The 57,671-nt window shown below is 59.8% G+C and carries 46 protein-coding genes and 3 pseudogenes (1 of these 49 only partly in view); 27 read left to right on the forward strand and 22 right to left on the reverse strand.

Annotated features, from left to right (window positions below; genetic code table 11):
- Positions 1-591 precede the first annotated feature (591 nt).
- From BLT55_RS06250 to BLT55_RS06270, 5 genes and pseudogenes are all read left to right on the forward strand, one after another.
- Positions 592-1,347: pseudogene (locus BLT55_RS06250) on the forward strand (M10 family metallopeptidase C-terminal domain-containing protein); the annotation flags it as partial.
- A 57-nt stretch (positions 1,348-1,404) separates the two neighbouring features.
- Positions 1,405-1,788, forward strand: coding sequence for a protease inhibitor Inh/omp19 family protein (locus BLT55_RS06255; protein WP_074801295.1), 384 nt, complete (start codon positions 1,405-1,407; stop codon positions 1,786-1,788).
- A gap of 80 nt (positions 1,789-1,868) precedes the next feature.
- Positions 1,869-3,657, forward strand: a pseudogene (locus BLT55_RS06260) (type I secretion system permease/ATPase).
- The gene (locus BLT55_RS06265) at positions 3,654-4,991 is read left to right on the forward strand and encodes an HlyD family type I secretion periplasmic adaptor subunit (protein WP_054999654.1); all 1,338 of its coding nucleotides are present in this window, start codon (positions 3,654-3,656) and stop codon (positions 4,989-4,991) included. Before BLT55_RS06260 ends, BLT55_RS06265 begins: the two are co-directional and overlap by 4 nt.
- 1 nt (position 4,992) lies before the next feature.
- A complete protein-coding gene (locus BLT55_RS06270) occupies positions 4,993-6,354 on the forward strand; it encodes a TolC family outer membrane protein (protein WP_054999653.1) in 1,362 nt (453 codons plus the stop codon).
- A 9-nt stretch (positions 6,355-6,363) separates the two neighbouring features.
- Here the strand turns inward: BLT55_RS06270 and solA are convergent, their stop codons facing one another.
- From solA to BLT55_RS06290, 3 genes are all read right to left on the reverse strand, one after another.
- Entirely contained in the window at positions 6,364-7,539 is a 1,176-nt protein-coding gene (gene solA / locus BLT55_RS06275; protein ID WP_054999652.1) for an N-methyl-L-tryptophan oxidase, read from the reverse strand.
- Between the two features lie 448 nt (positions 7,540-7,987).
- Complete coding sequence (locus BLT55_RS06285) at positions 7,988-9,571, reverse strand: aldehyde dehydrogenase (NADP(+)) (protein WP_054999651.1); 1,584 nt, start codon at positions 9,569-9,571, stop codon at positions 7,988-7,990.
- Positions 9,572-9,833: 262 nt separating this feature from the next.
- Positions 9,834-10,724, reverse strand: a complete 891-nt coding sequence (locus BLT55_RS06290; RefSeq protein ID WP_054999657.1) for a LysR family transcriptional regulator — start codon at positions 10,722-10,724, stop codon at positions 9,834-9,836.
- A 105-nt stretch (positions 10,725-10,829) separates the two neighbouring features.
- Here BLT55_RS06290 and BLT55_RS06295 point away from each other — a divergent pair, with 105 nt between their 5' ends.
- Genes BLT55_RS06295 through BLT55_RS06305 form a run of 3 tightly spaced genes read left to right on the forward strand, consistent with a single transcriptional unit; the run spans position 10,830 to position 13,265 of the window.
- Positions 10,830-11,369, forward strand: coding sequence for a GNAT family N-acetyltransferase (locus tag BLT55_RS06295; protein WP_054999656.1), 540 nt, complete (start codon positions 10,830-10,832; stop codon positions 11,367-11,369).
- Between the two features lie 20 nt (positions 11,370-11,389).
- Positions 11,390-12,559 (forward strand): MFS transporter, encoded by a 1,170-nt coding sequence (locus BLT55_RS06300; protein ID WP_054999655.1) that lies wholly within the window; start codon positions 11,390-11,392, stop codon positions 12,557-12,559.
- Positions 12,560-12,617: 58 nt separating this feature from the next.
- Positions 12,618-13,265 (forward strand): TetR/AcrR family transcriptional regulator, encoded by a 648-nt coding sequence (locus BLT55_RS06305; RefSeq protein ID WP_054999650.1) that lies wholly within the window; start codon positions 12,618-12,620, stop codon positions 13,263-13,265.
- A gap of 39 nt (positions 13,266-13,304) precedes the next feature.
- Here BLT55_RS06305 and BLT55_RS06310 read toward each other — a convergent pair whose 3' ends face one another.
- A complete protein-coding gene (locus tag BLT55_RS06310; RefSeq protein WP_074800160.1) occupies positions 13,305-16,046 on the reverse strand; it encodes a beta-glucosidase in 2,742 nt (913 codons plus the stop codon).
- 332 nt (positions 16,047-16,378) lie between these two features.
- On the opposite strand from BLT55_RS06310, the gene BLT55_RS06315 reads away from it, so the two are divergent.
- The 14 genes from BLT55_RS06315 to BLT55_RS06380 all read left to right on the forward strand — a co-directional run bounded on the left by BLT55_RS06315 (position 16,379) and on the right by BLT55_RS06380 (position 28,901).
- Positions 16,379-17,356: an IS5 family transposase gene (locus BLT55_RS06315; RefSeq protein WP_007247761.1), complete on the forward strand. Its 978-nt coding sequence runs from the start codon at positions 16,379-16,381 to the stop codon at positions 17,354-17,356.
- A gap of 396 nt (positions 17,357-17,752) precedes the next feature.
- Positions 17,753-17,980, forward strand: coding sequence for a hypothetical protein (locus BLT55_RS06320; RefSeq protein ID WP_055001874.1), 228 nt, complete (start codon positions 17,753-17,755; stop codon positions 17,978-17,980).
- An 83-nt stretch (positions 17,981-18,063) separates the two neighbouring features.
- Positions 18,064-19,788 carry a type II secretion system ATPase GspE gene (gspE, locus tag BLT55_RS06325; protein WP_007249175.1) on the forward strand — a complete coding sequence of 575 codons (1,725 nt, stop codon included), beginning with the start codon at positions 18,064-18,066 and terminating at the stop codon, positions 19,786-19,788.
- Positions 19,785-20,987 (forward strand): type II secretion system inner membrane protein GspF, encoded by a 1,203-nt coding sequence (gene gspF / locus BLT55_RS06330; RefSeq protein WP_055001873.1) that lies wholly within the window; start codon positions 19,785-19,787, stop codon positions 20,985-20,987. Before gspE ends, gspF begins: the two co-directional genes overlap by 4 nt.
- 24 nt (positions 20,988-21,011) lie before the next feature.
- Positions 21,012-21,443 carry a type II secretion system major pseudopilin GspG gene (gspG, locus tag BLT55_RS06335; RefSeq protein ID WP_055001872.1) on the forward strand — a complete coding sequence of 144 codons (432 nt, stop codon included), beginning with the start codon at positions 21,012-21,014 and terminating at the stop codon, positions 21,441-21,443.
- A gap of 8 nt (positions 21,444-21,451) precedes the next feature.
- Positions 21,452-21,886, forward strand: a complete 435-nt coding sequence (locus tag BLT55_RS06340) for a GspH/FimT family pseudopilin (RefSeq protein ID WP_074800168.1) — start codon at positions 21,452-21,454, stop codon at positions 21,884-21,886.
- Positions 21,886-22,257: a type II secretion system protein gene (locus BLT55_RS06345; protein WP_055001870.1), complete on the forward strand. Its 372-nt coding sequence runs from the start codon at positions 21,886-21,888 to the stop codon at positions 22,255-22,257. The genes BLT55_RS06340 and BLT55_RS06345 overlap by 1 nt, the downstream gene beginning before the upstream one ends.
- Positions 22,254-22,886 carry a prepilin-type N-terminal cleavage/methylation domain-containing protein gene (locus BLT55_RS06350; protein WP_007249180.1) on the forward strand — a complete coding sequence of 211 codons (633 nt, stop codon included), beginning with the start codon at positions 22,254-22,256 and terminating at the stop codon, positions 22,884-22,886. The genes BLT55_RS06345 and BLT55_RS06350 overlap by 4 nt, the downstream gene beginning before the upstream one ends.
- Positions 22,883-23,617: a type II secretion system protein GspK gene (locus BLT55_RS06355; protein ID WP_055001869.1), complete on the forward strand. Its 735-nt coding sequence runs from the start codon at positions 22,883-22,885 to the stop codon at positions 23,615-23,617. The genes BLT55_RS06350 and BLT55_RS06355 overlap by 4 nt, the downstream gene beginning before the upstream one ends.
- A complete protein-coding gene (locus tag BLT55_RS06360) occupies positions 23,614-24,684 on the forward strand; it encodes a type II secretion system protein GspL (RefSeq protein WP_055001868.1) in 1,071 nt (356 codons plus the stop codon). Before BLT55_RS06355 ends, BLT55_RS06360 begins: the two co-directional genes overlap by 4 nt.
- The gene (gene gspM / locus BLT55_RS06365) at positions 24,659-25,270 is read left to right on the forward strand and encodes a type II secretion system protein GspM (protein ID WP_055001867.1); all 612 of its coding nucleotides are present in this window, start codon (positions 24,659-24,661) and stop codon (positions 25,268-25,270) included. Before BLT55_RS06360 ends, gspM begins: the two co-directional genes overlap by 26 nt.
- Positions 25,267-25,797 carry a hypothetical protein gene (locus BLT55_RS06370; protein WP_055001866.1) on the forward strand — a complete coding sequence of 177 codons (531 nt, stop codon included), beginning with the start codon at positions 25,267-25,269 and terminating at the stop codon, positions 25,795-25,797. Before gspM ends, BLT55_RS06370 begins: the two co-directional genes overlap by 4 nt.
- The gene (gene gspD / locus BLT55_RS06375) at positions 25,797-28,118 is read left to right on the forward strand and encodes a type II secretion system secretin GspD (protein WP_055001865.1); all 2,322 of its coding nucleotides are present in this window, start codon (positions 25,797-25,799) and stop codon (positions 28,116-28,118) included. Before BLT55_RS06370 ends, gspD begins: the two co-directional genes overlap by 1 nt.
- Positions 28,119-28,181: 63 nt before the next feature.
- Positions 28,182-28,901, forward strand: a complete 720-nt coding sequence (locus tag BLT55_RS06380; protein ID WP_055001864.1) for an alpha/beta hydrolase — start codon at positions 28,182-28,184, stop codon at positions 28,899-28,901.
- A gap of 566 nt (positions 28,902-29,467) precedes the next feature.
- On the opposite strand, the gene BLT55_RS06390 is transcribed toward BLT55_RS06380, so the two are convergent.
- The 10 genes from BLT55_RS06390 to pncA form a co-directional block, all read right to left on the reverse strand.
- Complete coding sequence (locus tag BLT55_RS06390) at positions 29,468-30,214, reverse strand: hypothetical protein (protein WP_054999682.1); 747 nt, start codon at positions 30,212-30,214, stop codon at positions 29,468-29,470.
- A 230-nt stretch (positions 30,215-30,444) separates the two neighbouring features.
- A complete protein-coding gene (locus BLT55_RS06395; protein WP_054999681.1) occupies positions 30,445-31,641 on the reverse strand; it encodes an MFS transporter in 1,197 nt (398 codons plus the stop codon).
- A gap of 218 nt (positions 31,642-31,859) precedes the next feature.
- Positions 31,860-34,895 carry an efflux RND transporter permease subunit gene (locus BLT55_RS06400; protein WP_054999680.1) on the reverse strand — a complete coding sequence of 1,012 codons (3,036 nt, stop codon included), beginning with the start codon at positions 34,893-34,895 and terminating at the stop codon, positions 31,860-31,862.
- Positions 34,892-35,992 (reverse strand): efflux RND transporter periplasmic adaptor subunit, encoded by a 1,101-nt coding sequence (locus BLT55_RS06405; RefSeq protein WP_054999679.1) that lies wholly within the window; start codon positions 35,990-35,992, stop codon positions 34,892-34,894. Before BLT55_RS06405 ends, BLT55_RS06400 begins: the two co-directional genes overlap by 4 nt.
- Positions 35,989-37,224: an efflux RND transporter periplasmic adaptor subunit gene (locus BLT55_RS06410; RefSeq protein WP_054999678.1), complete on the reverse strand. Its 1,236-nt coding sequence runs from the start codon at positions 37,222-37,224 to the stop codon at positions 35,989-35,991. The genes BLT55_RS06405 and BLT55_RS06410 overlap by 4 nt, the downstream gene beginning before the upstream one ends.
- A gap of 62 nt (positions 37,225-37,286) precedes the next feature.
- Entirely contained in the window at positions 37,287-38,150 is an 864-nt protein-coding gene (locus tag BLT55_RS06415; RefSeq protein WP_054999677.1) for an alpha/beta fold hydrolase, read from the reverse strand.
- 571 nt (positions 38,151-38,721) lie between these two features.
- The gene (locus BLT55_RS06420; protein ID WP_042912682.1) at positions 38,722-40,119 is read right to left on the reverse strand and encodes a sensor histidine kinase; all 1,398 of its coding nucleotides are present in this window, start codon (positions 40,117-40,119) and stop codon (positions 38,722-38,724) included.
- Entirely contained in the window at positions 40,097-40,780 is a 684-nt protein-coding gene (locus tag BLT55_RS06425) for a response regulator transcription factor (RefSeq protein WP_054999676.1), read from the reverse strand. Before BLT55_RS06425 ends, BLT55_RS06420 begins: the two co-directional genes overlap by 23 nt.
- Before the next feature lie 95 nt (positions 40,781-40,875).
- Positions 40,876-41,802, reverse strand: coding sequence for a formate/nitrite transporter family protein (locus BLT55_RS06430; protein ID WP_054999675.1), 927 nt, complete (start codon positions 41,800-41,802; stop codon positions 40,876-40,878).
- 140 nt (positions 41,803-41,942) lie between these two features.
- Positions 41,943-42,587 carry a bifunctional nicotinamidase/pyrazinamidase gene (gene pncA / locus BLT55_RS06435; RefSeq protein ID WP_054999674.1) on the reverse strand — a complete coding sequence of 215 codons (645 nt, stop codon included), beginning with the start codon at positions 42,585-42,587 and terminating at the stop codon, positions 41,943-41,945.
- A 195-nt stretch (positions 42,588-42,782) separates the two neighbouring features.
- On the opposite strand from pncA, the gene BLT55_RS06440 reads away from it, so the two are divergent.
- A complete protein-coding gene (locus BLT55_RS06440) occupies positions 42,783-44,909 on the forward strand; it encodes a TonB-dependent siderophore receptor (protein ID WP_054999684.1) in 2,127 nt (708 codons plus the stop codon).
- Positions 44,910-45,013: 104 nt separating this feature from the next.
- On the opposite strand, the gene BLT55_RS06445 is transcribed toward BLT55_RS06440, so the two are convergent.
- From BLT55_RS06445 to BLT55_RS06455, 3 genes are all read right to left on the reverse strand, one after another.
- Positions 45,014-46,264, reverse strand: coding sequence for a cellulase family glycosylhydrolase (locus tag BLT55_RS06445; protein WP_054999673.1), 1,251 nt, complete (start codon positions 46,262-46,264; stop codon positions 45,014-45,016).
- 332 nt (positions 46,265-46,596) lie between these two features.
- On the reverse strand, positions 46,597-47,922 hold the full coding sequence (locus BLT55_RS06450; RefSeq protein WP_054999672.1) for an OprD family porin: 1,326 nt from the start codon (positions 47,920-47,922) through the stop codon (positions 46,597-46,599).
- Positions 47,923-48,252: 330 nt separating this feature from the next.
- Complete coding sequence (locus BLT55_RS06455) at positions 48,253-48,477, reverse strand: hypothetical protein (RefSeq protein WP_054999671.1); 225 nt, start codon at positions 48,475-48,477, stop codon at positions 48,253-48,255.
- 251 nt (positions 48,478-48,728) lie between these two features.
- Here BLT55_RS06455 and BLT55_RS06460 point away from each other — a divergent pair, with 251 nt between their 5' ends.
- Positions 48,729-49,058 (forward strand): DUF2790 domain-containing protein, encoded by a 330-nt coding sequence (locus BLT55_RS06460; RefSeq protein ID WP_054999670.1) that lies wholly within the window; start codon positions 48,729-48,731, stop codon positions 49,056-49,058.
- Between the two features lie 157 nt (positions 49,059-49,215).
- Here BLT55_RS06460 and BLT55_RS06465 read toward each other — a convergent pair whose 3' ends face one another.
- The 4 genes from BLT55_RS06465 to BLT55_RS06480 form a co-directional block, all read right to left on the reverse strand.
- Positions 49,216-50,172 carry a D-2-hydroxyacid dehydrogenase family protein gene (locus BLT55_RS06465; RefSeq protein WP_054999669.1) on the reverse strand — a complete coding sequence of 319 codons (957 nt, stop codon included), beginning with the start codon at positions 50,170-50,172 and terminating at the stop codon, positions 49,216-49,218.
- A gap of 36 nt (positions 50,173-50,208) precedes the next feature.
- Entirely contained in the window at positions 50,209-50,862 is a 654-nt protein-coding gene (locus tag BLT55_RS06470; RefSeq protein ID WP_054999668.1) for a DUF1345 domain-containing protein, read from the reverse strand.
- Positions 50,863-51,007: 145 nt separating this feature from the next.
- Positions 51,008-52,360, reverse strand: a complete 1,353-nt coding sequence (gene gudD, locus BLT55_RS06475) for a glucarate dehydratase (RefSeq protein ID WP_054999667.1) — start codon at positions 52,358-52,360, stop codon at positions 51,008-51,010.
- A gap of 49 nt (positions 52,361-52,409) precedes the next feature.
- Complete coding sequence (locus BLT55_RS06480; protein WP_054999666.1) at positions 52,410-53,735, reverse strand: MFS transporter; 1,326 nt, start codon at positions 53,733-53,735, stop codon at positions 52,410-52,412.
- Positions 53,736-54,203: 468 nt separating this feature from the next.
- Between BLT55_RS06480 and BLT55_RS06485 the strand changes: the two genes are divergently transcribed.
- A complete protein-coding gene (locus BLT55_RS06485) occupies positions 54,204-54,917 on the forward strand; it encodes a FadR/GntR family transcriptional regulator (RefSeq protein WP_054999665.1) in 714 nt (237 codons plus the stop codon).
- Between the two features lie 15 nt (positions 54,918-54,932).
- On the opposite strand, the gene BLT55_RS06490 is transcribed toward BLT55_RS06485, so the two are convergent.
- Entirely contained in the window at positions 54,933-56,024 is a 1,092-nt protein-coding gene (locus BLT55_RS06490) for an alpha/beta fold hydrolase (RefSeq protein WP_054999683.1), read from the reverse strand.
- Positions 56,025-56,334: 310 nt separating this feature from the next.
- Here BLT55_RS06490 and BLT55_RS06495 point away from each other — a divergent pair, with 310 nt between their 5' ends.
- Both BLT55_RS06495 and BLT55_RS34685 read left to right on the forward strand, forming a co-directional pair.
- The gene (locus BLT55_RS06495; RefSeq protein WP_054999664.1) at positions 56,335-57,474 is read left to right on the forward strand and encodes a glycerate kinase; all 1,140 of its coding nucleotides are present in this window, start codon (positions 56,335-56,337) and stop codon (positions 57,472-57,474) included.
- A 121-nt stretch (positions 57,475-57,595) separates the two neighbouring features.
- Positions 57,596-57,671, forward strand: a pseudogene (locus tag BLT55_RS34685) (HAMP domain-containing protein) (its annotated part continues 695 nt past the right edge of the window); the annotation flags it as partial.

Here is a 57,671-nt window from a genome sequence, read left to right on the forward strand (position 1 = left end):
TCGCGTTTTTCGACCAGGATTGATTGCATCTATCCGAGCCAGCAAACCGGGATTATTTGCGAATGAACCTGCGTTCATCTGGTTCGACCTGCAATCGATTGTCATGAACCGGAATTATTTGCGAGTGATCGCCCGCCGCTTATGTCTCATTTGAGCACACCCTTGTGAGACGTATGGCCGAGACGCTTTTTGCGTCTCAATAGGGCGGCTTTTAATTTTTGATACAGTACGTTCACAAATTCTAGAGTCTAAAGAGACAAACTTGACGATGGCACCTTACGGAGGTAAGAGGTTGGAGCTTCCAACAGCAGCGCTACCGGGCTACCGGACTGAATCGTGTGATCGCAGTACAGGGTGCGGAGCAATGAAACAGAAAGTGCACTAAGCCGAGTGCATCCGCGTAAACCCCGCTAAAATCATCGGTTTTCAGTCGCATTTAATCCTGGTCGGCCGCTCTCGATTGCAGGTCGAAGTGGGTGGATGCAGGTTCGTTTGCAGTCAATGCTGGTTCGCGGTGCCGGATAGACGCAATTAATCCCGGTCGAAAAACGCGATGATTGCAGGTCCGGGCCATTTCGATTGCAGGTCGTTACAAATACCGACCAGAACTTCGTCAAGGGCGGCGCTGCGTCGTATTCCTCGGCTCCGTTGCTGGACGATATTGCGGCAGTTCAGCAGCTCTATGGCGCAAACATGAGCACGCGTGCCACCGACACGGTCTACGGCTTCAACTCCACCACCGGACGGGATTTCTATAGCGCCACGTCTGCCGCTTCCAAAGTGGTGTTCTCGGTGTGGGACGGCGGGGGCAAGGATACCCTCGACTTCTCGGGCTTCACCCAGAACCAGAAAATCAACCTCAACGCCGCCTCGTTCTCGGACGTCGGTGGCATGGTGGGCAACGTTTCGATTGCCAAAAACGTTGTGGTTGAAAACGCCATCGGTGGCTCAGGCAATGACTTGTTGATCGGCAACTCCGCTGCAAACGACCTCAAAGGGGGTGCCGGTAACGACATCATCTACGGTGGCGGCGGCGCCGACAGTCTGACCGGTGGCGCAGGTGCTGACATTTTTGTGTTCGGTGCCAGCTCCGACTCCAATCATGCCGCTCAGGATACGATTCGTGATTTTGTCAGTGGTCAGGACAAAATCGACGTATCGGCCATCTCCACGCTGAGCGCGTTGCAGTTCGTCAAGGCCTTCAGCGGTCATGCGGGTGAAGCGATCCTGAACTACAACCAGAGCAGCAATCTGGGTAGCCTGGCCATCGACTTCACAGGGCAGGGACTGGGTGACTTCTTGGTAGGGACGGTTGGTCAAGCGTTCGCTACGGATATCGTGGTTTAATCTGTAACATTCATGGGCGGCTGTTTCTGCCGCCCATGATCCGGAATGTACCCCTTCATGAATATCAATCACGTTGTTCGAATCGTGCCAATTGCTTTTGCGCTGCTGGCAGGGATTTCTGGAGCAAGCATGGCCATGAGTTTGAAACTGCCCAACCCTGCCGAGCTTAGTGGCAAGTGGCAACTTTCTGTTCAAGGGAAAGCAGGAGGTGCCTGCCAGCTTCATCTGAATACCGAAGCTCCGCAGTTGAGTGGTGATCTGGCGTGTGCGGTGCAGTGGTTGCACGAAGTGCCTGATGGCTGGTTTCCGACTCCGGATGGTCTGGCGTTCACCGACAAGGAAGGCAATCGCCTGATCCACCTCAGCAAAACAGGGTCGCAGACTTATGAAGCACGTTTGCCCGGTGGTGAAGTGCTGATCCTTGGACGGCTCGCCGAATAAGCATTCACGGACGTACACGCGTTATTTGACAAAAATCACGGACGTCGCCCCGCCACAAGCAAGATCATCAAGGAACAACCATGAGTGCGTTGCCCCGTAGCGCCCAGCCGCCGCTTTATAAAGCGCTGGCGGATTACAAGAGCGCGTTGATCGGCGTCGGTTGTTTTACCGCGCTGATCAACGTATTGATGCTCGCCCCGTCGATTTACATGCTGCAGGTCTACGACCGTGTCTTGACCTCGCAGAATCAGACCACATTGGCCATGCTGACCCTGATGGTGGTCGGATTCTTTGCCTTTATTGGCTTGCTGGAAATGATCCGCAGCTTTGTGGTCATCCGCATTGGCAGCGAGCTGGAAAAGCGTTTCAATCTGCGTGTCTACCAGGCTGCGTTCGAGCAACCTGCACGCCGGGCAACGTCAGGCCGGCCAGGCGCTCGGCGATCTGTCCTTTATCCGCCAGTTCCTCACCGGCCCTGCGTTGTTTGCATTCTTCGACGCGCCCTGGTTTCCCGTTTATCTGGCGGTGATTTTTCTGTTCGATCCCTGGCTGGGCGTGCTGGCCAGCGTCGGCACGGTGCTGCTGGTCGCGCTGGCGTGCCTGAATGAATGGCTGACCCGTAAGCCATTAGCCGAGGCCAGTGGTTATTCGCAGCAGTCTGCGCAATTGGCGACTCGTCATCTGCAACAGGCCGAGGCCATTCAGGCCATGGGCATGCTGGAGGCGTTGCGACGTCGCTGGTTCTCCGTGCACGGGCGCTTTCTGGCGCTGCAGAACCGCGCCAGCGACACCGGCGCGGTGATCAGCTCGATCAGTAAAGCGCTGCGTCTGTGTCTGCAATCGCTGGTGTTGGGGCTGGGCGCACTGCTGGTGATCCGTGGCGACATGACGGCCGGGATGATGATCGCCGGTTCGATCCTGATGGGACGCGTTCTGAGTCCCATCGACCAGTTGATTGCCGTCTGGAAACAATGGAGTTCCGCACGCCTGGCTTACGGGCGCCTCGATCAGTTGCTCAAGACTTACGCCGAACCTGCGCCGCGCATGCCGCTGCCGGCACCGCGCGGTCAGATCACCGCAGAGCAGGTCAGCGCCGCACCTCCGGGCAGAACCTCGCCGACGGTGCAACAAGTGAGTTTTCAGTTGCAGGCCGGGGAGGTGCTTGGCGTGCTGGGCGCGTCCGGCTCTGGCAAGTCGACCCTCGCCCGAGTGCTGGTGGGGGTGTGGCCGTTGCTCGGCGGCACGGTGCGGCTGGACGGTGCTGACATGCATCGCTGGGATCGCGAGGCGCTTGGGCCCTACATCGGTTATTTGCCGCAGGACATCGAACTGTTCAGTGGCACCGTGGCCGAGAATATTGCGCGTTTCCGTGATGACGACGGGACTGCGGTGGTGGCTGCCGCGCGACTGGCGGGTGTGCATGAGCTGATTCTGCGCCTGCCGCAAGGTTACGACACGCGCTTGGGCGATGATGGCGGCGGTTTGTCTGGTGGCCAGAAACAGCGCGTTGCGTTGGCTCGGGCGTTGTATGGCGAACCACGACTGGTGGTCCTGGACGAACCCAACTCCAATCTGGATGCCGCTGGTGAAGCGGCGCTCACCCAGGCAATCGGTGAACTCAAAGCCCGAGGCTGCACGGTAGTGCTCGTGACTCACCGTACGCCTTCATTGACTCAGACCGATCGACTGCTGGTACTGAGCGAAGGTCGCATGCAGGCCTTCGGGCCAACGGCGCAAGTCCTTCAGGCGCTGTCAGGACAGGCACCGCAGGCGCAAACCGCCGAGCCACAACCGCAACCCCGTCCGGTGCCGACCGGGATTTCCATGAGCCGCCAGTACGGCGCCCAGAACAGGCAGACCGACGTATGAGCTGCTCTCTCGACAATCATTACGTCGTGCCCGGCAAGGAACGCGGCGTGCATTTTTTCGTCCGCGCAGGCTGGATTCTGATGCTGGCAGGGGCTGGCAGCTTTTTTCTCTGGGCAAGTCTGGCACCGCTGGACCAAGGCATCGCCGTGCAAGGGACGGTGGTGGTCTCGGGCAAACGCAAGGCCGTGCAGTCGCTGGATGGCGGCGTGGTGAGCAAAATCCTCGTCAGCGAAGGCCAGTTGGTAAAAGAAGGCGAACCGCTGTTTCGCCTCGATCAGACACAGGTCGAAGCCGACGTGCAGTCGTTACGCGCTCAATACCGCATGGCGTGGGCGAGTCTGGCCCGCTGGCAAAGCGAGCGCGACAATCTGCATGAGATCAACTTCCCCGCAGAACTGATCGCCGCCGGACAAGGGCAAGACCCCGATCCACGATTGGCACTGGTGCTTGAAGGGCAGCGGCAATTGTTCAGCAGTCGTCGACAGGCCCTGGCGCGTGAGCAGTCGGGTTTGCAGGCGAGCATCGAAGGTGCCGGGCTGCAACTCAAGGGCATGCGCCGGGCGCGTCTGGACCTGCAGGCCCAGGCCGACTCGCTACGCCAGCAGTTGAGCAACCTGCAGCCGCTGGCGCAAAACGGTTTTATCCCGAGCAACCGGTTGCTGGAATTTCAGCGTCAGTTGTTGCAGGTGCAGCAGGACCTGGCGCAGAACGCCGGTGAAACCGGGCGAATCGAGCAGTCGATCATCGAGTCGCGGCTGCGTCTGCAGCAGCAGCGCGAGGAGTATCAGAAAGAGGTGCGCAGCCAGTGGGCCGACGCGCAGGTCAAGGCGCTGACGCTTGAGCAGCAACTGGCCTCGGCGGGTTTCAGCCTGCAGCACAGCGCAATTCTGGCGCCTGCCGATGGCATCGCCGTCAACCTGAGCGTGCACACCGAAGGCGCGGTGGTTCGTGCTGGCGAAACGCTGTTGGAAATCGTGCCGCAAGGCACCCGTCTGGAGGTCGAAGGGCGTTTGCCGGTGCAGTTGATCGACAAGGTCGCCAGCCACTTGCCGGTGGATATTCTGTTCACGGCGTTCAATCAGAGCCGCACTCCGAGGGTGTCCGGTGAGGTGAGCCTGATTTCCGCTGACCAGATGCAGGACGAAAAAACCGGCCAGCCGTACTACGTATTGCGCACCTCGGTTGGCGATGCGGCGCTGGAAAAACTCAACGGTCTGGTGATCAAGCCGGGTATGCCGGCTGAGATGTTCGTGCGCACGGGCGAACGCTCGCTGCTCAATTATCTGTTCAAACCGTTGCTGGACCGTGCCGGCTCCGCGTTGACGGAGGAATAGAATGTCTGCTTATCCTCTGAAAGCCGCTTTACTGACGGCCATTTTGCTGGGCGGGCTGCTGGGTGCGGTTTCCGCCAGCCATGCGATGGGCCCGTTCGAGGTCTACGAGCTGGCGCTGCACAACGATCCGACCTTCCTCGGCGCGATCAAGGAGCGTGACGCAGGGCTGGAAAACCGCGTGATCGGGCGTGCCGGATTGTTGTCTCGTGTTTCGTACACGTACAACAAGGGTCGCAACGACTCCAGGGCCACCCTCAAGGGCGGCCGCGAAGACACCACGGATCATCGCCATTACAACAGCTTCGGTTCGAGCCTGACGATTCAACAGCCGCTGATCGACTATGAGGCCTACGCCAATTACCGCAAGGGCGTGGCTCAGGCGCTGTTTGCCGACGAGACCTTTCGCAGCAAGAGTCAGGAATTGCTGGTGCGGGTCCTGACGTTGTACACCCAGGCCCTGTTCGCTCAGGACCAGATCAACATCGCCCGTGCCAAACAACAGGCCTTCGAGCGTCAGTTTGCGCAGAACCGGCAGATGTTTCAGCAGGGTGAGGGCACACGCACCGATATTCTCGAAGCGGAATCGCGCAATGAGCTGGCGATTGCCGAGCAGATCGAAGCGACTGACGAGCAGGACGCGGCCTTGCGCGAGCTTGGCGCGTTGCTGGGAGAGCCGGGCATTGACGTTGCTCGGCTGGAGCCGCTGAAAGACAGTTTTCAGGCCTTGGTGCTGGCACCCTCCAGTGATACCGAATGGCATGCATTGGCCTTGGCCAACAGCCCGATTCTGGCGTCGCAGCGTCAGTCGCTGGAAGTAGCGCGGTATGAGGTGGAGCGCAATCGCGCCGGTCATTTACCGACGGTCAATGCTTACGCGAGCATTCGTCAGAACGAGTCCGACAGCGGCAATACCTATAATCAGCGTTACGACACCAACACCGTCGGCATCGAACTCAGCCTGCCGCTGTACGCCGGGGGCGGTACCAGTGCCTCGGTGCGTCAGGCCAACAGCAAGCGTGAGCAGGCCGAATACGAGCTGGAGGGCAAGACTCGCGAAACCCTGATCGAGGTACGGCGGCAGTTCAATGCCTGCGCGTCGGGTGTGAGCAAGCTGCGGGCTTATCAGAAAGCGCTGGTCTCGGCGCAGGCGCTGGTCGAGTCCACGCGGCAGAGCATTCTCGGCGGCGAGCGCGTCAATCTGGATGCGCTCAACGCCGAGCAGCAGCTTTACAGCACTCGGCGCGACCTGGCAAAGACCCGCTATGACTACTTGATGGCGTGGATCAAGTTACATTACTACGCAGGCACCTTGCGCGACACCGACCTGGCACATATCGACGACGCGTTCGTGTTGTCGCGCTGAGCGCGCGGGTTACACCGTTGTGGCGAAGCGTTGCAGCGAGAACGCCGAAAGGTCTGCCTCGCTCTCGCCGTGAATGCAGCGCTGCGCCAGCGCCAGCCCGAGTCCGGCCGAGTGCTTGAAGCCGTGACCGGAGCAGGCTGAGACCACGGTCACGTTTTTCAGCTGCGGATGCTCGTCAATGATGAAGTGGTAATCCGGCGTGACGGTATAGGCACATACCGATGACTTGACCACTGTCGGCGTCAGTCCGGCGACCTTTCCCTGTACCTGGGTCCGAAACATCTCCTGTTCCTCCTGCGTCGAGATGGTGCGATCCAGCGTGCCCGGCATCGACACGTCCTGGTACTGTTCAGTGGCGATTTTCATGCTGTGTTCGCCGTGCAGTGGCGGAAAACCGTAGCTGACGTCAACTTCGCCCGGCCCGTGGGTCAGGATGAAGCTCGGCGAGGCCGGTGCGAAGCGCGCGTCTTCCTGTAACCCGAACCAGAACAGCTTTTGCCGACAGACCCTGAGCAAATCGCTGAAAGGGGCGCCCAGCAGTTCAGACGACCACATGCCGGCGCTGACCACCACCTTGTCGGCAATGATCGTGCGCTGGTCAGTGGTTATCTGCACCTGTTCACCGTGGTTCTGCAATTGCAAGACCGTTTCACCGGTCAGCAGTCGCGCGCCGTGCTGCCTGGCCAGCTTGAGTTGCGCAGCGATGCAGCGCTCCGGCCGGACAAAGCCGCCTGCCGGTTCAAAGTAGCCGACGGCGGTGTCCAGCACGAAGGAGAACTGCGGGAAGCGTTCGCGGATGGCAGCCGCATCGAGGACCTCGTGCTCGACGCCATACGCACGCGCCAGCGCAATGGTCATGTGGGTGAAGTCTTTGCTGTCCGCAGGGTCGTAACTCGGGCTGGACGTCATCACCAGCACTCCGCACTGCTCGAACAGCGATTCACCAGTCAGCGCCTCCAGCTCACGCCAGATGTCGTGCGAACGGCGTACCAACGGCAGATACTGCGGACCCTCACCCACTGACAGACGCGTGATGCGCGTATCACCATGGCTGGAGCCATACGTATGCGGCGGATCATGTCGGTCAATGCCGATTACGTCGATTCCGGCCCTGGTCAGTTGATAGACAGTGGCCGCACCCATGGCACCCAGGCCAAGCACGGCCACCTTGCAACGCTGATCCATTTGCTGTGCACCTCGAAAAAAGCAACCATTTCAGGGGGATGGGTGTTTCGAATCAACAGTCAATCAGGCCTAAGCATATGTCAAAGCGCCGTCTCTCTGCGCGACACAGATTTCGACGCTCGCCAAAAAATTTACGCTTGCACTGCTCAGGGTTTTTAAGTTCCGGAATCAGTGAAAAGTTGTCCACGGAAATCGTGGGTATGTCTGTGGGTAACTTTTTGAAACCCTTGTTGCACGTGGCTTACAGCTGTGTGGTTAATTTATGAACAGCCTGTGAATTGCACTTCTATTGTGCTTCGGCCAGAGGGCAAAAAGGGGTCTGTTGCACGCGACGGTGCGCACAAAAGCACAAATATTTTTCATTCAGCCCACGCGTATTTTTTTTAAAAAAAAACGCCACCCTCATCGGGTGGCGTCTTTTGTCATTTCAGAGACTACGGGTCAGCCATTACACGACAGGCTGATCGCTCCACTCGCCGTTGACCAGGCGACGCAGGCCCAGCGGGTTGGCGTTTTGCAGGGCAGGCGGCAACTGGCTGTCGGCCAGGTTCTGATAGCAGACCGGGCGCAGGAAGCGGTCGATGGCCAATGTGCCGACCGACGTGCCGCGCGCGTCCGAGGTCGCCGGGTACGGGCCGCCGTGGACCATGGCTTCGCACACTTCAACACCGGTCGGGTAGCCATTGAACAGGATGCGGCCGACTTTTTCTTCCAGAATCGGTTGCAGCCAGCTGTACTGGCTCAAGTCCGCCGGCTCGCCGATCACGGTTGCTGTCAGCTGACCGCGCAGGGCTTGCAGTGCATCCTTGAGCTGCGCGTCATCCGCGACCTCAATGATCAGCGTGGTCGGGCCGAAGACTTCTTCCTGCAACAGCTGATCGCCATTGAGCAGCAGGCTGACGTCAGCCTTGAACAGCTGCGCCTGAGCCTGTTTGCCTTCTTGCGGCTTGCCGGCCAGGTGAGTCACGCCAGAGTGCGACAGCAGATGCTCGACGCCTTTGCTGTAGCTGCGCAGACCGCCAGCATTAAGCATGGTCTGCGGCGCCTGACTGCCCATCTGTTCGGTCAATTGCTCGACGAACGTCGAAAATTCAGGCGAGCGCAGGCCAATGACCACGCCCGGATTGGTACAGAACTGGCCTGCACCCATCACCACCGAGCCGGCCAGCTCCTTGGCCACGGTTTCGCCACGCGCCTTCAACGCGCCAGGCAGCAGCACGACCGGGTTGATGCTCGACATCTCGGCAAACACCGGAATCGGCTGCGCACGTTCGGCAGCCATTTTGCACAGCGCGTTACCGCCGTTGAGCGAGCCGGTGAAACCTACGGCCTGAATGGCCGGGTGCTTGACCAGACCTTCGCCAACGCCGTTGCCGAAGATCATGTTGAACACGCCTTTTGGCATCTGCGTGCGTTCCGCCGCGCGGATGATAGCACTGGCCACCAGATCGGCGGTCGCCATGTGACCGCTGTGCGCCTTGAAGACCACCGGGCAACCGGCAGCCAGTGCCGCAGCGGTATCGCCCCCGGCCGTGGAGAAGGCCAGCGGGAAGTTGCTGGCACCGAACACGGCCACCGGGCCGACGCCGATGCGGTACTGGCGCAGGTCAACGCGCGGCAGCGGCTTGCGATCCGGCAGCGCCAGGTCGATGCGCGCGCCGACGAAATCACCACGTCGCAACACTTTGGCAAACAAGCGCATCTGGCCGCTGGTGCGACCGCGTTCCCCCTGAATGCGCGCCTGAGGCAGGGCCGTTTCCTGACAGACGATGGCGACGAAATCGTCACCCAACTGGTCGAGTTCATCAGCAATGGCGTCAAGGAAATCAGCGCGACGGGCCGGGCTCAGTTGACGGAACTCAGGAAATACAGCTTTGGCTGCCAGCGCAGCGGCGTCGATTTCGCCGTCAGTAGCCTGGTGAAAGCTGTAAGGCAGTTCTTCACCAGTGGTGGCATCCAGGCTCTTCTGCAGGCTTTGGCCGAGGGCACTGCGGCCGCCTGCGATGAAGTTCTGGCCGAGAATGTTAGGCATCGGTATCTCCTGTTGTTTGAAGTGGGAGGCGGGTGCCGAAGAGGTCCGGACCGTGCGCTCCTTTATGGGTTGCCGAGTTGCTTTGCGGGTTGTCGTCGATGCGGCTTGCCTGAAGCAGACCAGCATCAATGTATTTATCAGTGGGCAGTCATCGTACAACCTGCGTCGCTGCCGACGCAACTGCCAGGCTGGGGTTGTTCAGCGCATTGCACTCGTTGTTATAGCCTATCGACGAGGCAGGCATGCTCATGCTGAACACACTTTATGACCTTTTCAGGTGCTGCAAGGCATCAAGTACCTGGCGCAGTGCGCGGCTGACCGGTTTGTCCTGACGCAGCGCGATGCCTAGCGTGCGGCTGAGCCCCGGCGTCAGTGTGTGCACGTCCAGCCCGCGACGATGATGGGCGGCAGTGACCGCCATGCGCGGCACAACGCTGTAGCCCAGACCGGCCGCGACCATTTCCTTGATCGCTTCGATACTCCCCAGCTCCATGACCGGTTTGACGCGAATTCCCGCCTGCAAGAACCATTCGTTGATCAGCAGGCGCGTGCTGCTGCCTGCTTCGAACACCACCAGCGGCAACCCGCTGAGGTAGTCGGGCGTCATGCTGACGGGCGGTGGCTGCTGGCCTTCGGCGAAAATCGCCACGAATTCATCTTCAAGCAGCGCTGTGATGTACAGACTGCGTCCCGAGGCGGGCAGGGTGACCAACGCCAGGTCCAGGCGGTTCTCTTCCACGGCCTTGAGAATGCCATCGGTGTTACCGGTGCTGACTCGCACATCCAGCTCAGGGAAGTCTCGACGTAAAGCCCGCAACAACGGCGGCAATAAATGAATGCAGGCAGTTGCGCCAGTGCCGATGGCGATTTTTCCGGCGACGCCGCTGGCATGGCTGGACAAGTCTTGCAGAGCGTCTTCGACCACCGCATCAATGCGAGCGATATGCGCCAGCAGCGTATCGCCCGCCGAAGTGGGTTTGAGGCGCTTGCCGACACGCTCGATCAGTTGTAGGTTCAATTGCTCCTCCAGCTGCCGCACGTGCAGGCTGACTGCTGGCTGGGTCAGGTGCAGGTGTTCTGCGGCTGCAGAGAAACTGCCATGGGCGATGACCAGCGAGAAGGTGTGCAGGTGATTGAGGTTCAGTCGACGCATGGCAAAGTAATTCTTATGCTGAGGATGATGAATCATAGCTTTTTTAATGTCGGGCTGAGCGGCATGATTGCTGCCATCTACCTTTATCTGAGCAAGAGCCCGGCCATGACCCCGACATTTACATTGCGTGACGCTCACGACAACGATATGCCTGCCGTCCAGGCGATCTACGCGGACCATGTTGTGCACGGGATTTCCAGTTTTGAACTGCAACCACCCGATCTGGCCGAATTGCTTCAGCGTCGCGCACAGGTACTGGCCAAAGGTCTGCCTTATCTGATCGCGGAGCGCGCAGGAGAGGTGGTCGGCTATGGCTACGTCACGCCTTATCGACCTCGTCCGGCCTATCGTTTCACAGTGGAGGACTCGGTGTACGTACGTGACGGCATGGGCGGCCTCGGCATTGGGCAGGCGCTGCTGGGCGAACTTGTGCAGCGCTGCGAGCAGGGCGGCTGGCGGCAGATGATCGCGGTGATCGGCAATAGCGAAAACATCGCTTCGCTGCGCTTGCATGAGCGCCTGGGGTTTTGTCGGGTCGGGGTCTTCGAGTCGGTCGGCTTCAAGCACGGCCGCTGGGTGGACACTGTGCTGATGCAGCGGGCGCTGGGCGAAGGACCGGACAGCGTTCCTGCCGACCGGATCTGACGGTGGTGACCTGCGCAGCGCTGTCCGGAGCGACGGTGTTCAGGCTAGGCCTTGCGCAACTGATCAGTTGGGGCGTGACCTTTTATTTACCGGGTGCTTTCGGCAATGCGATTGCCAATGAACTGGGCTGGAGCGCGCAGCGGGTTTTTTCCGGGTTGTCAGTCGCCTTGCTGGTCATGGCGCTGGTTTCGCCCCTCAGCGCGGGGCTGATCCAGCGTTTCGGCGCTCGTCAGGTATTGCAATCGGGTGCCGTTTTCAACGCGACGGGCTGCTGCATACTGGCCCTGAGTGATACTCCGCAGGCCTGGTTCATTGGCTGGGTCGTACTCGGGCTCGGTATGCGCCTGTCGCTTTATGACGCCTTGTTCGCCGGGCTGGCGGGACTGCTCGGTGAGCGGGCCCGGCCGTTGATGGTGCAGATCACCTTACTGGGCGGGTTGGCTTCGGCGGTATTCTGGCCGCTGGGGCATGCGTTGCTGGAAATCGTCGGCTGGCGCAGCGCGATCGCCATCTATGCCTGTCTGGCACTGCTTGGCGGGTTGCTGTTCAGCGCAATGCCCAATGTACCGCCCACCCCAAACCCTCAGGTCAACGTCGCTTTGTCGCCCGACGTCACGTCGTGGCAGCGGCAGGCGGGGTATGCGCTGGGTATTGCGCTGATCGGCTTCATGTCCGCCGGTTTGTCTGCGCATTTGCCCACGCTGTTGTCTGGCTTCGGTGTGCCTGTGGGGTGGGTGGCGCTGTGGGGCATCGGACAGACCTGCGCACGCTTGATCCAGACGTTGCTGGCCCGTTCGGTTTCCGCATTGCGTCTGAATGTCTGGGTCGCGAGCGGTTTGGTGGTGTGTTTTGCCCTAGCTTTTTTTGCCAATGGGCGACCCGTGCTAGCCTGTCTGTTTGTCTTCGGTTACGGCGCCATGAACGGGCTGACCACCCTGCTGCGGGCGAATCTGCCGTTCGAAATGTTTGCTCATCAACACTATGCGCGCCTGCAGGGTCGGCTGCTGGCACCTGGCTTTATCCTGTCTGCCGCCGCGCCCTGGTTTTTCGCATGGGTACGGGACAGTTATGCCGAGCGCGGATTGCTCGGCTTGTCGATAGGTATGAGTGCGGTGCTGTTGTTACTCGCAATCTTCATGCAACGCTATTGTGAAATGAAAGAGAATTGTCCGACAATCGACAATCAATAGCGTTGCCAGAGGCGGTCTGAATGGTTAGGGTACGCGGCTGTTCAAAAAGGACCCTGATATGACTCTGCATGAACCCATGGAAACGGGCACGGTTACAACGCGGCATCGGCGCGCGCCAAAGGGCGAGAAGCGTCGCGAAGAACTGCTCGACGCGGCGTTGCAGCTGTTCTCCATTGAGGGCTATACCGGCGCATCGGTCGCCAAGGTGGCGGCCATCGTGGGTATTTCCGTCGCCGGACTGCTGCACCATTTTCCGAGCAAGATTTCCCTGTTGATGGGCGTGCTGGAGCGGCGTGACGAGGTCAATGGTCGAATCGCGGCCGAAGTCCGTACCGAAGAAAATACCCTGACCGGCCTGCTCAATGGCCTGCGCGCCATCAATCGTTCCAACTCCACTGCACCGGGCGTGGTACGCGCCTTCTCGATTCTCAATGCCGAAAGTCTGCTGGACAGCCAGCCGGCGTTCGAGTGGTTCCAGACGCGCTATGAGCGCATTCACGCGCATTTGCTGAAGCAGTTTTCGGAGCTGGTCGAGCGCGGGGAAGTGCGGGCGTATGTGGATGTGTCGAAGGTGATCCAGCAGATTCTGGCCATGATGGATGGCTTGCAGATTCAGTGGTTACGCTTTCCCGATCAGGTGGATCTGGTCGAGTGTTTCGATGCCTACATTGCGCAGGTCGATGCAGCGGTAAGGGCTCGTCCCTGAGCCTTTATTCGTCCGTTTTTCAGTCAGTCAGCGCAACGCTTACTCGACGGTCTGCTTGAATACGCCGCCGGTCTTGACCGGTGGCTTCTCGACCAGAACCGAGTTCAGAGCGGAACGTGGCAGCGGGTTGCTGGTGGTGGTCGACAGTTCCTGACGGAACGAGTTGACCAGCTTGGCGTTCAGGCGGATGTCCTGCGACGACGCACCGAGTGCAATGTTGAAGGTGTCGGCATCGACGACCCACTGCTTGCTCTTCTCGTCGAAGTAGGCCAGCGAGCGATCATTCAGCTCGATGGTCACGCGCTTGCTTTCACCCGGCTTGAGGAACACCTTCTTGTAGCCTTTGAGTTCCTTGATCGGACGCTCGACTTTCGGGTTCTGCTGGCCAACGTACAGCTGTGCGACTTCCGAACCGCCGACTTTGCCGGTGTTGGTCAGGTCGAACGACACCTTGATCGGCGTATTGCCCACCGCGACGCCAGGCGTCACTTTAATGTTGCTGTAGCCGAACGTGGTGTACGACAGGCCGTAACCGAACGGGTAGAGCGGCTTGATGCCTTTCTTCTCGTAACCGCGATAACCCAGCATCAGGTCATCCTTGTAATCCATTTCAGCCAGAGAATTCTGGTTGTCGAATTTCGGGAAGGAGGCGTAGGCATGGTTGTCCTCGATGTTGCGTTCGATACTGATCGGCAGCTTGCCCGACGGGTTAACCTTGCCGAACAGAATCTCGGCCAGCGCCTGACCACCGTTCTGACCCGGGTAGAAGGCGTGCAGCGCTACCGGAACCTGTTCGATCCAGTCGCTCATCTTCAGACCTGTACCACCGTACATGGTCACCACGGTGTTCGGGTTGACCTTGGCGATGTTCTGGATCAGTTCGTTCTGGAACTCAGGCAGATCGAAGCTGTGGTCGAAACCTTCACCTTCGTATTCGTTGCTGTTACCCACCGCAACCACGACTGCGTCGTAGCCGGACAGGTCCTGAGGCGCGTTCAGCGAAGCGGAGCTCAGCTGCACACCGACCAGACCACCCATGGTCGACAGGTAACCGGCACGACGCGAGTACTCGAGCTTCACATCGTACGACTGACTAGCTTCCAGGCTGATCTTGGCGAACTCTGGAATGGTTGGCGGAATGCTGTTGCCCGGAAGCGGCTTGCCGTCACCGTTGTCGATGATTTTCTTGCCGTTGACCCACAGGCGCACAGCGCCGTCGGCGCGAACCTTGAACACTTGCTCGCCGCTTTGGGTCGGGGTGACCTTGCCGGTGTAGCGGATCGAAGTCGAAGACGTGTCACCGTTCAGCTCACCCGCGGTCGAGCCTTTGGTGGTGTACGGATCGGACGACGAGGTGTTGCTTGCGAACGGCAGGTTCTTGTCGTTGGCCCAGTCCAGGTCAACGTGCTGCTCGGTGCGAGTGACGGCCGCTTCATCGGACCAGTCGGCGTTGCTGAAGTACTCGACTTTCATGCCTTGAACTTCGTTGCCAGCCGTGTCGGTGGTGGTCCAGGCACTGGTGCTCGGGTCCAGCGACAGGCCTTCGATGAAGTCGACCTTGGCGTTTGGCGCGATCTGCTGCAGGCCGCTCAATTCGCTGACGTAATGGCTGGCCATGACGTTGGCACTACCGAAACCGGTAGGCGGCGAGTACTTGGCCAGGGTGCCGACGACGGCGATCTTCTTGACCTTCTGCTTGTCCAGCGGCAGTAGGTTGTCCTGGTTTTTCAGCAGCACGATACCTTCACGCGCAGCGTTCAGAGCAACCTTGTTGCTGGTCGAGCTGTTCATGTTGTGCGTGGTTAGCGGCACTTTGCCGTCGAACTTGTACAGGTAGATCTGCTTGAGGATGCGGCGGACCTTGTCGTCGATGGTCGCAGCGCTCAGGTCACCGGCATCCAGATGCGGCTTGAGCACAGAGCTGTTCATCTGGAAACCCATCATGTCCAGATCGGTACCGGCGCGGGCAGCGTTGAAACCGTGAACGACAGCGTTGTAGTCGCTCCGTACGAAGCCCTTGAAGCCCCATTCCTTCTTCAGGATCTGGGCAATCAGGTGCTCGCTTTCGCAAGCGAACTCGCCGTTCACTTTCTGGAAGGCGCACATCATCATCGCCACATTACCGTTTTTCGACGACGATTCGAACGCAGGCAACGACATTTCGCGCAGGACGCGCTCTGGCATGGTCTGGTTCAGGTTGAAGCGGTTGCTTTCCTGATCGTTGGCCGCGTAGTGCTTGGCGTTGGCCCAGACACCGCGGGACTGGATACCGTTGATGACGCCCGGTGCGAGGCTTGCGCCCAGAAACGGATCTTCACCGGAGAGGTATTCGAACGCACGGCCGCCGTAAGGCATGCGGTACAGGTTGACGCCCGGGCCAGTGATGAACTGGTAGCCGCCGACGGCAGTGTCATAGCCCAGCGCGCGACCCAGATCGATGGCACGACGCGGGTTGAAGGTGGCTGCCAGGTTAGGGCCGGACGGATAAACCACGCCCTGATCGTTGCCTTCGCTGGTGTAACGCACGCCCACGCCGCCGTCAGCGCCATGAATCTGCGGGATGCCGTAGTTGGTCAGCGGCTTGACGTCCCAGCCGCCGGTGCCGCCGATGTAGGCCAGCTTTTCTTCCATGGTCATCTTGGCCAAGGTTTTTTGCGCGGCTTTTTCGGCGCGATCTTCACGGCCTTGCTGCACGGTAGCGTCAGCTGCGTGTACCTGCGAAACCGCCAGCGCCAGCAAGGCCAATGCCGAGTGCGCGCCCATCATCTTTCGTTTGTTCATGCTGCTCTCCAACTGCGTTTAGATTAACTGTTTGTCCGCGCTTCCGCGCAGGCTCAACAAGCCGAAACTTGTGAGTCAGTCTTTAATAATTCTTCAGGCAACAGGCATCCTTCGTCGCGATTTCCTGTTGTAAGGTTCGCGATTTTTATGACTGTTTAATTATCGATTTTCTTTTTAATTATTATGTTGTGCTGTATCTAAGGCGCCATCATTTTGATATCAAAAACAGCGCCTCCGGTTTGTTAGGGAGGCGCTGCAAAAATAGCCAACTGTCCCCACCCTTGGCACACTAAGTTCCTTCAACAGCCTCCCTCTCCGTGAGCGTTACGCGCGTGCAGAAGACCTTCTCCGAACTCGAATATACCGGCAAGAAAAAGCAGACTCGCCGAGATCGCTTCCTAGCTGACCTTGAACAGTTGGTGCCCTGGGCCCTGCTGGAGGCGCAAGTGGCGCCGTTTTATAGCAACACCGCAGGCAAGCGCGGACGCCCTGCGATAGGGGTGTCGCGCATGTTGCGCATGTACGTCGTGCAGCAGTGTTTCGGTTTCTCCGATGAAGGTTGCGAAGATGCCGTCTACGACAGCCAGGCCATCCGCGGTTTTATGGGTATCGACCTGGGTCGCGAGTCTGCACCGGATGCCACCACCTTGCTGCGTTTTCGCCGCTTGCTGGAAGTCCATCAGCTAACCCGGCTGCTGTTTGAAACGATTAACCAGCATCTGGCCAGCCGGGGGCTGCTGCTCAAGGAAGGCACTATCGTCGACGCTACTCTGATCGCCGCGCCGCCCTCGGTCAAGAACCGAGAAGGCAAGCGTGATCCTGAGATGCATCAGGCCAGGAAAGGCAATCAATGGCACTTTGGGATGAAGGCCCACATTGGTGTAGACGCCACGTCGGGGCTGGTGCACAGCGTAGTAGGGACGGCCGCTAACGTGGCGGATGTCACCCAGGTTGGCCAGTTGCTTCACGGTGACGAAACCTATGTTTCGGGTGACGCTGGATACACCGGTGCGGCCAAGCGACCGGAGCATGCTGAACGGGACGTTATCTGGTCGATTGCAGAACGGCCAAGCAGTTACAAGCAGCACGGCGAAGGCAGCGTGCTGTATCGGGTCAAGCGCAAAATTGAATATGCCAAGGCGCAACTGCGTGCCAAGGTCGAGCACCCCTTCCAGGTAATCAAGGTGCGCTTCAATCATCGCAAGGTTCGCTACCGTGGGCTGGAAAAGAATACAGCGCAGTTGTTCAGTTTGTTTGGGTTGGCCAATCTGATGCTGGCCAAGCGGTATTTACAACAGACGGCAGGATAAATCCGTCTGAAAGGCGGGACTGGCCCGCCTTTCAGCAAAATGAGGGCAGAAATCTGCTCGAGAAACGTAAAATAAGGCCGGCAGGTTGAAAAAAACCGGCTTGGAAATGGGGACGGTGCGAACGGGTTAATTGTTCAGCGTCTCCTTAGCGGTTACAATTAAGTCTAAAAGACGGCATAAATGTCAAACAAAAGCGTATTTTTCTTTTTTTCGTCGTTTTTCTTTACAAATGAGGAACTCTTCTTAAACCTACTGGTCGATTGGTTTAATATTTTTCAGGATGAAGAGAGACGGCTCGCAAGTTGCCATGCGTGCTGTGCGTTAATTCTTGCCCGATCTTTAATACACCTGCTGCGAACTGCAGTGTTTTCTTGTTTTCCCCGAGGAGTTACCCCGATGAAGTTTTCAGTGATGAGTGCAGCTGTAGTATTAGGCCTGGCCTTGAGTGGCGCAGTAGTGGCCGAAGAAGCCACCGATGCCGACGCAACTTCCGGCGCCAGCGATGAGACCGTGATGACCCAGACCCAGGACGCCAAAGCGGCACAAAAGGCGCAACAGCAGAAGACCGAAACGACAAAAGGTGGCCGTCCGCAGAACGCAACCCCTCAAAAGCAGTCAAACTGATCGTTTGAAGCCTTTGAACGCAGCACTCTCCTGCTGGAGAGTGCTGTAACATGTCCCTCCGAAGTAGCAAAATGCCCTCATCCATGCCGCCAGTTCCCGTTGATATATCCCGCATCCAGATCCCGGATGCCGAGCAGGTCTGCGCCTGGCTGATCGAACACGCCGGTCTCAAGGCGGTCGATCTGGAGCGTGCGCACCGTTTGCAGCAGGAGTCCGAAGGCACCGAGCTGCTTGGCCTGTTGACCCGCCTGGGGCTGGTGTCGGAATTCGAGCTGGCTCGCGCCTGGGCTGCGTTGTTGAATGCGCCGCTGCTGCTGGCAGACAGCGTGCCGCCCATGCTCGACCCGCTGCCGCCGCTGACCGAGCGCTTCATGCGCCACTATCAAGTCGTGCCGGTAGGCTGGAGTGACCAGGGCTTGCAAGTGCTGGGCGCCAACCCCGGCACGCTGTACCCGTTTCAAGCCATCGCTTATGCCTGCCAGGTGCCGGTGCGGTTATCCGTCGGTCCGCGTAACGAGGTGGAAACACTGATCGAGCGTTATTACGGGCAGGGTCGTTCGGCGATGGGCACCCTGATCGAAAACCTCGATGACGAGGGCGGCTCGCTGGAAGACATCGAGCACCTCAAAGACCTGGCTTCCGAAGCGCCGGTCATACGTCTGGTCAACCTGATCCTGCAACGCGCGGTCGAACAGCGCGCATCGGACATCCATATCGAACCGTTTGAAAGCCAGCTGAAGGTGCGCTACCGCATCGACGGCGTGCTGCACGAAGCAGAAGCGCCGCCGTCCAGTTCCTCGGCAGCGGTGATTTCCCGAGTGAAGATCATGGCCCGGCTCGACATCGCCGAGCGACGTCTGCCACAGGACGGTCGAATCATGCTGCGCATTCAGGGCAAGGAGCTGGATCTGCGGGTGTCCACCGTGCCCACCAGCTTTGGTGAATCGGTGGTCATGCGCCTGCTGGACCGGCAGACCATCAACTTCGATTTCCCGAGCCTGGGTTTCGATGGCGAGCGGCTGGACGAGTTTCTTGATGTGCTGGAGCGTCCGCACGGCATTCTGCTGGTCACCGGGCCGACCGGCTCCGGCAAGACCACCACACTTTATACTGCGCTGTCCCGGCTCAACACAGCCGAGCGCAAGATCATCACGGTTGAAGACCCGGTCGAGTACCAGCTTGAAGGCATCAACCAGATTCAGGTCAAACCCTCCATCGGCCTGGACTTCGCCGGGGCGTTGCGCTCCATCGTGCGTCAGGACCCGGACGTCATCATGATCGGTGAGATGCGCGACCTGGAAACCTGCCGCATCGCCATCCAGTCTTCGCTGACCGGTCACCTGGTGCTCTCGACCCTGCACACCAACAGTGCCGCAGCGAGTATCACCCGCTTGCTGGACATGGGCGTCGAGAGCTATCTGATTGCCTCCACGGTCAACGGCATTCTGGCCCAGCGGCTGGTGCGGCGTCTGGACCCGGCCACGCGTGAAGCCTTCGATGCGCCGCCGGAGTTGATTGCCGAACATGGCCTGGAGCGCTTCACCGACGAGCGCCCGATTCGCCTGTATCGCCCGCGCGCCGATGCGCCGGGTGGTGGTTATCGCGGGCGCAGTGCAATCACTGAATTGCTGGTCATGAACGAAGAACTGCGCAGCCTGTTGATGCGCCATGCCGATGCCTCGACGCTGGAGGAGGCTGCTCGCCGTGGCGGATTGCGCACGTTGCACGAAGAAGGCCTGCGCCAGGCCGTGGCAGGTGTCACATCGCTGGAAGAAGTGTTGCGCGTGACTCGCGGTGAAGGCACATGAGCCTGTTCAAATACCGCGCGCTGGACACTCAGGGTGCGCCGCAGAACGGCACGCTCGAAGCTCGGGATCAGGAGGCCGCCATCGCTGCGCTGCAAAAGCGCGGCTTGATGGTCTTGCAGGTAGACGCCGCCGGGCTCGGCGGTCTGCGTCGTGCGCTGGGCAGCGGCATGCTCAACGGCGCCGCGCTGGTCAGTTTCACCCAGCAGCTCGCAACCCTGCTGGGCGCAGGTCAGCCTTTGGAGCGCTCACTCGGCATTCTGCTCAAACAGCCGGGCCAGCCGCAGACCCGGGCGCTGATCGAACGCATCCGCGAACAGGTCAAGGCCGGCAAGCCGTTGTCTGTGGCGCTGGAAGAAGAGGGCAGCCAGTTTTCGCCTCTCTATATAAGCATGGTTCGCGCTGGCGAGGCCGGGGGCGCGCTGGAAGGAACCCTGCGTCAACTGAGCGATTACCTCGAGCGCAGCCAGTTGCTGCGTGGCGAAGTGATCAACGCGCTGATCTATCCGGCATTTCTGGTCGTCGGCGTGCTGGGCTCGCTGGCCCTGTTGCTGGCTTACGTGGTGCCGCAGTTCGTGCCGATCTTCAAAGACCTCGGCGTGCCGATCCCGTTGATCACCGAGGTCATTCTCGACCTCGGGCAGTTTCTCGGTGATTACGGCCTGGTGGTGCTGGTGGGCATCATCGCGTTGATCTGGGGCATGGCCATTCGCATGCGCGACCCGCAACGGCGTGAGCGGCGCGACCGTCGTCTACTGGGTATTCGGGTCATCGGCCCTTTATTGCAGCGCATCGAAGCCGCACGACTGACACGTACCCTCGGCACACTGCTGACCAATGGCGTGGCATTGCTGCAGGCACTGGTCATCGCACGCCAGGTGTGCACCAACCGTGCGTTGCAGGCACAGGTCGAACAGGCCGCGGAGTCGGTCAAGGGCGGTGGCACACTGGCCAGCGCGTTTGGCGCGCAACCGTTGCTGCCGGACCTGGCGCTGCAAATGATCGAAGTCGGTGAACAGGCCGGCGAACTGGACACCATGTTGCTCAAGGTCGCTGATGTATTCGACGTCGAGGCCAAGCGCGGTATCGACCGCATGCTGGCGGCGCTGGTGCCGGCGTTGACCGTGGTGATGGCGGGCATGGTCGCGGTGATCATGCTGGCCATCATGCTGCCGCTGATGAGCCTGACCAGCAATATCTGAATTCATGAATGAGGAACCATCCCGATGAGCTTTAGCCGCATACGTTTCAAACCCGCACGCCGTCAGGGCGGCTTCACATTGCTGGAAATGCTGGCCGTTATTGTATTGCTGGGCATCGTGGCGACCATTGTCGTGCGTCAGGTGGGCGGCAACGTCGACAAGGGCAAATACGGCGCAGGCAAGGCGCAACTGGCGAGCCTGGGCATGAAAATCGAGAGCTACGCGCTGGATGTCGGCTCGCCACCCAAAACGTTGCAGCAACTGACTGAAAAGCCGGGTAACGCGTACAACTGGAACGGCCCTTACGCCAAGCCTTCGGACCTCAAAGACCCGTTCGGCCATGCGTTCGGTTATCGCTTTCCGGGCCAGCATGGCAGCTTCGACCTGATTTTCTACGGTCAGGACGGTCAGCCAGGCGGTGAAGGATACAGCGCCGATCTGGGCAACTGGGAGTAAATAGCGGTATGAAAACGCCTGTCGCAAGCCGTGGTTTTACCCTGATGGAAATGCTGGTCGTGCTGGTGTTGATGAGCATTGCCGTCGGTCTGGTGGGTTTCGGTCTGCAACAGGGGTTGAGTACTGCCAGCGAGCGGCGGGCAGTGGGCGATATGGTCGAGGCGCTGCGGGCGACCCGAGTGCGCGCGATTGTTACCGGCCAGCCGGTCCGCACTGAGTTTGACCTGCGCAAAGCGACTTTCAAGGCTCCGGGCAAGCGCGAGAAGCGCTGGCCCGAGAGTCTGCGGGTGACTTTGCAGACAGCGTCGGATCTGGGTTCGTCGGTGGAGTTCTACCCGGACGGTGGTTCCAGTGGTGGCAACGTGCTGGTAGCTGACGGCGAGCGACGCTGGCGCATCGACATTGGCTGGCTGACCGGTAGCGTTCAGGTACGGTCACTTTAATGAAAACATCGCAGTCAGGGTTCACCCTGCTGGAGATGCTCGCTGCATTGACCGTCATGGCGGTGTGCAGCGGGGTTCTGCTGGTGGCGTTCGGGCAAAGTGCGCGCTCCTTGCAACAGGTATCGCGCAGCGACCGTCTCAGTCATGCCGCGCGCACGATCCTGGATCAGGAAGGTGCCGGGCCGCTGGAAAACGGCACGCGCCAGGGCAAGCTGGCAGGCATCGACTGGACGCTGGATATCCGTGAGATGGCCGGCGCTGATGGGCAGCCACGATTGTTTCGTCTGGACCTGAGGGTCGGTGAGCACCGGCGCCACGCACAATTCAGTACCCTGAAGCTGCGCGGCGCGGTCACCGGGGCGGGCTCATGAAGCGTGTGCAGCGTGGCTTTACGCTGCTCGAAGTGCTGCTGGTGATCAGCCTGCTGGGCGTGTTGCTGGTTCTGGTCGCCGGGGCGTTGCTGGGGGCCAATCGCGCGGTGCTCAAGGCGGAGCGTTACACTGTCAACCTGGATGAGGTGCGGGCTGCGCAGGCCTTTTTGCGCAGTTCGATCAGCCAGGCGCTGCCGCTGGATACGTCCGCCGAAGACGACGCCAATAGCGGCTTTTTTGAGGGCTCGGCACAGCAATTGCAGTTTGTCGCCACGTTGCCCGGCGAGTTGGGCGGCGGTATTCAGGTTCATACCATCGCGCTGAAGGGGCCGGAGGGACATCGCAGTCTGCAGGTGTCGTTTGCACAGGTTCAGTCTGCGGCGAACGGCATTTCGCTCAAGCCCTGGGGTGAGCCGCAGGTGCTGCTGCAGAACGTCGAATCGTTGACCTTCAGCTACCGGGGGTTGAACCCGAAGGGTAAGCCGACTGGCTGGATCGCCGAGTGGCCCTGGCCAAATCGCTTGCCTCGTGCCGTGCAGATCGACATGCAGGTCAAAGGCACCGTGAAGTGGGTGCCGGAAGTGGTGGCGTTGCGTCTGGACTTGTCCGGCGGGGCGGGCGGCGAATGAGTCATTCAGCCGGCCAGCAGCGTGGCGTAGCGCTGCTGGTGGTGCTCTGGGTGCTGGCGCTGTTGAGTCTGTTGCTCGGCGGACTGGCGGGCTGGGTGCAACTGGAAAGCCGGCAGGCGCTCTGGTTGCGCCAGAACACCCAAGCGCTGCTGGCCGCCGAAGGTGGCATGAACATGGCGGTGCAGGGGTTGCTGGATACTGGGCAGCGCAAGCGTTGGGTGGCGGATGGACGCCTGGTGGCGTTACGCCTGGATGACACGCAACTGGTTGTCAGCGTGAGAAGCGAACGCGGCAAGCTGGATTTGAACAGCGCGCCGGTGGCAGATATTTCGCGTGTGTTGCAGGCCTGCGGTGCAGCCAGAAACCAGGCCAGCAGTATCGCGCAGGTGCTGGAAGCGCAGCGCAATGGCGGCCAGTCGCCGCTGCGAGTGGTCGAGGAAGTGCGCCAGTTACCGGGCATGACCCAAACGCTGTACACCCGGCTGTTGCCGGAAATTACATTATGGAGCGGGCTGGATCGACCTGATTCGGCATTTGCTTCGGGCTTGTTGCGTCGGGCGTTGAACCTGCCGAACCAGAGTGCGGTCGGGGCTGATCCAGGTGAGGTATTGACCATCGACAGCCGTGCAGAACGACCGGGCGGTGTCACTGCCTTTTTACAGACCACAGTTTTATTGAGCCCATCGGAGGGAAGCGCACAACCCTATCGGGTGTTGCGTTGGCAAGAATGAATTCATCAGTTTCTTCACGTCTGGCGCCTGTGTACGCGTTACGCGAGCAGGTTGCCCGGCAGTGGCGCGGCAGCCCGGCGCAACACGCCTGGCAATGGTGGGTCGCGGAATTGCGCGCCTGCCTGCCGCTACGTTTGCGTCGATGGCTGGGTGGCGAAACCGTCGAGCAGGTGCATGCGTGGCCATTGAGCGAGCCGCTTTCCGTTGCACCGGGTCAGGTACGTCGCGTGTTGCTGCTGCCGGTTTCGGCGGTGTTGGTGCAAACGCTGCAACTGCCTGCCGCCGCTGCGCGCAACCTGTCGACCGTCGTTGGCTACGAACTGGATCGCTTCACGCCGTTTGACGCCGGCCAACTGTACTTCGTTGCCCGTCAGGACAGCCGCAGCGCCAGCTTCGTGCAGGTGACGCTGGTGGCGACACTGCGCGAGCGGCTGGACGCGATTCTGGGTGAGTGTGCCGAGCGCGGTCTGCGTCCGGACGTCGTGGATGTCGGCAGTGAAGGGCAGCGCATGGGCGTCGACCTGCTGCCCATGCCGGCACGCCCGCAACAATCGCGTTCCGGCCATCGTCTGCAACGCGGGCTGATCTGGCTGTGCGCCGGTCTGCTGTTGAGCGCCATGCTGTTGTGGCTGAACGATCGTCAGCGCCTGCTTGAAGATATGCAGGCCAGCGTTCAGGCGCAGAAGGCGCAGGTCGGCGAGATCCAGCAACTGCGTCAGCAGTTGACCAACACCCGTGGCGCGGCCAACTACCTGCTGCGGCGCAAGGCCGAACAGCCGCCGCTGTCGGCGCTGCTCAGCGAATTGACGGCCTGCCTGCCTTCGGACACCTGGATCGAGCATCTGGAAATCAGCGACAGCGCCGACGTGGCGTTTTCCGGGCAAAGTGGCAAGGCGAGCGCGCTGATCGGCCGCATGAAAGAATGCCGCAGTCTGGATAACGCGCAGTTTCAGGGCGTGATCCAGCCTGACACCAAAACTGGCAAGGATCAGTATTCCCTGCGCGCGCACTTGCACCAGAACCTGCACCAGGAGAACGCCGATGCGTCGTCCACTGACAAGCCGTGAGCGGCGGGGCGCGGCCCTGATCATTCTGGCGCTGGTGCTATGCCTGGCGTACTGGCTGTTGATCGATAGCTGGTTTGCCGGGCCCTTGCGCGACATCAACGAGCAGACCGAGCAGTTGCGCGAACAGCAGCAACGCTACGCCGGGCTGTTGCAGCAGGGCGATTCGTTGCGCGAGCAACTGGAACAGGCGCGCCGCGATCCGGCCAGCAGCACCAGCCTGTTGCCGGGCGAAGACCCCAGCGCAGTGGCGGCGGACCTGATGCAAAGCATCGCTGATTTGATCAGCGGTCAGGCCAACACCGGCGGAGGTTGCGAGCTGACCCAGCGCATGCCGATCACGCCTGAGCAAGACAGCGCCGAGCCGTATCGTCAGGTCAAAGTCAGCCTGACCCTGAACTGCGCCATCGAACCACTGACTGCCATTCTGCACGCGCTGGAATACCAGCGTCCGTTTCTGTTCATTGACGAGATGAGTATGCGTCGCGATGCCAATGCGCCGGCCAATGGTGCTGCGGGCAAACTGGTGGTGCATCTGCTGGTGCGCGGCTACCTGCAACCGGCGAGTGCCGGGGAGGGCGAGCAATGATCGGTTCATTACGCCCGCTGGAGTGGTCGCTGCTGGCGGTGGCCGCAGTGCTGGCCACGCTGATCGCACTGATCTTCAGTGGCGCTGCGCACTCACCCGACTGGTTGCCGGAACAGGCACCGCGTAACCCCGTGGACCAGAAAGCCCAGGCCCACAGTGCGCCATCGGCCACTCTGGACAGCCTGGCCAATACCTGGAAAACCCCGCTTTTCAGCCCGGACCGCAGCCCCGATGTGGCCGTCCGCAACGCCGATGTGCAAGCGTCCAGCCTGGTCGGCCTGACCCTGACCGGGGTGATCATGGACGGCTCGTTGCGTGTCGCACTGCTCAAACAGGCCAGCGGCCCGGCGCTGAAAGTTCGCCAGGGCGAGCGTCTGCCCAATGGCTGGACGCTCGACCGGCTGGAGCCTACCCAGGCCACGTTCAAGCTGGATGACCGCACGCAAGTCCTGCGCCTGCCCGCGCTGCGTCTGCCACCGCCGTCGAATACACCCCCGCTTACCTTAACCAACGATTCCACCCTGTGATGGGTACCTTTTCTGGAGTTCCTGCCATCGCTACCTTGCGCACACCCGTGCTTTGCCTGGCCACCGCCGTCGCCCTTGGCGGCTGCGCGTCTCAGTCAGACACACTCGATCCCGACAATGGCATGCTGCAGGAAGCGCTCCAGGGAACCGGGTCACAACGCCCCCCAGTAGACCCGCGCAGCGAGCGTCCGCCGGTCGAGCCACCTTCCCGGCAGACGCCGGCCTCGCCGCAGCGCCAGATCATCAAGGGCAACCAGCGTTTCATCCGCCAGCCCGCAGCCGCCCCGGCAGCGCGTCCGGGCGAGACCGGTGACATTGTCTTCAATTTCACCAACCAGCCGATTCAGGCGGTGATCAACAGCATCATGGGCGATTTGCTGCACGAGAATTACAGCATTGCCCAAGGCGTGAAGGGCGATGTCAGTTTCTCGACCTCCAAACCGGTCAACAAGCAGCAGGCGCTGTCGATTCTCGAAACGCTGCTGTCCTGGACTGACAACGCCATGATCAAGCAGGGCAACCGCTACGTTATCCTGCCTTCCAGTCAGGCGGTGGCCGGCAAGCTGGTTCCGGAAATGCGCGTGGCGCAACCTTCGGCGGGCATGTCGGCGCGGCTGTTTCCGTTGCGTTACATTTCAGCCACCGAAATGCAGAAACTGCTCAAGCCGTTCGCCCGGGAAAACGCGTTCCTGCTGGTCGACCCGGCGCGCAACGTGCTCAGCCTGGCGGGCACCCCCGAAGAGCTGGCCAACTATCAGGACACTATCGACACCTTTGATGTGGACTGGCTGAAAGGCATGTCGGTTGGCGTATTCGGTCTGCAACGCGCCTCGGTTGGCGAGCTTATGCCTGAACTGCAGAAGATGTTCGGCCCGGAAAGCGGCATGCCGCTCGCGGGCATGGTGCGCTTTCTGCCCATCGAGCGGACCAATTCGGTGGTGGCAATCTCTTCGCAGCCCGAGTACCTGCACGAAGTCGGCGAGTGGATTCACACCATCGATGAGGGCGGCGGCAACGAGCCACAGATGTACGTGTATGACGTGCGCAACATGAAAGCCACCGATCTGGCCAAGTACCTGAGGCAGATCTACGGCACGGGCGCGATCAAGGATGACTCGCCTGCCAAGGTGGCGCCGGGGCTGCGCACCACCACGCTGTCGTCGCTCAATTCCAGCGGCGGTGGCGCGGGCGGCATGAGCAGCTCCAGCGGCCTGGGCGGTAACGGCAGCGGCATGAGCAGTGGTGGCGCTTTTGGCAGCAGCCAAGGGCTGAACAACAGCCAGAACAGTGCCAACAGCGAATCGGAGGGCGACGACCAGAGCGGCGGCGATTCGGATTCCGCCAGTCAGGATGACAGCGGCTCGGCGGGCAACGGCAAGTCGCTCGATGCCAGCACGCGCATCACTGCACAGAAGAGCAGCAACCAGTTGTTGGTGCGCACGCGTCCTGCACAATGGAAGGAAATCGAGTCGGCCATCAAACGTCTCGACAACCCGCCGCTGCAAGTGCAGATCGAGACGCGCATTCTGGAAGTCAAGCTGACCGGCGAACTGGACATGGGGGTGCAGTGGTACCTGGGGCGTCTGGCAGGTAATTCGGGTACGACTGGAAACGTCACCAACACTCCGGGCAGCCAGGGATCGATCGGTACCGGCGGCGCTGCATTGGCTGCAACTGACTCGTTCTTCTACTCCTTCGTCAGTAATAACCTGCAAGTGGCACTGCGTGCGCTGGAAACCAACGGCCGCACCCAAGTGCTGTCGGCACCCTCGCTGGTGGTCATGAACAACCAGCAGGCACAGATTCAGGTTGGCGACAATATCCCGATCAGCCAGACCACGGTCAACACCAACGCCTCGGCCACCACGCTGAGCAGCGTCGAATACGTGCAGACCGGTGTCATTCTCGACGTTGTGCCGCGCATCAATCCGGGCGGCCTGGTGTACATGGATATTCAGCAGCAAGTGAGTGACGCCGACAACAGCGCCAACTCCACTGACCTGAATGGAAATCCGCGTATTTCGACCCGCTCGGTGTCGACCCAAGTGGCCGCGCAGAGTGGTCAGACGGTGCTGTTGGGCGGCCTGATCAAGCAGGACAACGCCGAGTCGGTCAGTGCTGTGCCTTATCTCGGGCGCATCCCCGGCCTGAAATGGTTGTTCGGCAATACCAGCAAATCCAAGGACCGCACCGAGCTGATCGTGCTGATCACGCCTCGGGTCATCACCAGCAGCAGCCAGGCGCGTCAGGTGACGGATGACTACCGTCAGCAGATGCAATTGCTCAAACCCGAGGTTTCGCGGACCAGCATTCAGAATTGAGGCGTGCCGGTTTCCGCTTACGGCGCTGCCTATCGGGCAGCGTCAAAAAGAGGTCATGAACAGATGCTGAAATTTATCGCTGCCTTGTTGTTTGCCGTCGCCGGACTGGCGCAGGCGCAGGACACCCTGCACACGGACCTGCCGCTGGACTACCTGGCGCAGGTTAATGCCGAAAAGCCTGACCAGCCGCTGGTGATTTTCATCCACGGCTACGGCAGCAATGCCGCTGACCTGTTCGGGCTCAAGGATCAGCTGCCGGCCGTTTACAACTATCTGTCGGTGCAGGCCCCCGTCGAACTGCAGCCTGACAGCTACAAATGGTTCACCCAGAAGCCAGGCGTGCCGGACTACGACGGCGTGACTGAAGACCTGAAAAGCAGCGGCAAGCAGCTGACAGCATTCATCACGCAGGCCACTGAAAAATTTCATACGCAGCCTAGCAAGGTATTTCTGGTCGGCTTCAGCCAAGGCGCGATGATGAGTTATGAAGTTGCGTTGCGTCAGCCGACACTGGTCGGCGGCTTTGCGGCATTGAGCGGGCGCCTGCTGCCGGTGGTCAAGTCTGAAGTCAGACCGGCCAACGAATTGAAGGTCTTGAAAGTCTTCATCGGCCATGGCATGCAGGATCGTCAGGTGGTCTACGCCAGCGGCCCGCAAGCCGAGGCAACCCTGAAGTCGCTCGGCCTGATGCCGCAGTTTCACGGCTATGAAGGCCTTGGGCACAACATCAGCGAGGCTGAAGTGCTGGACCTGGCGAACTGGCTGCAACAGTCAACCCGCTAGCGGCTACTACGCAAGACTGCAGACCGGGCGACGCTTCGCTTGTGTGGGAGCGGACCGGGCGACTGAGCGAGTGTGGGAGCGGACTTGTCCGCGAACTGCCGGGAACCGGCAGCAGAACCAGCCGCCTCGGTGTACCAGACACAGCCAAGGTGACCGGTTTCAGCGCCGCTTCGCAGCCCATCGCGGACAAGTCCGCTCCTACGCCCTCCGGGCAGAAACGCGTGGTGTGACTGCAGACCGGGCGACGCTTCGCTTGTCCGCGAACTGCCGGGAACCGGCAGCAGAACCAGCCGCCTCGGTGTACCAGACACAGCCAAGGTGACCGGTTTCAGGGCCGCTTCGCAGCCATCGCGGACAAGTCCGCTCCTACGCCCTCAGGGCAGAAACGCGTGGTGTGACAGCGGACCGGGCGACGCTTCGTTTGTCCGCGAACTGTCGGGAACCGACAGTAAACCCGGTGCATGCGGTATATCAGGCACAACCGGGTTCACCTGGTTCAGGGCCGCTTCGCAGCCCCACGCCCACCTGGCAGAAGCCCGCCCTGAGGGCAGCCTGAGACGTTTGTATCAGTTGACTTTGACCTCATTGAACTTGAGCACGTTTTCCTTTCCCTCGCGGTCGCGGAAGGTCAGCTTCAAGGCAGGTGATTGCTTGACCCGGCCCTTGGCCGCTTCAAAGATCAGCGTCACGCGGGTAGGGACGTTGCGGATCAGTTGGAAGCTGTCCCAGCGGTCGTACTTCGCATCGCCGACACGCAGTTGCGACAGGCCCAGCGCGCCGCCGGTTTCCTCGAACAGGCTGATCGGGTTCAGAAAGCGGAAGTCACGGTCTGCGCTCTTGTTGGTCAGCTCCAGCGTACAGGTAGGCGATTGGCCGTTCTGATCACCACCCAGCAACTCCATACTCACGTTGTCGACAGTCTCGGAGCTTTTGCCGAACAGGTTGGCGCTTTCGTTCTCGGTGAACAGTGTCTGGCTACGGGCAAACTCGACCGAAGGCTTGGCGTATTCGCCGCCCAGCCTGAAGAACACCGCGCAGAGGAACAGTGCCAAGCCGAGCCAGACGCCGAGTATGAGTACCGACGGGAGCTTTCTGGCGAGGATGGCGATCCCCAGCCCGCTGAACACCATGACCGTGCCGACGATGATGATCAGGGTTTTCCAGTTGATGAAGTCGACACTGAGACCCAGTACGGCCGGGTCCGGGAACAGGTAGGTGAAGATGCTCCAGATAACGCCGATCATGCCGCTGATACCAAGCGATATCTTGGCGAAAATCGCGGAAATCTTGCTTGTTCGTGGTGCTGCATCCATTGCTGTTTTTGCCTTGTTCGGGTTTTGCGGAAATGCGCACCGACGCGTCTGAATGACGGCATCGGCAGGGTGAGGGCCTTGGAAAAAGGCGTCTGTACAATCCGTGTTCAATCGCGCAGAACCAGAGGTGCCGGATACGCGAGCCTTGAGGGGCGAGAGAGAGCCAGAAGGGCGATGGACGATGCCAGCGCCGCAGCATTATCCTGCAATTCGGTCACAAAGTGCAGCGTTTACGCATTCTGCCTGGCGCGATCCCTGAGCAACGCCAGCAGTGCAGTCAACGGCAGCAGCGTGCCTGCGATCATGACCCAGGTCCAACCGCCGTGGTCGAACAACGGGCTGGCCACCGCCGAGCCAATCGAACCGCCGATGAAAATGCTGGTCGTGTACAGCGCGTTGAGTCGGCTGCGGCTCGCGGCATCCAGTGCGTAGACGGTGCGCTGGCCCAGCACCATGCTGGTTTGCACGCAGAAATCCAGCACCACGCCGGTCACTGCCAGGCCGATCACGCTGTAGACAGGGTGAATCAGGCCCGGCAGGAAACTCAGTGCGCCGAGCAGCAATGCGCCCAGTGACGCTATCCGGGTGTAGCCGGCGTCCGCCAGCCGACCGCTGATGGGCGCGGCGATGGCGCCAATGGCACCGATCAGGGCAAAGATTGCGATCTGGGTTTGCGACAGGCCGTGATTGCGCGACAGCTCCAGCGGTGCGGCGGTCCAGAACAGACTGAATGTTGCGAACATGCAGGCCTGGTAAAACGCACGCTGGCGCAACACCGGCTGAGTACGCAAAAGAGTCCACAGCGAGAACAGCAACTGGCCGTAGGACGCACGATGGTCCGGAAAGCGTTTCGGCATGGTCGTCGCCAGCACCACACTGATACCGATCATCACCACGGCCGCCGAACCGAACACCGCACGCCAGCCGAAATGGTCAGCCACCAGACTGGCGATGGGCCGCGCCAGCAAAATCCCCAGCAGCAACCCGCCCATGATGCTGCCGACCACCCGGCCGCGCGATTCTTCCGGTGCCAGATGCGCCGCCAGCGGAATCAGCATCTGCACCGACACCGAACTGAAACCCACCAGCAACGACACCAGCAGAAACAGATTCGGCTGTTCGGCAAAAGCAGCGCCCAGCAAGCTGAGCACCGCAACCACCGTGGTGACCAGCATCAGCCTGCGGTTTTCCAGCAAATCACCCAGCGGCACCAGAAAGAACAGACCCAGCGCATAACCGATCTGCGTCAGTGACACGATCAGACTGGCCGCAGTGCTCGACAGTCCGATATCAGGCGCAATCAGCTCGATGATCGGTTGTGCGTAGTAAATGTTGGCGACAATCGCGCCGCAGCAGAACGCGAACAGCATCACCAGACCGGGCGTCATGGTCACGGCATTATTCGGGGATTGGGACGAGTGGGGCATGAAAAGGTCTCGCTGAGCATAAGCCTGTCAAGCGCGCAGTGCGCGTGGCAGGTGGGTTTTTGACTGATGGTGAGCAGGCTAACGGTTTTATCGGGGATTAAGTAGGCACGGCGAGTTGATACAGGATATTTCCGGGAATGATGGATGGAAATGAGTCGAGGCAGGGCGAGCTCGTTACGAGGGGCGGTGGAAATCCAGCGCCATCCCCCCGCCGAGCGTCAGTCCGCCCGCTTGATCCCATAACTCACCACATACAGCGCCGGCAGAAAAAACAACGTCAGCAAGGTGGCCATGGCGATGCCGCCGATCATGGCGATGGCCATCGGCCCCCAGAACACTTCGCGGGCGATCGGGATCATGCCGAGACTTGCGGCCGCTGCGGTCAGCAGAATCGGGCGGCAGCGGTGTTCGGTGGCTTTGACCACCGACGACCAGGCACTTTCACCAGCGGCGATGAATTCGTCGATCTGGGTCACCAGGATTACCGAGTTGCGGATGATGATGCCGATCAGCGCCAGCACGCCGAGGATCGCCACGAAGCCCAGCGGGTAGCCGGAAATCAACAACGCAGCGACCACCCCGATCAGCCCGAGTGGCACCACGCTGACCACCAGCAGGATCTTTTTCACGCTGTGCAGCTGGATCATCAGAAAACTCACCACCAATAGCAGCATCAGCGGCACGACTTTCAGGATCGGCCCTTGTGAGCGTGCGCTGGCCTCGACTGCTCCTCCGGTGGCGACCGAGTAGCGCAGTGGCAGGTTGGCGCTGAAGGCGTCGACCTCCGGTTTCAATTGCTTGACCAGTGCGGCCGGTTGCAGCTTGCCCAGCACGTTGGCCTTGAGGGTGATGGTCGGCAACCGGTCACGACGCCAGACCAGTGGTTGCTCCTGCTCGTAACCGAGTGTGGCGAATGCCAGCAGTGGCACGGTCGAACCATCCGGTGTCGGGATTTGCAGGTTGCTGAGGGTCTGCACCGAGCTGCGTTCGTCGCTTTCGGCGCGGCCCACCAGGTCGATCAGGTAAGTGCTGTCACGCACTTGGGTGATGGTGGTGCCGGTGACCAGGCTGTTGAGGATCTGCGCCACGTCTTCGGACGACAGGCCAAACTGACGCACTTTGTCCTGGGCGATGTCGATCTTCAGCACCTTGCCCGGTTCGTTCCAGTCATAGATCACCTGGCCTATATTGGGGTTGGCGTCGAGAATGGCGGCCAGCGCCATGGCCTGGCTGCGGACCTGTTCGATGTCCGGGCCACTGACCCGATACTGCACCGGCCAGCCGACGGGCGGGCCCATGTTCAGCGGCTGCACGTAGCCACCCACGCCGACGTAGTCGTCCCGAAAGCGCTGTCGCAGGCGTTCGATCAGGCGATCGCGCGCTACGCCACCCTGACTGACGATCACCAGTTGCCCATAGAACGGGTTGCTCAATTGTTGATCCAGCGGCAGGTAGAAACGCACCGCGCCCTTGCCGACATATGAGCTCCAGCGCAGCACATCGGGATCGTCCTTGAGCGTGGCTTCAAAGCGATCCATGGTCTGGCGTGTGCCGTCGATGGAACTGTTTTGCGGCATGTAGATATCGACCAGAATTTCCGGGCGGTCGGAATCCGGAAAGAACTGGTTTTGCAGCAGTTTGCCGGCGAACAGAGAGCCGATGAACAGCAGCACGGTGAGGCCGATTACCCACCCGCGATAGTCGAGCGCCTTGTTCAGCAGGTGACTGAAACCCCGCGCCCAGCGGCCTGGCGCGGCGTGTTGCGCCGAGGCCTTGAGGATGTGCACGCCGATCAGCGGCGCAAACAGCACCGCCACCAGCCAGGACAGCAATAGCGCCACGGCGATGACGGCGAACATGGTGAACACGTATTCGCCCGCTGAACTGGAATTCAGGCCGATGGGCACGAAACCGGCCACCGTCACCAATGTGCCAGTCAGCATCGGGAATGCGGTCGAGGTGTAAGCGTAGGTGGCGGCCTGCGGTAGCGAGTCGCCGCTTTCCAGGCGGGTGACCATCATTTCCACGGTGATCATCGCATCGTCGACCAGCAGCCCGAGGGCGATGATCAGCGCGCCGAGCGAGATGCGCTGCATGGTGATGCCGCTGTACTCCATGAAGACGAAGACCAGCGCCAATACCAGCGGGATCGAACAGGCCACTACCAGACCGGCACGAATGCCGAGGCTGATGAAGCTGACCACCAGCACAATCAGGATCGCTTCGAACAGCGCGTGGGTGAAGCCGCCGATGGCGTTTTCGACTACTTCCGCCTGGCTGGACACCAGATGCACGTCGATGCCCAGCGGCAGTTCGGTGGTCAGATCCTCGATGCGCTGCTGCAATTGCGTGCCGAACGCCTGAATGTTGCCGCCTTGCTTCATGGCCACCGCCAGGCCGATCGCCGGTTGGCCGTTGAAACGGAACAGCGAGGAGGGCGGGTCGGCATAACGGCGTTCAATGGTCGCCAGATCGCTGAGGCGGAAGAACCGGTCGCCGAAACGCAGGTTGACCGCCTCAAGGTCTTCTTCACTGCTGAACTGACCGCTGGCACGCACCGCAATGCGCTCGGGCCCGGCTTCCATGACGCCTGCCGGAGTGACCGAGTTCTGCGCTTGCAGGCTTTGCAGCACCTGACGTTGATCGATGCCGAGCGCCGCCAGTTTGCGGATGGAAAAATTCAGGTAGATGACTTCGCGCTGCGCGCCGAGCAGTTCGATCTTGCCCAGGTTGGGTACGCTGCGGATATCGGCGCGTACCTGTTCGACGTAATCACGCAGTTGGCGAAACGAAAGACCATCGGCGGTGAAGGCGTAGATGCTACCGAATACGTCACCGAATTCGTCGTTGAACGCCGGGCCCTGAATGCCGCTCGGCAGCTCGGCGCGCACGTCGTTGATCTTTTTGCGCACCTGATACCACGCGGCCGGGATGTCGGCGCTGCGGGTTTCACTCTTGAGGAACACGAAAATCGTTGATTCACCGGCCAGCGTGTAACTTTTTACATAATCCAGCGCATCGATTTCTTCGAGCTTCTTTTCCAGCCGGTCGGTGACCTGTTGCAGGGTGTCGGGCAAGGTCGCACCCGGCCAGCGGGCCTGAATGACCATGGTCTTGATGGCGAACGACGGATCTTCCTCGCGGCCCAGATTCAGGAATGACCAACTGCCCATCAGCAGTGAAACGAACATCATGTACCAGACCAGTGTGCGATGCCTGAGCCCCCAGGCCGACAGATTGAAACGCTCCTTCACAAACTGACCTCTCGTTGCATACGCACCTTTTGTCCGGCCTGCATGCCGTTGACCCCGGCAATCACCACTTTTTCGCCCGCATGCAGCTCGCCACCGAGCTGTACATTCGAGCCGTTGCGCGCTAACACCTGCACCGAACGCGGGCTAAGCGTCGATGTCGACGGATCGATCACCCACACCTGGGTCTTGCCGTCACGCTCCAGCACGGCGCTGCCGGGCAGCTCGTGAAGGTTCGGTGCGGCGCCACTGATTTCCACGGTAACGGTCGAGCCCAGCCGGAAGCTGTCCGGTGTGTGCTGCAAGGCCAGACGCACGCGTTGGGTGCGCGTCCCCGCATCGATCTGCGGCGCCAGTTGGCGAACCTTCGCCAGAGCCGATACGTGTTCATCCAACTGGGAGATGACGTTGATCTGCCGGTTATCAGCCTGCGCGCCAAGCAACCCCAAGGGCAGATCGACAACCGCTTCGCGGCTTTCCGGGCGCGCCAGGCTGACCACCGGTTGGCCGGTTGCAATCACCTGACCGACCTCGGCGTGCCAGCCAGTCACCAGACCGTCGAACTCGGCGGTCAATCGGGTGTAGGACACATGATCATTGGCTTGTTGCAGAGCGACATCGGTCTGTTGGCGGATCGCGTCTTGCGTACGCAGGTCGCTGTTCAATTGATCCAGATGCGCCCGCGAACCGATGCCGCGTTCGTACAACTGGTCATAACGGACGTGCTCGTCTCGCGCCTGTTGCCAGGCTGCCCGGGCCTTGCCGACTTCTGCCTGCCGTGCGCGCAGTTGATGCTGCTGATCACCGGGGTCAAGGGTCGCGAGCAGGTCGCCTTTGCGCACCTGTTGCCCGATTTGCGCATGACGCATCGCCATGCGTCCGGCGACGCGAAAACCGAGTGCCACTTCATATTGCGGCTGAATAGTGCCGGCGAAGCGGCCGGATGCGGCGTTACGCGGGTCGACGATCTCGGTAAACAGCACGGGGCGTTCGGCGACCGGACGTAGCGGCTTGTCGCGGCAGCCCGGCAGCACGATGATCAGGGCGCAAAACAACCAGAAGGCGCATCTCGGTCGGGGTTTGTCTGACGCCGGGCTCATCGGACCACCTCCGGGCCACGCAGCGAGAGCGCCGCTGACGCCGCTGTTGCGGCCGAGGCGCGTCCGGCCACCTCGACCTTTTGCCCGGCGTAGAGAAATTGCAGCCCTCGGGAAACCACTTGATCGCCCTCGGACAACCCTTCGGAAACCAGCACCTGGCCCTGTTCGTAACGGAGCACTTTCACAGGCGCCAGCCGGACTGTCGCCTGCTCATCAACCAGCCATACCGCAGGCTTGCCCTGTGTGCGGCTCAACGCCGACCAGGGCAGGGCAAACGCTGACTGCGAGCGGGTTTCAAGGCGTGCGCTGACCACGCTGCCCAGCGCAGGGACGGTGGCGTCGTCCGGCAATGCCACCCGCACCCGCAACGTTCCGTTGGCGGCAGACACGATAGGGGTGATTTCGCGGATGACACCGCTCAGCCGGATATTCGGCTGACCCAGCGGGCTCACCGTGATTGACACGCCGGTCTGATCGCTGCGCAACAGCGACTCGTAGGCAAAGAACACGGCTTCGCGCTCGCCGTCGTGGGCGAGGCTGAACACCGGTGTGGCGGCTTGTACCACTTGGCCTTCTTCGGCGTGCCGGGCGGTGATGACGCCATTGGCCACTGCGACCAGTTCGGTGTAACCCACCTGATCACGCGCAGTGGCCCGTTGCGCTTGCAAAGCGGCCAGATCCCCGCGAGCGCTGTCCAGGCCCGAGCGGGCTTTCTGGTACTCGCTGAGGTTGGTATAGCCTTTGGGAAGCAGTATTTGCTGACGCTGATAATTCTGCTCTGCCAGGTGCAGGCGTGATTCCCGAACCGCGACCTCAGCGTTGACAGAGGCCAGATCGTTCTTCTGTTCGCGTGGGTCCAGCCTGGCCAGCACTTGATTGGCGCGCACCCGGTCCCCGACATCCACGTAGCGTTTGACCAGCTTGCCGGACACCCGAAAAGCTTGCTCGGTCACCTTGCGCGCCTGAATATCGCCGGTCAGGACCACGCTGTTGGTGATATTCATGGCCGTCACAGGCTGCACCGCGACCCGCACCAGCGCTTTGTCTGCGGACTTTCCGGCAGAGCAGGCGCTGAGTGAGAGCAGCGAAACAAGGCCCAGCGCCAGGGCGGGGTGGAAGGTGTTGAAATTCAGCGGTCGGAATATTCCGCAGGCACGGCAAAGCGCACGCAACTGCGTTGCAAGAGAAAAAGTCGTCAACGGATGGCACTGCCCGATCAAGTAAGCCGCTATTCATGAATGACCGCGTCACGCCGGAAAAGCCGATGAGCTTCCCGGACGTTGACGGTGATGTTTCATGCCATCGCAGTGACGCTGGGCCACACTTCGCTTCTGGCTTCGGTGCCCAGAAACTGCAGTGCCGTTTTTTGCGAATGGTGCCAGGCCGCCTTGCTTTCCAAATCCAGAAAGTGCCCGGTGTCCGGAACTACGTTGAAGCTGCTTTTGGCAATGTAATTGGAAAACATGCGGGCATCTTCGACGGTGGTGTATTCATCCTTCTCGCCGTTGATGAACAACACCGGGATCTTGATCGATGAAAAACGCTCGACGTAGTTACTGGCACTTAGTGTGCGAATCTGGCTGATATGGAAGTCGATCTGCGCGTACTCGTGTTCGGCGAGACTGATCAGATGCTTGTAGTTGTAGAGCTTGAACAGGCGAGGCAGGTACTTGCCAACGGTGTCGTTGAGCAGTGCGCCGATCTTGCGTTTCTCGCGGGCGGCGAGGTACACCTGAGCGTTGTCGATGTAGTCGAGCATGGGTTCGTTGAGGACCGGCGAAAACGAGCTGATGATCGCCTTTTCAACGGATGCCGGGCATTCGGCAAGCGCCAGCAGGGCCGAGACACCGCCCCACGACACTGAAAGCAGGTAGTTGACCTGGTACAGATCGATCAACTGGAGAAGGATTTTTACTTCATCTTCCTTGCTGACGATCATGTCATCCGAGTTATGTGCCCGGGATTGCCCCGAAAAAGGCAGGTCGAACAACACCAAGTTGTAGTGGGGTTGCAGGTACTTGACTGTCTGTCCGAAAGAGCCGGTTGTCGACAGTGCGCCGTTGACGAGCAAGATGGTCTTGGCGTCGCTGTTTTTCCAGTAAGTCTCGGTGTAAACCTTGTACTCACCTACGCTTAAAATCTTTGATTGTGCGCCCATAATAGCCTCCCAGCCGATGTCGATCCCACGATAAGTACTGCTTTCTCTGCCCGGGCAGCCATGCTTGAGCCTCGCCTGGTTAATGGCGAAATCCGGTGAGTTATTATTTTGGGTAAAACAGGAAACGCTGTAGCGATTGCACTTGATGCCCGGCTATAGATAACCCAGTGCCATCAGACCGACAAGTCACTGGCGTCATTAAAATGTAGGCCAGTTCACATTTTGGCTATGGAGGGGGTAGCGGGACGTTCGAGAGCTCACAGGGGTTGTTCGGGGAAAAACGAGCTAAAGCGCCCGAAAAGCTCAATTAATGGTCGGAACTTGTGCGCGCTGAAACGGTCAAGCCAAGTCACATCTTGAAACATACTGTTACAAAATATGGCTTGGCAAGCCGCGCCAGATTACTATCGAAACGTCGAAAGCGTTGATCCAGAGGCTTCAAGTTTGTCAAAAAGCAGGCACGCAGTAGCACTCGGAAAAACCGGTTCGCTGTTTCGGGCTGACGATGGGAAATAGAAAGAACGCGCAAAAGGGGGTGGAAAATCCCCGTCAAGTCGGGGATTTTTACTGATCAGGTCAGTGCGTGGGCCGGGCGACATTCCAGCAGCAGGCTGGCGCCGCCGTATACGCTGGTGCCGATCTGCAGCGTAAAGCCGTGCAGATTGACGATAGCGGCGACGACAGACAAGCCAAGCCCGAACCCGCTGTGCTCGTTGCCGGTTTCACTGCGATAGAAGCGCTGAAACACTGCATCGCGCTCGGCGACCGGGATGCCCGGCCCGGAATCCTGTACTTCGATACATGGCGTGGTGCCGTCTTTAGTCGCGTAAGCGCTGATTTTCACGACCCCGCCTGCAGGGGTGAATTTGATTGCGTTGCCCAGCAGGTTGGTCAGTGCTTCGAACAGTAGCGCCCGGTCACCCACCAGGCTGGGCAACGGGTCTTGCAGTTCCAGCAGCAGGGTGATCTGGTCTTCTTCGGCCAACGGCAGGTAAAAGTCGTGTAACTCCTGCAGCAGTGGTTGCAACTGCAACTCGACGAACGCCGAGCGTCGCTGACGGTCTTCCAGTTCCGAAATTCGCAACAGCCCCCGGAAGCGCGCCATGAGCGTATCGGCTTCGCCAATCACCTGAGCGATCTGCGTGGCGTGGCTGGAGTCAGGTGCTGATTGCTGCTGAATGCGGTACAGCTGGGCGCGAAGGCGGGTCAGTGGGGTGCGCAGATCATGGGCGATATTGTCGCAGACACCTTTTACCTCGTTCATGAGCTTCTCGATACGGTCGAGCATGGCGTTGACGATCACCGCCAGCATGTCCAGTTCGTCGCGCCGGTTGGAAACCGGCAGGCGCCCGGCCATGTCGCCCTCGATGATCGATTCGGCGCTGGCCTGAATGGCCCTGATGCGCCGCAACGGGCGGCGACGCAGCAAGTGCCAGCCTGCAACGCCCGGAATAATCGTCAGCGAGATGCCCCACAGCAAGGCGTGCAGAATCAGCGTGCTGACGGCGAACAGCGAACCGTTCTCGCGAACCAGCACCAGCCAGCGGCCATCCTGGGTGCGGTTGACAATGGCATCGCAGCTGCCTTGCGGCATCCCCGGATCTTCCGATTCGATGCAGTCGTTCAACACATGGATCTGCCCGTCGATGGGCAGGTTTTTCGGGATGCTGTTGATGGGTCCGGCGACCGGGCGGAAGTTTTGGTCGAACAGGCCGTAGGCGTCCACCGAGCGGGTATCGAAGGTCATGCTGGTCGCGAGGGCGTCTTCCAGCGCCTGACCCTCGAAGCGCGAAAACAATTGCTGCCGATGGGTCAGGGAGTGGCGGGCGAGGGTATCCAGATAAGAAGTGACTTCCCAGTACAAAACGCCAAGGAGGATCACGCTCCACGCCACGAATAGAGAACTGTACAGCGCCAATAATCGGCTTGTAGACGATCGCCAGCCCTTAGACGGGTTCGGCAATAACATAACCGGATCCTCGCACGGTCTGAATAAGCTGTGCGGTGCCGGGTTGGTCGATCTTCTTGCGCAAGCGGCCGATATGGACGTCGATCAGGTTGGTCCCCGGATCGAAGTGATAACCCCAAACCTCCTGGAAGATCATCATTCGAGTGATGATCTGGCCGCTGTTACGCATCAGAAACTCCAGCAGCTTGAATTCTGTGGGTAACAGGGTCAGCAGCTCACCGCCACGGCAGGCTTCCCGAGTAATCAGGTTCAGTTCCAGATCAGCCACCTGCAATACCGTTTTGGCGGCACTGACCGGGTTGCTGCGTCGCAACAAGACTTCGACGCGCGCGGCCATTTCGTCCGACGCAAAGGGCTTTGGCAAATAGTCATCCCCTCCGGCACGCAGCCCCCGAACACGCTCATCCACATCGGACAACGCGCTGATCATCAGGATAGGTGTGGAAATTCCCTGAGCCCGCAAGTGGGTGACGATGGTCAGACCATCCATCTCCGGCAACATGCGGTCCAGGGTAATGAGGTCGTAATCGCCACTCACTGCACGCGCCAGGCCGTCACGGCCATTGTCGACCCAGTCCACTTCCAGCCCGTGGCTGCTGAGTTCGGTAACGATTTCCTTGGCGGTGATGGCATCATCTTCGATTGCCAGAATTCGGGTCATGGTCCCTGCCTGAATAAGTGCGTTCAAACCGTCATTCTGCCTTTAAAACCCGGCGCGTTCCCTGAAAGAAAGTTTAATGACGGGGATCATATCTCTCATTTTGCGGTGGAATCCGCGTCCTTGAGCTTCTGTTCTTTTTCCAGGCGACGTTTTTCCAGCTTGTTTTTGCGGTCGCGTTCCATTTTTGCCGTGGTGTCTTTCTCGCTGCGGATCTGCGCATGACTGATCAGGGCAAAAATAAAGCTGCCACCAATGATGTTGCCTGCCAGGGTCGGACCTGCAAACACGAACCAGAAGTCTTTCCAGCCCAGCTCACCTGCGAAGACAAGATAGGATACTTCGGCTGAGCCCACCACGATATGGGTGAAATCGCCGAGCGCCATCAGGTAGGTGATGAGCACGATGATCGCTATCTTGGCGTTTTCCATCGAAGCAATCATCCAGACCATCGTCGCAATCATCCAGCCAGAGATGATGCCCTTGGAAAACATCTGGCCGACGTCGTTTTCCATGACCTTGCGGCCAATCTCCAGAAACGCCTTGTCTGTACTGCTATCGAAAATCGGCAGGTTGAGCATCACGTAGGCCACCAGCAGCGTACCGACCAGATTGCCGGTCAGCACCACGCCCCACAGGCGCAGCAGCCGCCCGACGTTGGCCAGGTTCAGCTTGCTCATGACCGGCAGCACCGCCGTGATGGTGTTCTCCGTAAACAGTTGCTGACGTGCCAGAATCACCGCTAGAAAACCGGCTGAATAGCCTAGGCTGCTGATCACATGACTGCCAGTGATGCCTTCGAGGCGCGAATTCAGCAGCCCCATCGCCATCAGCGACAAGCCCATGGTCAGGCCCGCTGCCAGTGCCGACCACCACAGCGCAGCGACACTGCGCTCCAGTTCGTGGTCGCCTTGCATGCGAATGGTTTCGTGCAGCACCGCCGCACGGGGCGGCTGGTTTTCGTCAATCTCGCGCTCTTCCTCGGCGGAAAGGCCGGGGGTTTTGCCGTCTACTTCGTGATCCATGCCACATCCTCAGCGCCAGTGATGAAATGGACTGGCCCAGGCGGCTTCAGTCCGATGCTTCAGACAGGCATCGCGCGCTGTGGTTCGGCGTCGATCCGTCGCAAAGGGCGTTGTATGCGCCATTTCGCAGAATGGCGGTTCTAGTTCGACAACTCTGCGCTGTGCACGCGTTCGATGCCCACGCTCAGCATGGTCCGCCAGGCCTGCTCCAGCGAGCCGTTCATGTCGATGGCACGGCACGCATCTTCGATCACATACGTATTGAAACCGGCACTGCGCGCATCCTGAGCCGACCAGGCGACGCAGAAATCCAGTGCCAGACCGACCACGAACACGGTGTCGATGCCACGCTCTTTCAGGTAACCGGCCAGCCCGGTCGTGGTGGTGCGGTCTGCTTCCAGAAATGCCGAATAGCTGTCGATATGCAGATTGCAGCCTTTGCGCAGGATCAACTGCGCATGAGGCAGATCAAGGTCAGCGTGCAGTTGTGCGCCGTGACTGCCCTGCACGCAGTGATCCGGCCATAGCGTTTGCGCGCCGTAGGGCAGGGTGATGCTCTCGAACGGCGCGCGTTGCACATGGCTGGAGGCAAACGAAATATGCCCGGCCGGGTGCCAGTCCTGAGTGATGACGACTCTGGCGAAACGCTTGCCCAGACGATTGATCAGCGGCAACAACGCGTTGCCATCCGCCACCGCCAGTTGCCCGCCGGGCATGAAGTCGTATTGCATGTCGACCACCAGCAAGGCGCAGCGAGGGTCGGCGGGCAGCCTGGAAAGAGACATGGTCGGTTTTTCTCTTAGAAAATCATACAGTTGGCGAGAGTTTGCCTGTTTGTCCGCGTATTTGCGATGCAAGACCTGCAACAAGCAAAGGTATTTTTGCGATTTTGTATCAAGTGTTAATGCGAATCTGTACTATTCGCAAAAAATCCTGCCGGGTCCCAAGAGGCCTGGTTTCTTGCCAAGGGCTGCATGTCGATGCGTCGTACTCTCGTTTCACTGTGTGTCATTCAAGCTGTTTCACAAGCCGCCTCGGCTGATCAGGTCCCTGCCGCGCAACCTTCCATAGAGTTGCAGAACATCGACATTCAAGGCACCGCCAGTGCCGAAAGCGCACAAGGGCCGGTCGACGGTTATCGCGCCACACGCTCCGCCAGCGCCACGCGTACCGACACCTCGTTGCATGAAACCCCGCAGTCGGTCAGCGTCATGACCCGCGAGGCAGTGGAGGACATTGGCTCCACGCGGCTGCAGGATGCCCTCGATTATGCAGGCGGGGTCGGGCGAGCCAACAATTTCGGTGGTCAGGGCCTGACCACCTTCACCGTGCGCGGCTTCACCACCGGCGAGTTCTATCGCAACGGTTTCCCGATCAATCGTGGTTATCCGAACATGCCGGACGGCAACACCATCGAGCGCCTCGAAGTGCTGCGCGGTCCTGCCACGACGCTGTACGGCCGTGGCGACCCGGGCGGCACCTTCAATGTGGTCTCGAAACAACCACTGGCCGAGCGCAAGGTCACATTGGGCAGCCAGCTCAATGATCAGGGCATGAAGCGCGCTACGCTGGACGCGTCCGGCCCGCTGGATGACGAGGGGCGCTTTGCCTATCGCCTGAACGTCGTGGGCGAGGGCGGTGATACGTTTCGCGATCACGTCGAAACCGAGCGCTATGGCGTGGCACCGGTCTTGAGCTGGCAGGTCAACGACGCTACGCGCATCACCTTCGAGGGCGATTTCATGCGCAACAACGCGCCGCTGGATCGCGGCCTGACGCGTTATGCCAACCAGCCGCGTACGGCGTCGCGCGACACCTTCTTCGGCGAGAAGAGCGTGGGCAAACTGCACAACGACAACAACATGGCGCAGCTGCGTTTCGATCATGATCTGAACGCCGACTGGAAGCTGGGCGGTGGCGTGCAGATGCTCGACGGTTCCCTGCAAGGCGATGCCATCGAAGCCAATGGCCTGGCTGCCGACGGTCGCACCCTGGGCCGTAATTTCAACTACCGCAAACTGGAATGGACTGACCGCGATGTGCAACTGAACCTGACCGGACATTTTTCGGCGGGCGGTTTCGAACACACGCTGCTGACCGGCGTCGAGTACGAAGACTACGATTACAAATCGATCATCCGGCGCTCCAGTGGCGCGGTCAGCGCCTACCCGATCGACATCTTCAACCCGGTTTACGGCCAGGCCCGTCCGGCATTGACCCGAACCACCACTCACGACCAGGAAAACCTGAAAACCTGGGCGGTCTTCGTGCAGGATCAGGTGGCGTTGACCGAGCGCTTGAAGCTGTTGGGCGGCGTGCGTCTGGAGCGTTTCGAGCATGACTACGATACCTTCCTGCCCGGCACCCGCAGCTGGACGGCCAGTGATAACACCGTCACACCGCGCGTCGGCCTGAGCTACGACCTGACCGATAGCGTTGCGGTGTATGCCAACACGGCCCGCTCGTTCAAACCCAACAGCGGTGCCAGCCGGCTGGGTGGCGGCTTCAAGCCGGAAGAGGGCAAGTCCTACGAGATCGGCACCAAGTGGGAAGCACTGGATGGACAACTGAGCGTCGATGCGGCGATCTATCAGATCGAAAAGCGTAACGTGCTGACCACCGACCCGGTTGACTCAACCTTCAGCGTGGCAGCAGGTGAAGTGCGCAGTCGTGGCCTGGACCTCAACGTGGTCGGCAACCTGACGCCCGAGTGGCGGATGATGGGCAGTTACGCCTACGTCGACGCCGAGGTGACGAAGGACACTACACTGCGCGCCGGCACGCGCTTGATGAACATCCCCGAACAGACCTTCAGCCTGCTCAACGTCTACGAATTTCAGGACGGCGCCTTGCGCGGCTTGGGGCTGGGGGCCGGCGGCCGTTACGTCGACCAGCGCGCCGGACGTACCGCCAATGTCGCATTTTCGATGGACAGCTACACCGTGTTCGACCTGCTGGCCTACTACAAGATCAACCCGCAGGTGAAGCTCAATCTCGACCTGAAGAACGTTTTCAATACCGAGTATGAGGAAGGTGCGTTTGGTAACGTCTATGCGTACCCGGGTGCTCCGAGAACGGTGCAGGTGCGGATTGCTTATACGTTGTGATGCTGCACGTATCTGATTTTGGAATAGAAGGCCTGACCCTTTTCAAGGGCGGGCTCAGCGGCGCGTATCAATGATATCGAGCCCCGATTACACGCGGCATTGAATCATGAGTACTGGTCTGACTTTGAAAATCCGACACGGTGGCGAAGTTTGCCATCCTGGAATTGTTCCTTGCCGGGCAAAATATCCGCTCCCGCCGCTTTGAGAGCGGTCATGTTATCCGTCAGGGCCTTAGTGGCAGCGTCCCTTTGCTGGAAGGTACTACCTACCAGCAAGCTGGCATTGCCCACTTCGCCAATCTGAAGTTTATAGCCAGCCTCTTGAAGCGCCTTGATCTGTCTTGCGAGCCGGGAAGAGGCTTCGCTTTCTCTGGCATACACATGAAAACCGCCAATCAGGGCAGGGTTGCCTTCGCCATTGGCGGCCTTCAATTGATCGGCAAACCTGACCAGGCCGCTCTGTGGGCCAGCGGTCAGGCCACCCCCCCAGTTACTGTCCTCGACAACAATGCTTCCTTTAAAGCCGGCATTGCGCGCGGATTTAATCAGTGTGGTCTGCATGTCGGACCAGTCCTGACTGGCGCTGTTACCGCCCTGATTGAAAGTGTCGAGCACGAAGCCGGGACGACTGCCAAACTTTTTGACCACACTGCTGATGTCGGCCGCAGCCTGCTTCAACTTGTCTCCCGTCAGCACGTTGCCGCTGCCCTGGTTCGCATCGTCACGAAAAGTGAACTGAACCTTTACACCCTGTTTGTCCCCTTCATTAAGCAATGCCCTGAGCTTGTCCATCTGCCTGCCATTCTGGATCTGATCATGCGTCATCTGAATGCGTAAGGTCCCGCCTCCAATCGCCTTCAGATCCTGAATAATCTTGGTGGCCGCTGCGGGTGTGGCGATGTCATCAGGACTGACGTTGGCTCCTCCTCGCGCGACGGGCTCGGCAGTTTTGATTGGCTCTGAAGAGGCGGCTTTCTCTGTTTCTTTGGCTTTCTTTTCTGCCTCTGTAAGGGCCTTGCTGTCTTTGACAGCGGCCACATCGTCGCGAAAAGCCTTTGGATCATCCTGGCTGACACGCGTTTTTTGACTGGCAAGCAACGCCGCGTCTGGCGAGGATGCTTTGTTCTCCAGCGACTGAGTATTTCGACTGAGCATCATTCTTGTGTAAACAGGGGACGCTTCCGGTGTTGCGGCGGAGCGGCTGTCGGAGGCCGTGTAGGTGTCGAGTTTCGCCTGCTTGTCCGGATTCGCTTCAGTCGCGCCAGCGCCTACGGTCCGCACGGCTCTGTCTGCTGTTGCAGGTTTTTCCCTGGCAACTATGAGGGGGTCATAGGACCTGGCGGTGCGGATATTCATCGAATGTCTCTACAGGCTCTATACGAAAAATTGCTGCGCTCGGTCAAGCAGGAGATGAGTCGCCTAGAAGGAAGCGATAACTTTCTAAATGACAGCGTTATACAGCCAAGCGGGGAGCTTGAGATGAAGCTTTCATTAATGTGTCGCTTTTTCTGTTTTTCTTACGATGTTTTTCTTGGGCGAAATTATGTTTCCAGGGTTATCTGTGGGCGGGGAGATTCGCGTAAACCGGGCGTGCAGGGCAAAGCATCTTTATATGACTCAAACGATGAAAGCGCCCTGAAAGGCGCTTTCCAGTTCTGGTGTGTTCCCGCAGCGATGTCTGCAAGAGGTCACAGCACGCTCAGCGGGTACTCCACAATCACTCGCACTTCATCCAGATTCTGCTCGAACTCGGTCGCGCGGGTCGTGGCCTGGCGGACGCGTACCGACAGGTCCTTCATGGTTCCGGTCTGGAAGGTGTACTTGGCTTCGATGTTGCGTTCCCAGCGTTTCTGGTCGGTCAGCGGGTTGCCTTGTGCGTCGCGGCGCATGTAAGTGCTGTTGGCGTTGCTGTAGTCAGCGTCGGTGCCTTTGCCGTAGCGGGTCATGAACTTGAGGCCGGGCACGCCGTAGGTGGTCATGTCCAGGTTGTAGGTCAACATCCACGAGCGTTCTTTCGGCGAGTTGAAGTCGCTGTACTGGAGGGAGTTGGCCAGGTAGATCGAGTCGGACAGTCGCAGATAATCGAAGTCGTCGTCGCCCTGGTTGCGTTGATGAGAAAGCGCCAGGCTGTGTGCGCCGTATTTCAGGTCGACACTGGCACTCCAGATGTCGTTGTCGAACTCGCCGAGCAGCCGTTTGCCTTCGTCGGTCGCGTTGTAGTAATTCAGGCTGCTGGTCAGGGACAGGTCATCGGTGATCGGCAGCACGTAGGATGCCGAGCCGTATTTCTGGTCCCACGCGTCTTTCAGCCGGCTGGTGTACAGGGACAGATTCAGCCGGTCAGTGGCTTTGTAGTCACCGCCGAAATAGGCGAGCCAGGGTGAATCGACCGGCCCGGCGTAGAACGTGGAAAAGCCTTCTTTCATGTCACTGGAGGCAGGTTGACTCATCCCGTTGAGGCGACCGCCTTGCAAGGTCAGGCCTTTGAAGCTGTCGTTGATCGCGGTGACACCGCGAAAGCTTTCCGGCAGCAGGCGACCGTCGCCGAAAGCGACCACGGGGGTGGTCGGGAAGACGTCGCCTGCTCTGACGACCGTGTCGAAGGCCTTGGCTTTCAGCGCACCGCCGACTTTGGTGTATTCGTTGCGGGCGTTGCCATCCGAATCGACGGGCATTACCGAGAAGGGCGTTTGAAGGCCGTTTCGGCCGTCGCCCGTGTCCAGCTTGATACCCACCATTGCAAACGCATCGAGGCCGACGCCGATGGTGCGTTGGGTAAAGCCCGATTCGAAGCGCCCCATGATGCCGTGCGCCCAGGCTTCGGAATAGCCGCTGCCTGTCGGGCTTGATTCGCCATGACGATGGTCACGGTTCATGTAAAAGTTTCGGTTGAGAATGTTGAGCGAGCTGCCTTCGACGAACCCTTCTTTCTGCTCTTCTGCAAAGGCGGCAAAGGGTGTGATTCCGGCAAGGGTCGAACACAAGGCGAGGGAAAGTCTTTTACGTTGAGTCATGTGCACTCCGTTCATTGGGCAGATCGTGTAAGCGTCTCGGCCTGGCATGTTGTTATCAATGCATGGCTGCCAGTGAGGCCCAATCTTGAAGAGGCGAAGATAACGCGAAGATGACGGCCAGATTACAAATCTGAAAGAAAACTTCAGTCACAACAGGCGCGGAGTTTAAATCAGAAGAAGAGCGCTGGATCAATATGCCAACTGGCATATTGTGTTTTTCTTAACTATAAAAAAAGCGCCCGAAAGGGCGCTTGGAAGTTCGCCTCACTTCGAGGCATCGGACAACCACTGGAGGCGAACAGGGTGGCGGCTTGTTGTAGATCATCGCCTTTAACCTTCGGACTTGTTGGACTTTTCAGGCTTGGATTTTTCGTCCGTATTTACATAGTGCTCGTTCTGCTGGGCACGCTGCTTCTCCAGGAAACGCTGCTCCTGCGCCATGCGCATCTTGTCGGCAGCCTTGCTTGCGAACTCGTTGCCGTCGTCGGCAAAGGCGTTTGTAAAGGACAAGGCAGCGACTGCAAAGACCATCGATTTAATCAGTTTCATCATCATTTCCTCTTTTCGTATTAATGGTTGGATCCTGTTTTGCGCCATACGCTTTTCAGGAATGAGCTCAGCTTACGACCGGGTAACTAACAGCAGCGTGAGCGGGACATGACAAATTTGTCATAAATAAAAAAAGTTAAAAAAACCGAGTAATCTCCAAATATACAAACCGTACTAACTCACTCGGCCTCACTCACATTCGGGTTAAGTGCGGAGCGTTAACAGTCATACACTTTCAAACAACGGAGTCACCCAACATGCGTATCGCTAAACCCTTACTGCTCGCTCTGGCCCTTCTTTCTCCTCTGAGCGCTTTCGCTTTCACCTCAGACGAGGTCAAGGCAGAGACCTTGATCAAAAATCACCAGGCGGCCGTGCAGAAATACGCCACCACCCATAAAAAGGCGATGCCTGCGATTGAAGAATACAAGTACGGTATGAAGCTGGACGTTGCCAAAGTGATCCGCAAGTCGCCGGACCTGAAGACCTGCAGCGTCATGCCTAAACTGATGACTTACCAGGATTCCAAGGGTGATCTGAAGACTGTTCAGTACCAGGCGCTTAGCGGTTGCCGTAACAGCCAGTGATTCATGGCTTGCCATGAGGCAGCAGTTCGTGTTCATCGTCAGCCCGGACAGTCGTCCGGGCTGACGTGCGCGCGTGAGGACGGTGAGCGGCATATCTGGCGCACTGAGCCTGAGCGGCTGTCAGCCTGGGCGATCGAGCGCCTGAGTCAGCCGGGCGTCACCCGAATACCCGAATCGGTGCCCCCGCATGCCACGCCTGAATGTCTTCGATCATCTGCGCGTAAAAGGTCCGGTAGTTGTTCTCGGTGACATAGCCGATGTGCGGGGTGGCCAGAACGTTGTCCAGCGTGCGAAACGGGTGCTCGACGGGCAGTGGTTCGATGTCGAACACGTCCAGCGCGGCACCGGCGATTTTGCGTTGTTGCAGCGTTTCGATCAGCGCGGCCTGATCGATGATCGGCCCGCGTGACGAGTTGACCAGATAAGCGCCCGGCTTCATCCAGCCCAGCGCCTCTGCATCCACCAGCCCTCGGCTGCGGTCGCTGAGCACCAGGTGCACCGACAGCACATCGGCCTGCTCGAACAATTGTTGCTTGCTGACATAGGTGACGCCCGATTCGGCGGCGGCCTGCGGTGTCAGGTTCTGGCTCCAGGCGATGACATTCATGCCGAACGCCTGCCCATAGCGGGCGATCCATTTGCCGATGCTGCCCAGCCCGAGGATCCCCAGCGTCTTGCCGTACAAATCGCTGCCCAGCCCGACCTGCCAATGGCCTGCGCGCAATGAATTGGCCTCGGCCAGCAGGTTGCGGGTGATGCCCATGATCAGCGCCCAGGTCAGTTCCGGCGCTGCGTTTTTGTAGCTTTCAGTGCCACACACGGTGATGCCCTGGCGCCTGGCCGCCGCGTTATCAATGGCCGCGTTGCGCATGCCGCCCGTGACCAGCAGTTTGAGTCTGGGCAATTGGCTGAGTAGCGCTTCATCGAACAGGGTTCGCTCGCGCATTACGCAAATGATCTCGAAACCTTGCAGGCGTTGCACCATGGTCGCGGTGTCGGCGGGGAAGTCATGCAGAAAGCTGACGTCGCCCACCGAATCGAGCACTGACCAGTCCACCACGCCGCTGGCGACGTTCTGCCAGTCATCGAGTACCGCGATGTTCATTGGGGTCATGTTTAACGGCCTCTTGATGGGGTAGTTAAAAGAAGGCTAATTGAACAGGCTGGCAGCAATGTTGATCGAGAAGCCCAGAATGGCAGTGTTGAATACAAAGCAGATCAGCGACTGGCCCAGCACGACCTTGCGCATTTCACGCGTGGCCACGCCCACGTCGGAGGTCTGCACTGCAACGCTGATGGTGAACGAGAAATACAGAAAGTCCCAGTAGTCCGGGTGCTGTTCGCCGCCGACGAAGGCCAGTGCCGGTTCGTTGCCTTTCCAGGTGTAGAACATGCGCGCGTAATGCAGGCTGAAAATCACCCCGATCATCAGCCACGAGCCAATCACAGTCAGGCCGGTGAACGCGTGATGGAGCATTTTGGCATCGCTGGACAAGCCTTTGCTGCCTGCCACCTCAACGATGATCGCCGCCAGACTGGCCAGCGCCGCAACGCACACGGTGATCAGGATCACGCCGGCATTTTCGTCTTCCATCAGCGCGACGCGCCGCACGTCATCGGCGTTGCTGCGCAGGGTGCGGACGAAAATCATGATCAGGTAGAGCCAGACGCCCGTGTCCCAGCCAGTCAGCAGGCTTTGCGTGAGTGTGGCGTGGGGGATCAGCCAGGACCAGGCGATACCTGCGGTCAGACCGATCAGAGCGGCGAGGGTAAGGCGAGGACGGGTGCGGGCAAGATGGCGCATGCGGTCTGGTCGTTACTGGATGTTGCGAGACAGTAGCATGCCGGCTCGACAGCCTGAATCCGATTTGAAAAAAACGGCGCGCAAGGGGGTTGCGCGCCGGGTTCCAGCCAGGTGCTGACCCGGCGGCAAGGGAGTGATGTCGAGATCAACGCACCAGGCAAGGCTGTTTGTTGTTGAATTTCCAGTTCGGGATCAGAAACTGCATGGCCACGGCGTCATTGCGTGCGCCCAGGCCCATGCCTTTATAGAGCTCGTGAGCCTTGGCCAACTGGTCGGTGTCCAGCTCGACACCGAGGCCCGGTTTCTTCGGCACATCGACCTTGCCACCGACGATTTGCAATGGCGCCTTGGTCAGGCGCTGACCGTCCTGCCAGATCCAGTGCGTATCGATGGCCGTGATGTTGCCCGGCGCTGCGGCGGCGACATGGGTGAACATCGCCAGTGAAATATCGAAATGGTTGTTGGAGTGCGAACCCCAGGTCAGGCCCCACTCGTTGCACATCTGCGCCACGCGCACCGAGCCCTGCATGGTCCAGAAGTGCGGGTCGGCCAGCGGAATGTCCACCGATTGCAGTTGAATGGCGTGACCCATTTCCCGCCAGTCGGTGGCGATCATGTTGGTGGCGGTTTTCAGGCCGGTGGCACGGCGGAATTCACCCATGACTTCGCGACCGGAGAAGCCGTTTTCCGCGCCGCACGGGTCTTCGGCATACGCCAGCACATGATGCTGATCGCGGCACAGGCGGATGGCCTCTTTGAGTGACCATGCGCCATTGGGGTCCAGCGTAATGCGCGCGTCAGGGAAGCGTTCGGCGAGCGCTGTAACCGCCTCGATTTCCTGATCGCCGCTCAATACGCCGCCCTTGAGCTTGAAGTCCTGAAAGCCATAGCGCTGGTGCGCGGCTTCGGCCAGGCGCACGACGGCTTGCGGGGTCAGCGCTTCTTCATGGCGGACGCGGAACCAGTCGTTATCGGCGTCCGGTTCGCTGCGGTAGGCCAGGTCGGTCTTGCGTTGGTCGCCGACGTAAAACAGGTAGCCGAGCATTTCGACCTGATCGCGCTGCTGACCTTCCCCCAGCAGCGCCGCAACCGGCACATCCAGGTGCTGGCCGAGCAGGTCGAGGAGGGCGGCTTCCAGTGCCGTGACCGCGTGAATGGCGATGCGCAGGTCGAAGGTCTGCAGGCCACGGCCGCCGGAATCCCGATCGGCGAAGGCTTTGCGCGCTTGGTTGAGAATCTTCTGGTAGGTGCCGATGCTGCTGCCGACCACCAGCGAGCGCGCGTCTTCCAGCGTCTGGCGAATCAGCTCGCCGCCAGGCACTTCGCCGACGCCGACATGCCCGGCATTGTCCTTGAGAATGACGATATTACGGGTGAAGTAAGGGCCATGCGCGCCGCTGAGGTTGAGCAGCATGTCGTCATGGCCGGCCACCGGCACAACCTGCATTTCAGTGATGACCGGGGCTTTGCTGGTGATGTTGGAGTGCTGAGTGTTCATGACTGCTCCTGTAATGATTCTGACCGGTAAACGTCGCGGTGCATGTGCATCAATGCGTGGCCGGGGTCTGGATGGCGGCGACTGGCGTTGCGCCTGGCTTGGGTGTGTTGCGCGCAGCGAAGACGATGATTGCCGCGATGATCGACGTTGCGGTCAGACCATACAGCCCGCCCTGGATAGAGCCGGTGTGCTCTTCCAGCAGGCCGAAGGTGGTCGGTGCCACGAAGCCGCCGAGGTTGCCCACCGAATTGATCAGTGCAATGACCGCAGCGGCAATGCGCGCGTCCAGATACGCCTGCGGAATCGGCCAGAACAGCGAGGAGGCGGACTTGAAGCCCAGCGCCGCAAAGCAGATGGCGACGAACGCAAAAATCGGGCTGCCGGTGGTCGACATGAACATCCCGGCTGCGGCAATCAATAGCGCGATGGCCACCCAGGCTTGCTGACGTTTCCATTTGGCCGAGAGCGTGGCAAACGCATACATGCCGATGATCGACAGCAACCACGGAATCGAATTGAACATGCCGACTTCGAAGTCAGTCAGGCTGCCAATCTTGCGGATGATGCTGGGCAGCCAGAACGTCGCAGCATAGATGGTCAACTGAATGAAGAAGTAGATCAGGCAGAACAGGATGATCTGACTGTCCTTGAGCAGTTTGCCTATCGAGGCCTTGACCGGCGTCGCCGCTTCACGGGCAGCCTGCTCGGCATCGATGGCGTTGACTAGTGCGTCCTGTTCTTCGCGGGTCAGCCACTTGGCATCGTGCGGTTTGGAGTCCAGCCAGAACCAGACGAAGAAACACAGGCCGACCGAGAACATGCCCTCGATGAAGTACATCCACTGCCAGCCCTTCAGGCCGAACCCGGTGATTTGCAGCAGCAGGCCGGACAGCGGGCCTGAGATGAGCGAGGCGATGGCCGAACCACTGAGGAAAATGGCGATAGCCTTGCCGCGCTCGACGCCCGGCAGCCAGCGAGTGAAGTAGTAGATCACGCCCGGAAAGAAACCCGCTTCAGCGACGCCGAGCAGAAAGCGCAGGATGTAGAAATGTGTTTCGTTCTGAATGAAGGCCATGCAGGCTGCAACGATGCCCCAGGTGAGCATGATCCGGGTTAGCCAGATACGCGCGCCAACTTTCTGCAGCAGGATATTGGAAGGGACCTCGAACAGCGCGTAACCGATGAAAAACAGCCCGGCGCCCAGCCCGTAGGCAGCCGCACCGATGCCCAGATCGTGCTCCATGTGCGAACGCACGAAGCCGATGTTCACCCGGTCGATGTAGTTGACGATAAACATGATGACGAAAAGCGGCAGGACATGACGTTTGACTTTCGAAACGGCCGTATTCAGGACCGAATCTGTGCCATCAGCCATCCTGGAATTGGATGTGCTCACAGTTGAATCTCCCACTCGTTGTTATTATGCGGGTATGTGCAAAGTTTGTCCTTCGCATTGTCGGTCATCATACAAGTAAAAAGCCCTTTCGCAAGTCCCTGTTGCCTTCGAAAGGGCAGATAGTTTGCTTCGTTCAGACCGGAGGTCATGTACTCGGTGCTTACGGAAAAGGGCCGCAGGAATCCTCTTGCCGCCCATAATCAAGGGGTTTTAAGCACATGATCAGTCATAGAAGCGGGCAGGCAGGGACGTTTCGGCAGATATGAGCGGCGGCGCGAGAGTTTTGCTGAAGTCTCGTCATTTTTTGACAGATCGGTACACTTGTAATACAAGCTAGACAAGCGCACGGACCTTTGAAAGGCCGGGCCATCAGGCATTCGTCACCCTGCGCAGGTCATTCAACGCGCTGCGTGGACGCCCATTCAGACAAGTCAGGACTCGAACATCATGCAGGACTCCGTCAGCCCGGCGCCCAAACGTCGTCAGCACAGCCTGGCTACTGATCTGGTGACCGAACTGAGCCAGCGCATACTGCTGGGCAAGATTGCTCCCGGTCAGAAGTTGCCGTCCGAAAATCAGATCGTCCGCGAACACGGCGTCAGTCGCACGGTGGTGCGCGAAGCAATTTCCAAGTTGCAGGCCTCTGGGCTGGTGGTCACTCATCACGGCATTGGCACATTTGTGCTGGAACGCGGCGACCAGACCGGCTTGCGCCTCAAAGTCGAAACCGTTTCGCGAGTGCGGGACATCATCGAGTTGCGCATCGGTCTGGAAACCCAGGCAGTGGCGCTGGCTGCTGTGCGCCGCACCGAAGAACAACTGGAGGCCATGCGGCAGGCGCTGGACGACTATCAAGACCTGTTGGCCAATGAGGACAGCTGCGTCGAAGCTGACAAACGCTTCCACATGCTGATCGCCGAAGCCACCGGCAATCCCTACTTCATGGAAATCATGCAGCACCTGGGCAGTGCGATCATCCCGCGCAGTCGCATTGCGACCAGCGAACGGGCCGGTAATACCCTGGCGCATCAGGGCTATCTGGCCAATCTCGAACATGAAGCGCTGCTCAGCGCCATTCGCCGCAAAGACCCGGACGCTGCCCGCGCCGCGATGTGGACACACCTGAGCAACAGCCGGGAACGGCTGGTGCCACTGGAGTAGGTGGCTCGGTTCAGGCTATTGCGTTCCGTCGAGTACGCCGAGCATGACCTGCGTCTGCCACTCGAAGTAGGGGTTGAAGGTCAGGCGCGCGTGGACTTTGCCAGGCTCGTTGTAGCCCCAGTCCGAATACCACACCGGCTCGCCAGCCGTACATTTTGCGGTATCTGCGGCGCTCTGGCCGTTCCAGCAGATTCGTTGGCTGCCTGCCAAGCCATACAGCGGGTTGTCCGCTGCGAACAACAGGCCCATATGTGAAAAGCGGCTGATCCGGTACTCGGGCAAGTAGTCCGTGCGTACCTCGACACGAGGCAGGCTCGCGGCCTTGCCGGGCAGGTTGCCGTACCAGATCAGGCGGCTGGCTGGATGGCTGAAGCGCTGGTTGAAGTTGTCCAGCACGTACTCGGTGTCGAGCACCGAATCGTGTTCGGCAATGGCGATGAACACCGGTTTTTCGTAGCGGCGCTGATGCAGTCGACCCTGCGCCAAAGTACTGCTGCGATAGAACTGGGCAAAACCGTTGGTGGGCATGTTCATGTAGCGCACCGGCGTCTGCATCGGACGTACGCCGTCGTTGGGCGCAGCGAGCCAGGGTTTTGCCCAGCCGATCCACGGTGTTAGCCAGGCGTAGCCGCTGTTGGAGCGAAACGCCGGCGAGAACAGCACCAGCCCAGCGATATCGTCATGTTCATAGGCGTAGTCGAGGACCAGATTGGCGCCGGTCGAGAAGCCGCCCAGATAGACCTTCGGCACCTCGTCGCTGAGCAATTGTGCCTGCTCGCGCACCACCTGCTGCCATTGCTCCAGACGCACGTCGAGCATGTCTTCGGGTTTTGTGCCATGCCCGGGCAGCAATACGGTACGCACCAGATAGCCCTGATCGGCGAGCTTTTGCGCCACATCATGAAACGACCACGGTGAATCGCCAAGCCCGTGGACCAGCAGCACGCCGCCCTTGGGGGTACCGCTCGGAGTCCACTGGTGTGGCGCGTTCCAGTTCAGTTCAGCTGCGTGATCGGGCGTCTGGAATGTGCGCTGGTTACGCAGCAATTCGAGGGTCTGTTGCCGATAGCTTTCGAAGCCTGTGTTCGGCGCTTCGTTATCAGCCATCGAGGTGCAGGCTTGCAAGGTCAACAACGACAGCAAACTGGCAAATCGGGATTTGATCAAGTTCAGGGGGCCTCACGCTAATAGTGGTTCGAACGATCAAAGCAGGCACTCTGCCACGCGCATCGCTTGGCGCGCCACTTTCAGGCACACTCGAACGTTCTGCAATTTCAACAAAATGTATATACATGCAGAACCCTTGCAAGTGACATGGTTTTTAAGAAAACGCCCGATTGCCGCTGATCATGGTGCGCAAGACCAGCGGATAACCGGAGCAGGCGAGAGCATCCGGGATCAGACATGGAGAGCAGCAATGAAAATAGTCATCGCCCCTGACTCGTTCAAGGACAGCCTCAGCGCGCAAGCGGTCGCCGACGCCATCGCCAGTGGTCTGGCCGAAGTCTGGCCTGACGCCGAACTGGTCAAATGTCCGATGGCCGATGGGGGTGAAGGCACCATCGAGGCCTTGCTGGATGCCTGCCATGGCGAGCTTATGAGCGCTCGGGTCAGCGGGCCGCTTGGCGCACCGGTCGACGCACAGTGGGGCTGGCTGGCGGACAGCAAGACCGCGATCATCGAAATGGCCATGGCCAGCGGCCTGCAACTGCTGACCCTGGAGCAGCGCGATGCCTGCGTGACCAGCACCGTCGGCACCGGGCAACTGATTCGCGCCGCGCTGGACGTCGGGGCGCAGCGAGTGATCCTGGCGATTGGCGGCAGTGCGACCAATGATGGCGGCAGCGGCATGCTCTCGGCATTGGGCGCACGCTTTATCGACGCACAAGGGCAGCCATTGCCGCCCGAAGGTCTGGCGCTTGGGCTTCTTGCCCGCATCGACCTTAGCGGCTTTGACCCGCGCTTGTCTGACGTGTGTGTGGAAATTGCCGCCGACGTCGATAATCCGCTGTGCGGCGCGAATGGCGCGTCACATGTCTTCGGCCCGCAAAAAGGCGCGTCCGCGGCGCAGGTTCTGGCCCTGGACGCCGCGCTGGGGCACTTTGCCGATCATTCCGCGCAGGTCCTCGGCCATGACCTGCGTGACAGCCCTGGCAGTGGGGCGGCCGGAGGCATGGGCTTTGCCGCCAAGGCGTACCTGAAGGCTGCGTTCCGTGCGGGTGTCGAGGTTGTCGCAGAGCTGACCGGGCTCGAACAGGCGCTGATCGGTGCCGATCTGGTGATTACCGGAGAAGGTCGTTTCGATGCACAGACCCTGCGCGGCAAGACGCCGTTGGGAGTGGCGCGGGTCGCGCAGCGTCAGCAGGTGCCAGTCGTTGTGCTGGCTGGAACCCTCGATGATGGCTATGAGCAGCTTTACCGGCACGGGATCAGCGCGGCCTTCGCGCTGACCAGCGGGCCGATGAGCCTGGAGCAAGCTTGTCGCGACGCCAGTGCTCTGCTGCACGATCGCGCTCGGGATGTGGCGCTGCTCTGGCAATCGGCTGCAGGTCACTGATCACAACGCTGCGAATTATCGTTGGCCGCGCTCAAGAATCGTCAGACCGGGACGATACGCTCTCGGTTGTCTGACAACTCCTTGTCAGACACTGCCCTCCAAATATAAAAGAGCCCCGGTCATGAACGTACGCACACTCACCATCGCCCGCCGTGCAGGCCTGGGTTTCACTCTGATTTCCCTGTTGGTGGCCTTGC

The sequence above is a fragment of the Pseudomonas cannabina genome (assembly GCF_900100365.1).
GTDB lineage: Bacteria > Pseudomonadota > Gammaproteobacteria > Pseudomonadales > Pseudomonadaceae > Aquipseudomonas > Aquipseudomonas cannabina.

Excerpts from the sequence above, each read along its gene's own strand:
- BLT55_RS06440 (WP_054999684.1), top strand. The coding sequence starts at position 42,783 with ATGCGTCGTACTCTCGTTTCACTGTGTGTCATTCAAGCTGTTTCACAA.
- BLT55_RS06395 (WP_054999681.1), bottom strand. The coding sequence starts at position 31,641 with ATGCCCCACTCGTCCCAATCCCCGAATAATGCCGTGACCATGACGCCC.
- BLT55_RS06285 (WP_054999651.1), bottom strand. The coding sequence starts at position 9,571 with ATGCCTAACATTCTCGGCCAGAACTTCATCGCAGGCGGCCGCAGTGCC.
- BLT55_RS06380 (WP_055001864.1), top strand. The coding sequence starts at position 28,182 with ATGCTGAAATTTATCGCTGCCTTGTTGTTTGCCGTCGCCGGACTGGCG.
- BLT55_RS06450 (WP_054999672.1), bottom strand. The coding sequence starts at position 47,922 with ATGACTCAACGTAAAAGACTTTCCCTCGCCTTGTGTTCGACCCTTGCC.
- BLT55_RS06455 (WP_054999671.1), bottom strand. The coding sequence starts at position 48,477 with ATGATGATGAAACTGATTAAATCGATGGTCTTTGCAGTCGCTGCCTTG.
- BLT55_RS06265 (WP_054999654.1), top strand. The coding sequence starts at position 3,654 with ATGAGCTGCTCTCTCGACAATCATTACGTCGTGCCCGGCAAGGAACGC.
- BLT55_RS06460 (WP_054999670.1), top strand. The coding sequence starts at position 48,729 with ATGCGTATCGCTAAACCCTTACTGCTCGCTCTGGCCCTTCTTTCTCCT.
- gspG (WP_055001872.1), top strand. The coding sequence starts at position 21,012 with ATGAGCTTTAGCCGCATACGTTTCAAACCCGCACGCCGTCAGGGCGGC.
- gspE (WP_007249175.1), top strand. The coding sequence starts at position 18,064 with ATGCCGCCAGTTCCCGTTGATATATCCCGCATCCAGATCCCGGATGCC.
- gspF (WP_055001873.1), top strand. The coding sequence starts at position 19,785 with ATGAGCCTGTTCAAATACCGCGCGCTGGACACTCAGGGTGCGCCGCAG.
- BLT55_RS06425 (WP_054999676.1), bottom strand. The coding sequence starts at position 40,780 with ATGACCCGAATTCTGGCAATCGAAGATGATGCCATCACCGCCAAGGAA.
- BLT55_RS06485 (WP_054999665.1), top strand. The coding sequence starts at position 54,204 with ATGCAGGACTCCGTCAGCCCGGCGCCCAAACGTCGTCAGCACAGCCTG.
- BLT55_RS06490 (WP_054999683.1), bottom strand. The coding sequence starts at position 56,024 with ATGGCTGATAACGAAGCGCCGAACACAGGCTTCGAAAGCTATCGGCAA.
- BLT55_RS06370 (WP_055001866.1), top strand. The coding sequence starts at position 25,267 with ATGATCGGTTCATTACGCCCGCTGGAGTGGTCGCTGCTGGCGGTGGCC.
- gudD (WP_054999667.1), bottom strand. The coding sequence starts at position 52,360 with ATGAACACTCAGCACTCCAACATCACCAGCAAAGCCCCGGTCATCACT.
- BLT55_RS06290 (WP_054999657.1), bottom strand. The coding sequence starts at position 10,724 with ATGCGTCGACTGAACCTCAATCACCTGCACACCTTCTCGCTGGTCATC.
- BLT55_RS06445 (WP_054999673.1), bottom strand. The coding sequence starts at position 46,264 with ATGAATATCCGCACCGCCAGGTCCTATGACCCCCTCATAGTTGCCAGG.
- BLT55_RS06465 (WP_054999669.1), bottom strand. The coding sequence starts at position 50,172 with ATGACCCCAATGAACATCGCGGTACTCGATGACTGGCAGAACGTCGCC.
- BLT55_RS06415 (WP_054999677.1), bottom strand. The coding sequence starts at position 38,150 with ATGGGCGCACAATCAAAGATTTTAAGCGTAGGTGAGTACAAGGTTTAC.
- BLT55_RS06355 (WP_055001869.1), top strand. The coding sequence starts at position 22,883 with ATGAGTCATTCAGCCGGCCAGCAGCGTGGCGTAGCGCTGCTGGTGGTG.
- BLT55_RS06295 (WP_054999656.1), top strand. The coding sequence starts at position 10,830 with ATGACCCCGACATTTACATTGCGTGACGCTCACGACAACGATATGCCT.
- solA (WP_054999652.1), bottom strand. The coding sequence starts at position 7,539 with ATGGATCAGCGTTGCAAGGTGGCCGTGCTTGGCCTGGGTGCCATGGGT.
- BLT55_RS06470 (WP_054999668.1), bottom strand. The coding sequence starts at position 50,862 with ATGCGCCATCTTGCCCGCACCCGTCCTCGCCTTACCCTCGCCGCTCTG.
- BLT55_RS06390 (WP_054999682.1), bottom strand. The coding sequence starts at position 30,214 with ATGGATGCAGCACCACGAACAAGCAAGATTTCCGCGATTTTCGCCAAG.
- BLT55_RS06345 (WP_055001870.1), top strand. The coding sequence starts at position 21,886 with ATGAAAACATCGCAGTCAGGGTTCACCCTGCTGGAGATGCTCGCTGCA.
- BLT55_RS06305 (WP_054999650.1), top strand. The coding sequence starts at position 12,618 with ATGACTCTGCATGAACCCATGGAAACGGGCACGGTTACAACGCGGCAT.
- BLT55_RS06420 (WP_042912682.1), bottom strand. The coding sequence starts at position 40,119 with ATGTTATTGCCGAACCCGTCTAAGGGCTGGCGATCGTCTACAAGCCGA.
- BLT55_RS06495 (WP_054999664.1), top strand. The coding sequence starts at position 56,335 with ATGAAAATAGTCATCGCCCCTGACTCGTTCAAGGACAGCCTCAGCGCG.
- BLT55_RS06310 (WP_074800160.1), bottom strand. The coding sequence starts at position 16,046 with ATGAACAAACGAAAGATGATGGGCGCGCACTCGGCATTGGCCTTGCTG.
- pncA (WP_054999674.1), bottom strand. The coding sequence starts at position 42,587 with ATGTCTCTTTCCAGGCTGCCCGCCGACCCTCGCTGCGCCTTGCTGGTG.
- BLT55_RS06340 (WP_074800168.1), top strand. The coding sequence starts at position 21,452 with ATGAAAACGCCTGTCGCAAGCCGTGGTTTTACCCTGATGGAAATGCTG.
- gspD (WP_055001865.1), top strand. The coding sequence starts at position 25,797 with ATGGGTACCTTTTCTGGAGTTCCTGCCATCGCTACCTTGCGCACACCC.
- BLT55_RS06360 (WP_055001868.1), top strand. The coding sequence starts at position 23,614 with ATGAATTCATCAGTTTCTTCACGTCTGGCGCCTGTGTACGCGTTACGC.
- BLT55_RS06270 (WP_054999653.1), top strand. The coding sequence starts at position 4,993 with ATGTCTGCTTATCCTCTGAAAGCCGCTTTACTGACGGCCATTTTGCTG.
- BLT55_RS06350 (WP_007249180.1), top strand. The coding sequence starts at position 22,254 with ATGAAGCGTGTGCAGCGTGGCTTTACGCTGCTCGAAGTGCTGCTGGTG.
- BLT55_RS06320 (WP_055001874.1), top strand. The coding sequence starts at position 17,753 with ATGAAGTTTTCAGTGATGAGTGCAGCTGTAGTATTAGGCCTGGCCTTG.
- BLT55_RS06405 (WP_054999679.1), bottom strand. The coding sequence starts at position 35,992 with ATGAGCCCGGCGTCAGACAAACCCCGACCGAGATGCGCCTTCTGGTTG.
- BLT55_RS06480 (WP_054999666.1), bottom strand. The coding sequence starts at position 53,735 with ATGGCTGATGGCACAGATTCGGTCCTGAATACGGCCGTTTCGAAAGTC.
- gspM (WP_055001867.1), top strand. The coding sequence starts at position 24,659 with ATGCGTCGTCCACTGACAAGCCGTGAGCGGCGGGGCGCGGCCCTGATC.
- BLT55_RS06430 (WP_054999675.1), bottom strand. The coding sequence starts at position 41,802 with ATGGATCACGAAGTAGACGGCAAAACCCCCGGCCTTTCCGCCGAGGAA.
- BLT55_RS06255 (WP_074801295.1), top strand. The coding sequence starts at position 1,405 with ATGAATATCAATCACGTTGTTCGAATCGTGCCAATTGCTTTTGCGCTG.